Origin of the sequence: Stenotrophomonas sp. ESTM1D_MKCIP4_1 (assembly GCF_003086895.1) — a bacterium.
Lineage (GTDB): Bacteria > Pseudomonadota > Gammaproteobacteria > Xanthomonadales > Xanthomonadaceae > Stenotrophomonas.
This window is the reverse complement of sequence record NZ_CP026004.1, coordinates 893,362-951,032: the sequence shown is the minus strand read 5'-3', so window position 1 is coordinate 951,032 and position 57,671 is coordinate 893,362. Positions and strand designations below refer to the sequence as shown.

Below are 57,671 nucleotides of genomic sequence, written 5' to 3'. Positions count from 1 at the left end.
ACAGCAGAGCGATGCCGGATGCGGTGAGCAGGCCCAGCACGATCTGCCGGAAGCGCGCTTCGCTGATGCCGATGTACAGGCGTGCGCCCAGCAGGGTGGGCACCAGCATGGCCGGGGCCACGATGGCGAAGTACGGCAGCATCTGCCGGGTGACCATGCCGTTGCCCACATAGGTCGCCATGGTTACCGCCAGCATGGCCAGGTTGAAGTTCTGGATGACCGCACGCTGCTCGTCCTTGCCGAAGCCGCGCAGCGTGCTCCACAGCGTCGGCACCGGCCCGGCGAAGCCTCCGATGCCACTGAGCACGCCGCCCGCCATGCCGGCCACGGCGTCGCCGATGCGGCCGCCGACGGTGATGGGCGGCAGCCGGCGCGCCATCAGCATCACCGGGCACCAGACCGCAAGAAACCCGCCCAGCAGCGCCTTGAACAAGGCCATGTCCAGCTGCGGCAGGACCAGCACACCCAGTGGAATCCCGGCCAGCCCGCCGAGTACGAACGGCAGCAGCAGGCGCAGGTTGAAGCCGCGGCGCACGGTGAACACCGCCAGCAGTTGACCGGTGAGCGCACCGAATACCGCCAGCGCAGCGGCCAGTCGCGGCTCCAGCCCCCAGGCCCAGAAGGACATCGCCACCATGCCGAACGCAAATCCAGACAAGCCCTGTACAAAGCCAGCGACAATCGCGCCGACCGCCACCAGCAGATAAACCGGATCCATCACGTTCCTCGTTGCCGTGGCGTGGCTACCCTGCCCCGCCCGTCCATGCAGCGTAGTGCGAGGCCAGGTGATCGACCAGCGCGCGCACCTTCGGCGCCAGTGCGCGGGCGTGTGGATAGAGCGCGAAATAGCGACGCTGGCCCGCATGCCAGCCCGGCAGCACGCGGATCAGCCGACCGGCGCGCAGATCCTCCTGCACGGTCAGTGCAGTGAACAAGCTGATGCCCATGCCCGCCATCACCGCCGCATGCAGTGCGGGCGTCGAATCCACGCGCAGGCGCTGGCCCGCCTCGATGCGGGAGACGGCGCCGCGCGGCCCCTGCAGCTCCCACGCCACACTGGCGGCAGTCGGGCTGAAGCCCAGCAATGTGTGCTGCTGCAGATCGGCCGCCTGTCTCGGCAGCCCGTGCTGGGCCAGGTAGGCCGGAGCGGCCACCAGAATGCGTGGGCACGTGGCCAGTTCGCGCGCCACCAGTTGGCTGTCCGGCAGCAACGGCGCGATGCGCAATGCCAGGTCGAAGCCACCGCCCACCACATCCACCAGCTGGTCATCCGCCGACAGGTCAAGGGAGACCTGGGGGTAGCGGGCAAGGAAGCCAGGCAGCCAGTGCGGCAGTTCCTGGCTGGCCACCACCTGCGGCACGCTGATGCGCAGGCGCCCGCTGGGCTGCGCCTGGCCGGCGCGGGCGCGGTCGTCGGCCGCCTCGAGGCGATCGAGCAGGCTTACTGCCTCGCGATGGTAGTCGCGCCCGGCCTCGGTCAATGACATGCGGCGGCTGTTGCGGTCGAGCAGGCGCACCTGCAGGTGCTCCTCCAGGTGCCGCAATTGCCGCGACATCGCCGAGTGAGTGGTGCCCAGTCGCTCGGCAGCCGCAGTGAAGCTGCCTGCCTCGACGATGGTGCGCAGCGCGCGCAGGGCGGCGAAGTGATCCATCGAGGCGACTCCCGGAAGCGGAACCCGCGATCTGCGGGCCCCGCCAGCTTATCAAGCGCCGTCACCGGCCTTGCGCACGGGCAGCGCGAGGATGGCATCGGTGTCGATGACTTCACCGAAGGCATCTTCGATCTGTGCCAGCGAGGCCTCATGCAGCGCGCGGTGACCGATGCGCTGACCACCTGCCAGGTCCAGGTCACGGCTGGCCGTGGCATCACCGGCCACGATCACGCGGTAGCCGCGCGGAGCGGCGGCGGCATCGCGCGCCGCACCGACCACGCAGGCATGGGTCTGCAGGCCGGTGACCAGCAGAGTGTCGATGCCGGCATCCTGCAGCACTTTGTCGAGCACGGCGGCCGAGGCACCGGCGAACACGCTGACATTGTCCTTCTGCACCACCGTATCGCCCTGGCGCGGCTGCAGGTCACGATGGAAGGCGGCATTGATACTGCCTTGTGCGAACAGGGGCGCGCCAACCGGCAGCACGTGCTGCACATGGATCACCCGGATGCCATTGGCATCGGCGAACTGCAGCACACGCTTGGCCTGGCGCAGCGCGGCCACGCCGTCGGGGATGACCATGCGGCCACCGGCAAAGCCCGGCGCCGCGCTGGCATCGAAGTATTCGTTCTGGAAATCGATCACCAGCACGGCGGTCTTCGCGGCATCCAGGGCGGTGACCGACGGTGCACCGGCCATGTGCCGGATGGTGGGATGGGCCGGCTCGGCGGCGGCGACTGGCGCGGCGGCGGCCATGCCGATCAGGCTGGCCAGGCCGAAGGCGGAAAGGTTCATGGGATAGCTCCTGTGCGGTGGAAAGTGGGCACAGGATGCGGAGCGGATGGCGCACGAACCAGCCGTGTTCGAGCACATGATCTGTGCGCGGAACGCACAGCTTGGCCATCCACGCATGGCGTGGATCTACCAGTGTAGAGTCGAGCCATGCTCGACTCTACAAGGGCCCGCAAACGCAACGGGGCGCCCAAAGGCGCCCCGCTGTGGATCAACCGAGGTTGTCCGGCCGCTTACAGGCGGCTGGCAATGGCCTGGGCAAAGCTCATGGTGGTACCGGTGCCGCCGAGGTCGCCGGTCAGCGAATCCTTGGCTTCCATGGTGGCCACGATGGCCTTGCGCAGGCGCTCGGCGTTTTCCGGCTGGCCGATATGGTCCAGCATCTGCGCGGCCGCCAGCAGCAGCGCGCACGGGTTTGCCTTGCCCTGGCCGGCGATGTCCGGCGCGGTGCCGTGCACGGCTTCAAAGATCGCTGCGTCCTTGCCGATGTTGGCACCCGGGGCCAGGCCCAGGCCGCCGACGAGGCCGGCACACAGGTCGGAGATGATGTCACCGAACAGGTTGGTGGTGACGATCACATCGAACTGTTCCGGACGCATCACCAGCTGCATGCAGCAGTTGTCGACGATCATTTCCTGGAACTCGATGTCCGGGTACTGCGCGGCCACTTCACGGGCGACATTCAGGAACAGGCCCGAGGTCGACTTGATGATGTTGGCCTTGTGCACGGCGGTGACCTTCTTGCGGCCGACGCTGCGGGCCAGCTCGAAGGCGTAGCGCACGATGCGCTCGGAGCCCTTGCGGGTGATGCGGGTACCGGAGAAGGCAGTCTCGCCGTCGGCCGAGACTTCCTGGCCTTCAGCCAGGTACGCACCTTCGGTGTTCTCACGAACGGTGATCAGGTCGACGTTGTCGAAACGCGACTTGGTGTTCGGGAAGGTGTGGGCCGGACGCACGTTGGCGTACAGGTCGAAGTGGCGGCGCAGGCTGACGTTGATCGAGGTGAAGCCACCACCGACCGGGGTGGTCAGCGGGCTCTTCAGCGCGACCTTGTTGCGCGCGATCGATTCCAGGGTCACCGCCGGCATCAGGTCGCCATGCTTTTCCAGGGCCGCCAGACCGGCGTCCGCATCTTCGTACTCCAGGCCAGCGTTGAGCTGGTCGAGGACGAACAGGGTGGCGTCCATGATTTCCGGGCCGATGCCGTCGCCGCGGATTACCGTAATTTTCTGCGTCATTGATCGATGTTCCGAACAGGGGGGAATACGCCGTCCGGACGTGCCCGGAAACGCCGGCGCTAAGGAAGTTTCACCCGCAATTATGCCTTACCCGGCTCGGAGACCCCAAATAGGCAATTAGTCCGAGCCGGGTAAGGCAGAATTGCCCGCGCATTCCTCCTTATCCCCGCGCCTCTCGGCGCGCCCCCCTTGAGCAAACCGCTCTGCGGTTTGCCCGCGCATCCCACCTTATCCCCGCGCCTGTCGGCGCGCCCCCTTGAACAACAAGGGGGCTCTTGGGCTGGGGGATCGCGGGAACGGCCTCTCCCCGCACGCCCGGCGGCTTTTCGTTCAGGTATCCGCCGGGCATGGCCCGGCGCTACCTCAGTGCTCGTGTGCTTCCGGGGCGGCGGCGCCGCCTTCGAGCTGGTCGAGGAAATCGACCGCGCGGCGCAGGTGCGGGATCACGATGGAGCCGCCGACCACCAGGCCGACCGAGAAGGTCTCGAAGAACTCTTCACGGGTCACCCCGGCATCCTTGCACTGGGCCACGTGGTAGCTGATGCAGTCGTCGCAGCGCAGCACCATCGAGGCCACCAGGCCCAGCAGTTCCTTGGTCTTCACGTCCAGCGCGCCGGCCTGGTAGGTCTGCGTGTCCAAGGCGAAGAAGCGCCGCACCACCTGGTTGGGTTCACCCAGGATGCGCTCGTTCATGCGCTTGCGGAAATCGGTGAATTCGGCGATGCGGTCCTTGCTGCCGTCGTCGGCCGCGCTCATGCCTGGCCCTGCCCGGCCAGCAGCGGCTCGAGCTTGCCTTCACGATGCAGGGCCATCATGTCGTCGTAGCCACCGACATGGACGTCGCCGACGAAGATCTGCGGCACGCTGGTGCGGCGGGTCAGGGACATCATCTTCTCGCGCTCGACCGGATCCAGGTCGATGCGGACCTCGGTCCACTCCTGGCCCTTGCTCTTCAGGAAGTTCTTGGCGGCCACGCAGTACGGGCAGACGGCGGTGGAATAGATGGTAATGGCGGGCGAACCGCCAGCGGGCTGGGCTGTCACAGGAAACTCCACGATGGATCGACGGTCCATATATGGTACCGGTGCGCTGGAATTTCCACGCCACGACCGCAACACTGTGGATTAACGAATGGTTGCCCCCTGCCCTGCCACGCTTGGCGCGCCCTGCCCGAGGACTTCCCGCTTGCGAGCCCTGCTGCTGACTACCGCCATCACCCTGGGCCTGGCCATGCCGCTGGCCCGGGCCCAGGACAAGCTGCCGGACATCGGCTCGTCGGCCGGCGAACTGCTGACCCCGGCACGGCAGGCGGAGTACGGCGCGATGATGCTGCGCGAGCTGCGCAATTACGGCTACCTGCTGGACGACCCGCTGGTGAACGACTGGCTGCAGACCATGGGCACCCGGCTCGGCTCCAACAGCGACCAGCCACGCCAGCCCTATACGTTCTTCGTGATGAAGGACCGCCAGATCAACGCGTTCGCCACGCTGGGCGGGTACATCGGCGTCAACGCCGGCCTGGTGCTGACCGCCGAGCGCGAGGACGAGGTGGCTGCCGTGCTGTCCCACGAAATCGCCCACGTCACCCAGCAGCACGTGCTGCGCGGGGTCGAACGGGCCCAGCGCGACCAGATCCCGATCCTGCTCGGCATGCTGGCGGCGGTGGTCGCCGCCCAGGCCAGCAACAGCACGTCGTCCGGCAACGCGACCATGGCCGCCATCAGCTCGGGCATGGGCCTGATGCAGCAGCGGCAGATCAACTACACCCGCTCCAACGAATCCGAGGCCGATCGGCTGGGCATCCGCACCCTGTCCCGCAGTGGCTACGACGTGGACGCCATGGCCGGCTTCTTCGAGCGGATGTCGGCAGCCATGCGTGGCAACGACGGTGGCTACCAGGCGCCGGACTTCCTGCAGACCCACCCGGTCAACACCACGCGTATCAGCGAGGCCAAGGCGCGCGCCCAGCAGATGAAGAAGGACACGGTGCTGCTGACCACGAGCACGCCCACCGGCGAGCGCAAGGAGCGGGTGAACCCGGCCGATCCCAGCCTGGGCGAACCGCTGCTGCGCGGCAGCAACCCGCTGCTGCCCAGCAGCGTGCTGCGCCTGCCGATCGGCCAGCTCAGCCGTGGCGCCAGCGGCGACTTCGACTGGGCCCGCGAGCGCCTGCGGGTGCTGAGCGCGGACACCACGCCGGACCTGGAGCGCGAATACGCCGACCTGGCCCGGCGCCAGAAGGACGGCCTGACCGATGCACAGCGCTATGGCCAGGCCCTGGCCGCGATGCGCGGCGGCCGCAGCGGCGCCAGCCAGGCCCGGCAGACCCTGGCCAGCCTGCTGCAGACCCATCCGGACAACCTGTTCGTCGCCCTGGCCCTGGGCGAGGCCGAGTCCCGCGCCGGCCAGCCGGTACAGGCCAATGCCCGCTTCGAGCAGTTGCTGCGCGAACACCCCGGCAGCCGGCCGGTGGCGCTGACCTATGCCGAGATCCTCAACGAACAGGGCGGACGCGAGGCCGGCCAGCGCGCGCAGGCGATGCTGCGGCCACTGCTGTCGCAAAGCGGTAACGATCCGGTCTTCCAGCAGCGCTACGCCCGTGCCAGCGAGCTGGCCGGGGACAGCGTGCGGGCCAGCGAGGCGTATGCCGAGGCGGCCTTCCTCGGTGGCCGCCCGGAACAGGCGCTGATGCAGCTGCAGGCGCTCAAGCGCAACCCCGAACTTGATTATGTCGGCCGTGCACGGGTGGATGCCCGCATCGAGACCATCACCCCCACCGTGCTGGAGCTGCGCCGCCAGGGCGTGCAGGACCCGGAGCTGGACCGCCGCTGAGCCGCGCATGACCGCTTGATGGCAGACGGCGCCACAACCCGCCAGGCGGTCACAAACCTGTCATCAAACCGTAGTCTACTGGCACCACTCCAGTAACCGAGCCCTACGGTGTCCTCGTGCAGAAACGCATCCTGATCGTCGATGACGAGCCCGCGATCCGCGAAATGGTCGCCTTCGCCCTGCGCAAGGGCGATTACGAACCTGTCCACGCCGGCGATGCCCGCGAGGCCCAGACCGCGATCGCCGACCGCGTCCCCGACCTGATCCTGCTGGACTGGATGCTGCCCGGCACCAGCGGCCTGGACCTGGCCCGGCGCTGGCGCAAGGAAACCCTGACCCGCGAAGTACCGATCATCATGCTGACCGCGCGCGGCGAAGAGAATGATCGCGTCGGCGGCCTCGAAGCCGGTGTCGATGACTACGTGGTCAAGCCGTTCTCGGCACGCGAACTGCTGGCCCGCATCCGCGCGGTCATGCGCCGCGCGCGGGACGACGACGAAGACGGCAGCGTGGCAGTCGGCCCGATCCGCATCGACGGCGCGGCCCACCGCGTGTTCGCCAACGACCAGCCGGTGCCGATCGGCCCGACCGAATACCGCCTGCTGCACTTCTTCATGACCCACCCCGAGCGCGTCTACACCCGCGCCCAGCTGCTGGACCATGTGTGGGGCGGCAGTGTGTACGTGGAAGAACGCACCATCGACGTGCACATCCGCCGCCTGCGCAAGACGCTGGAACCGTTCAATGCCGAGAACATGGTGCAGACCGTGCGCGGCGCCGGTTACCGCTTCTCCACCGCTACGTGAGCCTCGTCGTGCCGGCACCGCGCGTCTGCCGGTGCCGGCACCTGCAACTCTGCTATAACCCTCGGTTCACCGCGTGAACCGCCGCCTTCAACGACGAGATCGCAATGCCTCGCCACATCCGTTCCGCCTGGTTGAAAACGCTGGCCTCCGTGGCGGCGGTGTTGGTGCTGGCCGGCGTGGTCGGGTGGTTCAGTGGGCATCTGTGGCTGTGTATTGCGCTGGCCGCGCTGGGCACTCTGACCTGGCATTACTGGCGCCTGCGCCGCGTGCTGCGGCGGCTGACCGCACGCCAGCGCTGGGAAACCGCTGAAGCAGGTTCCGGGGTGTGGAACGAGCTGGACCGCCTGCTGTACCGCAACCAGGTGGAAATGCGCGTGCGCAAGCGCCGCCTGCTGGACATGCTGCGCAGCTACCGCGCCGCTGCCGCCGCCCTGCCCGATGCGGTGGTGGTGCTGGACCGCAACAGCCAGCGCGTGCAGTGGTTCAACGAGGCGGCCACGGCCCTGCTCGGCCTGCACCACCCCGGTGATCTTGGCGAGGCCCTGGTCGAGCGCCTGCAGCCCATGCCGCTGGCGCACTGGCTGGCCGGTGGCCGCAACGCCGAACCGATTCTGGATGTGCCGTCGCCGGTGGACCCGGCGATCCGCCTGAACCTGCGCCTCATTCCCTATTCGTCCGACTACTGGCTGCTGATCGCCCGCGACGTCAGCAAGCTGCTGCGACTGGAACAGGTGCGTCGCGACTTCGTGGCCAACGTTTCGCACGAACTGCGCACGCCGCTGACCGTGGTGCACGGCTACCTGGACATGATGGATCCGGAGGACTTCCCCGGGACCGGCCCGATGCTGGAAGAAATGCGCAAGCAGAGCCAGCGCATGGCCCAGCTGGTGGAAGACCTGCTGACCCTGTCGCGGCTGGAATCGCAGGAACACAGCGAAGCGGAGACGGTGGCGATGCAGCCGATGCTGGCCACCTTGCGCCGCGAAGCCGAAGCGCACAGCCAGGGCCGCCACCAGATCAGCATCGACGACCTCGCTGGCGTGGACCTGCTGGGTTCGACCAAGGAACTGCACAGCGCGTTTTCCAATCTGGTCACCAACGCCGTGCGCTACACCCCGGCCGACGGCCGCATCGCCGTGGAGTTCCGCCGCGAGGGCGATGGTGCGGTGCTGGCCGTGCGTGACAGTGGCTACGGCATTCCGGCCACGCATCTGCCACGCCTGACCGAACGTTTCTACCGGGTGTCCAGCAGCCGCTCGCGCGAGAGCGGTGGCACCGGCCTGGGCCTGTCCATCGTCAAGCACATCCTCGGCCTGCACCACGCGCGGCTGGAGATCGAAAGCGAAGTGGGCAAGGGCTCGGTGTTCTCCTGCCATTTCGATGCCGACCACGTGCGCCCGCGCGAGTCCGCCCCCCTGACCTCCATCGAAGAATGAAGCCATGAGCAGCCTCGGATCCCTCCCCCTCCCGGTGAGCCCGGACAACGATCCACTGCGTGACCCGGCGCTGTACATCAACCGCGAACTGTCGCAGCTGGATTTCAACTTCCGCGTGCTGGCGCAGGCGATGGACCCGCAGGTACCGCTGCTGGAGCGCCTGCGCTTCATGTGCATTTCCTGCACCAACCTGGACGAGTTCTTCGAGATCCGCGCCGCGGCCGTGCGCCACGCGCAGGAGTTCGGCCTGCCGCCCGCCCCGGACGGCATGAGCCCGCAGACCATCCTCAATGCCATCCATGACCGTGCCGCCGAACTGGTGGACCAGCAGTACCGCTGCTGGAACGAAACGCTGCGCCCGGCACTGGCCGAGGCCGGCATCGGTGTGCTCGGCCGCCATTCCTGGAACCACCGGCAGAAGCGCTGGCTGCGCGCGTACTTCCGCAACGAGATCATGCCGGTGCTGTCGCCGCTGGGCCTGGACCCGGTGCACCCGTTCCCGAAGATCCTCAACAAATCGCTGAACATCGTCGTGGTGCTGAAGGGCACCGATGCGTTCGGCCGCGCCGGTCACCTGGCCATCGTGCGCGCACCGCGCTCGCTGCCGCGCATCATCCAGCTGCCGGAAAGCCTGGGCGGCGGGCAGAACTTCGTGTTCCTGTCCTCGGTGCTGTCGGCCTTCGTGGACGAACTGTTCCCGGGCATGGAAGTCCAGGGCGCCTACCAGTTCCGCGTCACCCGCAACTCCGAACTGGTGGTGGACGAGGAGGAAGTGGAAAACCTGGCCCTGGCCCTGCGCGACGAGCTGGTCGACCGCGGCTACCGGCCCGCGGTGCGCCTGGAGATCGCCGAGGACACGCCGAAGGACATCGTCCGCACCCTGCTGCAGAATTTCGGCCTGACCGAAAATGCCGTCTACCGCATCGATGGCCCGGTCAACCTCAACCGCATCATCCAGCTCTATGACCTGGTGCCGCAGCCGGACCTGAAGTACCCGCCGATGAACCCGCGCACCCTGCGCGACAGCGACGGCATCTTCGAGATCGCTGCGCGCCAGGACCTGCTGCTGCACCACCCCTTCGACGCCTTCACCGCCGTGCTGGACCTGATCAAGCAGGCCGCGGTGGACCCGAACGTGCTGGCGATCAAGCAGACCCTGTACCGCACCGGCAAGGATTCGCTGATCGTCGATGCGCTGATCCAGGCCGCACGCAACGGCAAGGACGTCACCGTGGTGGTCGAGCTGCGTGCGCGCTTCGACGAAGAGGCCAACCTCGGCCTGGCCGATCGCCTGCAGGAAGCCGGCGTGCAGGTGGTGTACGGCGTGGTGGGCTACAAGACCCACGCCAAGATGCTGCTGATCGTGCGCCGCGAAGGCCGCAAGCTGCGCCGCTACGTGCACCTGGGCACCGGCAACTACCACAGCGGCACCGCCCGCGCGTACACCGACATCAGCCTGATCACCGCCGATGCGGACATCGGCAACGATGTGCATCTGCTGTTCCAGCAGCTGTCCGGGCTGGCCTCGAAGATGAAGCTCAAGCGCCTGCTGCAGTCGCCCTTTACCCTGCATACCGGCATCCTCGGCCGCATCGAGCGCGAGACGCGCATCGCCGCTGCTGGCCGCCCGGCGCGCATCATCGCCAAGATGAATGCACTGAACGAGCCGCAGGTGGTGCGCGCGCTGTACGCGGCCTCGCAGGCCGGGGTGCAGATCGACCTGATCATCCGCGGCGCCTGCACCCTGCGCCCGGGTGTGCCGGGGGTGTCGGACAACATCCGCGTGCGCTCCATCGTCGGCCGCTTCCTGGAGCACAGCCGCGTGTACTGGTTCGGCAATGACGGCGCACCGGAGCTTTACTGCGCCAGCGCCGACTGGCTGGAGCGCAACCTGCTGCGCCGGGTCGAGACCGGCTTCCCGATCCTCGACCCGGACCTGGCCAAGCGCGTGTACCGCGAAGTGCTGCAGAACTACCTGGACGACAACCTCAACGCCTGGGACCTGGATGCCGACGGCATCTACCACAAGCGCACCCCGGCACACGACGAAGCGCCGCATTCGGCCCAGATGGCGTTGATGCAGGGGCTGTAGGCCATCCCGGTGGGTCCCGACCGTTGGTCGGCACAACGCAGGGTCTGTGATCCGGTAGGTGCCGACCGTTGGTCGGCACAACGCGGCCATGCAGAAACAGCGGGGTCAGAGCCCGTTGCGCAGCAACGGGATCCGACCCCATGCCGGCCAGCGGCCGGCACTACCGCACTCCCCCTGCAAAATGTGAAGGCCATGCGGTGACGAGCACACCGCCCCTTCGGCTAACATTCGCCCATGCCGCATACCACCACGACTCCGCCCGCATTGCAGGATGGCGACCTGCTGGCCGCCATCGACCTTGGCTCCAACAGCTTCCACATGGTCATCGCGCGCTACACCCTCGGCCAGCTGCGGGTGATTGATCGCCTGCGCGAAACCGTACGCATGGCCGATGGTCTGGATGGCAAGGGAGGGCTGTCCGCCGCCGCGCGGCAGCGCGCACTGGAATGCCTGGCCCGCTTCGGCCAGCGCATCCGCAACGTGCCCCCGCACCGCGTGCGCGCCCTGGCCACCAATACCGTGCGCCAGCTGCGTTCACCGCAATCCTTCCTGGTGCCGGCTGAAACGGCGCTCGGCCATGCCATCGAAGTGGTCAGTGGGCGCGAAGAAGCGCGCCTGATCTACCTCGGCGTGGCCCACGCACAACCGCCCAAGTCCGACCAGCGCCGCCTGGTGATCGACATCGGCGGCGGCTCCACCGAGTTCATCATCGGCAAGGGCATGCAGACCCTGGAGCGCGAAAGCCTGCAGGCCGGCTGCATCGCCAGCACCCGCCGCTTCTTCCCCGGCGGCAAGCTCAGCCGCAAGCGCTGGAAGGACGCGCTGGCCGAGATCGGCCGCGAGTTCCAGCCGTTCGCCAGCAAGTACCGCGCACTGGGATGGCAGGAAGCTCTCGGGTCATCGGGTACGCACAAGGCGATCAGCGAGATCTGCGCCACGATGAAGCTGAGCAAGGGCGCGATCACCGCCGAGGCCCTGCCGCAACTGCGCGACGAACTGCTGAAGGCCAAGAAGATCGACGACATCGTGCTGCCCGGCCTGTCCAGCGACCGCCGCCCGATCATCGCCGGCGGCATCCTGGTACTGGAAGCCGCTTTCCAGGCGCTGGGGCTGCAGAAGCTGCTGGTCAGCAAGGCCGCGATGCGCGAAGGCATCCTGTACGACATCGTAGGCCGCGCCGGCGAAAATGACCCGCGCGACGAATCGGTGGCGGCGCTGACCCAGCGCTACGGCATCGACACCGTCCAGGCCGACCGCGTGCAGGACACCGCGCTGTCGTTGCTGGAACAGGTGCAGGAGCGCTGGAAGCTGGATGCCGACGACGCGCGCATGCTGGGCTGGGCCGCGCGCCTGCACGAGCTGGGCCTGATGATTGCCCACAGTGGTTACCACGTGCATGGCAGCTACGTGCTGGAAAATTCCGATATCGCCGGCTTCTCGCGGCAGGAACAGCAGATGCTGGCGGCACTGGTGCGCAGCCATCGCCGCAGTGTCGGCAAATCGGCCTTCGATGCCCTGCCCGAGCGCCTGCTGCTGACCGCCCGCCGCCTGACGGCCCTGCTGCGGCTGGCCGTGCTGCTCAACCGTGCACATGAGGACGCGCCGCTGCCGGCGCTGGAACTGACCGCCGACGACGCCCGCCTGTCGCTGATCGTGCCGCAGGCCTTCATCGACGCCCGGCCGCTGCTGCGCGCCGACCTGATCGGTGAAACCGAGGGTCTGGCCGGGCTGGGCCTCCAGTTCAGGCCGTTCGTCGCCTGAGCACGCGGCCGGGCAACGCCAGGCCGCCCCTCCCCTGCAGCATTCCCTTGCGACGGCCCCTGACGGGGCCGTCTTCGCACGCGCGTTTGCGCATTTTCCAAACTGAATGCGCATTCAGGCTTTTGCACTGTGCCGAATCTGGCGGCAGGGCCATGAGGCTAAGGCCTTGCTTTCATTAAATTTAGATGAAATCCGAGCGACATCTTTCGATACATTTCGCGACGCCCTCTTTACATCCGGTTAACGAACGAGAATAAATCGATGTCACCGGCTCAGTCGCTTCGACCCGAGCCGACATTGCTGGGGCCCCTTTGGCCCTGCACCCGCAGCTTCAACGAGAGAGAGAGACGCGATGACTTCACGCACCACCGTGCTGGGCAAGGCGATCCGCCAGGCCCTGATCGTCGGCACCGCAACGATTGCGCTGCCTGCATTCGCCCAGGACGGCGCCCCCACGACCCTCGACCGCATCGAAATCACCGGCTCGCGCATCCGTCAGGTCGACGTGGAGAGCGCGAACCCGGTGCTGGCCATCTCGCGCACCGATATCGAACGCCAGGGCTTCAGCTCGGTGTCCGACATCCTGCAGAACGTCACCGCGATGGGAAGCCCGACGATCAGCCGCGCGAACGTGCTGACGGCCGGTGAAAACGCCGGTGGTACCTACATCGACATGCGCAACCTGGGTACCCAGCGCACCCTGGTGCTGGTCAACGGCAAGCGTCTGGGCATCAGCACCTCCGGCTACCAGGACATCTCGACCCTGCCGGTGTCGGCAGTGGAGCGCATCGAAGTCCTCAAGGATGGCGCCTCGGCCATCTACGGTTCCGACGCCATGGCCGGCGTGGTCAACATCATCACCCGCCATGACGTGACCGGCGTGACCGCCAACGTCTACCACGGCCAGTACAGCCAGGGCGACGGCGGCCGCGACCGCATCGACGTGGTTGCCGGCTGGTCCAACGACCGCGGCTCGATCACCGTCTCGGCCGAACATGCCGAAGAAAAGGCCGTGTGGGCCAAGGACCGCTGGTTCAGCGCCTATGGCAACACCGACCTGCACCCCACCGAAGCCTGGACCACGGTGAGCCAGTACGGCCAGATCACCGGCCTGAAGGGTCCGGGCTGCGCGACCGCCAGCTGCAGCTACTCGCTCAACCGCGGCAGCGACCCGCTGAACCCGGCCAACTACCACATCACCAACGCCAATGCGCCCAACGGCGATGTCAGCAACACCAACGAGCAGATGCACCTGAACTATCCGCTGAAGCGGGATTCGGTGTTCGTCGATGGCCGCCTGAACATCACCGACTCGATCCACTTCAGCACCCAGCTGGGCTACAACAAGCGTGATTCGAGCCGCCAGATCGCCGGCTACCCGCTGCAGTCGTCCACCGCCGGCATCGGCGCGATGTCGGTCAACAGCTACTTCAACCCGTTCGGCAGCCAGCACGGTTACGCCACCCCGACCGCCGTGGCCTGGAACCACCGCACCTGGGAAGTGCCGCGCGTCAGCGACAGCTCGCTGAAGACCTACCGCGCCGTGGCCGCCTTCGGTGGCTCGTTCGACATCGGTGAGCGCTACTTCGACTGGGAAGTGGGCTACCAGTACAACAAGAACGAACTGCGCCAGCACGCCACCGGCAACTTGCACAAGGAACGCGTGAAGAACGCGGTCGGCCCGTCGTACTACAACGCGGCGACCGGCAAGGTCGAGTGCGGCACCGCCGCTGCGCCCATCGCCAACTGCATGGTCTGGAACCCGCTGATCGCCGCAGGCGTGGTCGATCCCTACGGCCTGACCGGCAACCAGGCGCTCATCGACTACCTGATGCCGGCTGAGGATTCCTCCGGCAAGACCGTCGGCAAGAACTTCTTCGCCTCGATTGCCGGCAGCATCGTCACTCTGCCGGCGGGTGATCTGGGCTTTGCCTTCGGCCTGGAAAACCGCAAGGAAACCGGTGAATTCATTCCCGATGCCCTGGCCCAGACGGGCGCCACCACCAACCTGGCCTCGGGCCCGACCGGTGGCGGCTATCGCGTCAACGAAGCCTACCTGGAATTGAACGCCCCGCTGCTGGCCGACCTGCCGGGCGCGAAGGAGCTGTCGCTGAATGCCGCGACCCGCTTCTCCGACTACGACACCTTCGGCAACACCCTCAACAGCAAGTTCGGTTTCAAGTGGAAGCCGTTCGACCAGCTGCTGGTCCGTGGCACCTGGGCTGAAGGCTTCCGTGCGCCGACCATCAACGATCTGTACGGTGGCGGTTCGGAAACCTTCACCACCGGCTACGCCGATCCCTGCGACACCGTGTACGGCGCTTCGCGCACCAGCGCCGAAGTGCGTGCCCGCTGCGCGCGTGACATCGCCGATGCCAACAACTACCGCCAGCTGAAGCAGGGCATGGTGCCGATCACCAGCAGCACCGACCAGACCCCGGTGCCGTTCACCAGCGGCTCCAACCCGCTGCTGCAGCCGGAAACCTCCAAGAGCAAGACGCTGGGCCTGGTGTGGAGCCCGAGCTTCATCCCGAACTTCAACGCCTCGCTGGACTGGTGGAAGATCCGCATCGACAACACCATCGTTGCCGACAGCCCGAACCAGATCCTGATCGACTGCTATGAGCAGGGCGTGACCTCGCGCTGCGCACAGTTCACCCGTGATCCGGTCACCGGCATCGTCAACAAGCTGACCTACGGCAACCGCAACGCCGGCTTCCTGGAAACCGAAGGTTACGACATGGACGTGACCTACCGCTGGGATACCGACTCGTACGGCAAGTTCAGCAGCGCCTGGTCCACCACCTACGTCAGCTCGAACATCTTCCGTTCGACCAATGACACCACCGTGGTGCCGACCCCGACCAATGGCATTGGCAGCGGCTTCCGCGTGCGCTCCAACCTGACCGTGGGCTGGGATCTGGGCAACTTCGGCGTCACCTGGACCGCCCGCTACTACTCCGGCGTCAAGGAGCAGTGCCTGAGCCTGAGCGCCCACCCCGACGAGTGCTCCGACCCGGGCGTGCGTGCACCGTGGTACGCCGGTACCCGCAACTACAACGAGCGTGGTTCGGTCACCTTCCACGACGTGCAGTTCCGTTACAGCCTGCCGTGGGATGCCACCGTGTCGGTCGGCGCCAACAACGTGTTCGAGAAGTACGGCCCGGTGATGTACACCAAGCCGAACTCGGTCTTCTCGTACTACGGTGGCTACGACATCGGCCGCTTCATCTACATGAAGTACCAGCAGCGCTTCTGATCCATCGCGCCGCCGCAACACCACGACCACGGCCCTTCGGGGCCGTGGTTTTTTTCTGCCCGGCGGAGCCGTCATCCGATGGTCGCAAAGTGGTCACAGGCGCTACATGGGCAGGCCCGAGCATGCCGGAAAACCGGAGGCCCGCCATGCGCCATGCCATCGTCACCGAGACCTATCCGCCGGAAGTCAACGGCGTCGCGCTCACCGTGCAGGGGTTGGAGCAGGGACTGCGCGCCGCCGGCCACGAGGTCGATCTGATCCGCCCGCGCCAGGCCAGTGAAGCGCTGGCATCTGCGCCCGGCACGCTGCTGGTGCCGGGTGCCGCCCTGCCCCGCTACCCGGGCCTGCGCTTCGGCCTACCCGCGCCCATCCGGCTGGGGCGGCACTGGCAGCAGCAGCGCCCCGATGCGGTCTACATCGCCACCGAAGGCCCGCTGGGCTGGTCGGCGCTGCGCACTGCCCGCCGCCTCGGCATCCCGGTCGCGACCGGCTTCCACACCCGTTTCGACGAGTACCTGCCCGACTACGGCGTGGCGTGGCTGCAGACGGCGGCGATGCGCTGGATGCGCCGCTTCCACAACCAGGCCGATGCCACCCTGGTGCCGACACGCGAGCTGCAGCAGTTCCTCACCGACCAGGGTTTCGAGCGCGTGCGCCTGCTGGCGCGCGCGGTGGACAGCCAGCAGTTCGACCCGGGCCGGCGCGACCCGGCGCTGCGCGAAGAATGGGGCGTGGATGGCAACGGCCTGGTCGCCATCCATGTCGGCCGCATTGCCGCAGAGAAAAACCTCGGCCTGGCGGTGAAGGCATTCCGTCGCCTGCAGCAGGTACGGCCCAAAGCGCGCTTCGTGTTCGTTGGCGACGGCCCGGCGCGGGAAAAACTGGCGCACGAGAATCCGGACTTCATCTTCTGCGGCATCCAGCGCGGCGACGCCCTGGCCCGCCACTTCGCCAGCGGCGATCTGTTCCTGTTCCCCAGCCGCAGCGAGACGTTCGGCAACGTGACCCTGGAAAGCATGGCCTCCGGCCTGGCCACGGTGGCCTTTGATTACGGCGCCGCACGCGAATACCTGCGCAACGGCGAGAACGGTGCGGCCGTGGACACCGACGCGCAGTTCGTAGACGCCGCCGTGCAGCTGGCCAGTGATGACGCACTGCGCCGCGAACTGGGCGGTAATGCCGCCCGTGCGATGAAGCGCCTGCACCCGCAGCAGGTCGTGGCCGAATTTGAAACGCTGCTGGCCGAACTGGCCGACGCACGCAGGAGCCGACATGCGCACAACGCCGCTTGAAGGACTGGCTGGCCGCGAAGCACGGCTGTGCCGCCGGGCCAACCACTACTGCCGGCGCCGCCGCGTGCGCCGTCTGTTCTCGATCATCAGCCGCCTGGGTGATGGTGTCTTCTGGTACGTGCTGATGGGCGCGCTGGTACTGGTCGATGGCTTCGACGGGCTGCGCGCCTCCGTGCACATGGCCGCCACCGGCTTGGCCGCGCTGCTGCTGTACAAAGGGCTGAAGCGCTGGACCCGGCGACCGCGCCCGTATGCGGCCGACCTGCGCATCCGCGCCTGGGTGGCGCCCCTGGACGAGTTCAGCTTCCCCTCCGGGCACACCCTGCACGCGGTGTCGTTCACCATCGTGGCGCTGGCGTACTACCCGTGGCTGGCGCCGTTGCTGGTGCCGTTCACCTTCGGCGTGGGCCTCTCGCGCGTGGTGCTGGGCCTGCACTATCCCAGCGACGTGCTGGCAGCAACCGGCATCGCCGCGCTGCTCGCCTCGGCCAGTCTGGCCTGGCTGCCGCTGCCGGTGTGATACGGCTGGATTGATTCCGGGGGGGCGGATCCCTTTCCTGCGGAAAGGGCGCTGACCCCGGCCCGACGCGGCGAGCCGATGCCCTAGAATACCTGCATGACGACGCTGTTCATTTCCGATCTGCACCTGGACCCCAGCCGTCCAGCCATCACCGACCTGTTCCTGCGCTTCCTGCGCGAGGACGCGCCCGGCGCGGAGGCGCTGTACATCCTGGGCGATCTGTTCGAGGCCTGGATCGGCGACGACACCCCCTCGCCGGCCGCCGATGCGGTGGCCGATGCGCTGAAAGTGCTGTCCGACAGCGGCGTGCCGGTGTTCTTCATGCGTGGCAACCGCGATTTCCTGCTGGGCGAAGACTATGCTCGCCGTGCGGGCCTGCGCATCCTGCCCGACCCGTGCGTGATCGAACTGTACGGCCGCCCGGTGATGCTGCAGCACGGCGATCTGCTCTGCACCGATGACATCCCCTACCAGCAGTTCCGCGCACAGACCCGCGATCCGGTGTTCCAGGCGCAGTTCCTGTCGCAGCCGCTGGCCGCGCGCATTGCATTCGCGCAGAAAGCGCGCGATGCCAGCCAGGCGCGCCAGTCGGAGATGAAGCAGGGCGACCGTGCGCAGTTCGAGACGGTCACCGACGTGGCCCCGGCCGAAGTCGAGGCCACCTTCGTGCGCCATGGCGTGGATACCCTGATCCACGGGCACACCCATCGCCCGGCCATTCATACGCTGCAGGCCGGTGGCCGCAGCTGCACCCGCATCGTGCTGGGCGACTGGTACGAACAGGGCTCGGTGCTGCGCGTGGATGCCGACGGCTGGCGCTTGGAGTCCCTGAAGCGCGAATGACGGATTGCCGGGTGCCAACCAAGGTTGGCATCTACCAGCACGCGTGGGCCGGTAGACGCCGACCCTGGCCGGCGCTTGCCTCAGCGGAAGCCGGACACCGTTGCCTTGGTGTTGACCAGTACGCGCTGGTTGTCCGCACTGCTGGCGATACCCATGGGCACGCCGTTGTAACTGATGTTGGGGTTTGACCAGTAGTTCAGGCGCGGGCAGCCAGCCGAGCAGTCATAGGCCATGATGGTGCGCCAGCGCGAACCCGATGCCGGCTCGTAACGGTAGCCATGGCCATAGGCATACGGCGAGGTGCTCGGATCGTTGGCGATGTCATGCCGCGCACTCTGCAGGTGGCCGATTTCGTGGGCGAAGGAGTAGTAGCCCGTCGCGCAATCCCAGTACACCGCTGCGAAAGCTGTGGCGGCGGTGGAACCGATGCCCGAGGCCAGGCCGCAGTAACTGGTGTTGTTGATCAGCAGGACACCGACATCCGCCGCAGTGGAATTGCGGCTGGTATGGATGCTGTCCATGTAGCCATCGCTGGTGTTGCGGAAGCGGGCCAGATCGGTGGTGAAGTTGCCCGACTCGCTGTAGCTGGTGGTTTCGTAACCGGCCAGCTGCATGGTGATGCCGACGTTGCTGTTGGCATACCCCTGGTTGGATTCGGCCACCGCCAGCTGCACCAGCGACTGCATGTTGCCACCGTAGGCCGCCACGGCTGCATTGGTCGCCACCACCAGCACGCGCAGGGTGGCAGGCGTACCTGACGATGCCTGGGCAATGCCGATGCGGTCGCTGTCCGCCATCGCAATCTTCGGCAGCTGGTTGTAATCCGCCGGATGGTCGGCCGGCATCCGGGTTTCATCCACCGCCACCAGGATGTGGCGGTCGCCCAGCGGACGCAGCCGGTACAACACGCCGTCCTTGCGGATCGAGCCGGTGAGCGTATTGCCTGAACGCACCACGATCAATGAATTGCCCGGATCGTCCTGGCCATTGGAGGTGGCCTTCTGCAGGCGGTCCGACGGCGTGCGGATCTGCCCGTACCAGATGCTGCCGCCGTCGGGAAGCGCTTCGACCTTGCTGCGGGTCGCCTGCACCTTCTGCCCCAGCAGCTCGAATTCAAGCTGCGACTGTGCGGTGGCGGCCGCATCGATGCGTACTTCCTGCACGGTGGCCGTGGACGGCGTGGCCAGCAGTCTGGCCAATGCGGGATCGCCCCCCGCCGAAGCACGGCTGAGGATCGTCACCGGTTCAAACAATGGGGCGGCGCTGGCCACCGCCGATACCGAAACGCCCAACAGCACGCCAACCGCCGTTCCAACCTTGGATCTGGACATCATTCTGGTCGCTCCTGAAGTGAGTGGACAGCCTGGATGCAGCACGACCGGGTTTGCCGGGTCTGGCCAGTCGGCCTGTCCAGCACGTATCAATTCAATAGAAGATGGACACGGGAATCACGATCTGTGATCCACCGCATCGGCGTTCAGCCAGGTCAAAAGCGTCAGTACACGTCGCCAACACATGGCTTTCGCGTTACCTTGACACCGCCACGACGGGGAATGCACAGGGCAGCAGCACGCAGACAGCACCGCCGATGCAGGCGTGCTGCGTATTGGCCTGTTTTTCGATGGCACCCGCAACAACGTGCACAACCTCGCGCTCGGGCGCCCGCAGGCACCGCAGCCGCGCCCTGCCCTGCTGCGCGCCGACGACGACTCGACCTACCAGAGCCGGCTGACCAGCAGCTACGACAACGGCACCACGAACATCGCGCGCCTGTACCAGCTGTATCCGGACAGCCGGCGTACTGCGGGCGTCGGCGCGTCACTGGCGATCTATGTCGAGGGCGTCGGCACCCGCGACGATGCCGAGGACGATCTGATCGGGCTGGCCTTCGGCATAGGTGCCAGCGGCGTGCGCGCCAAGGTGCAGCGCGCGCTGCAGGTACTGCTGCCCGCCGCGCTGGCTGCGCTCGCCGCCAGGTACCACGAGCCGCTGCACAGCGTGCAGGTAGATCTGTTCGGTTACTCGCGTGGTGCCACCGCCGCACGCGACCTTGCGAACCAGTTGCACGGGTGGGACGGCACACGCTGGCGGCAACTGCTGGTGCAGGCCGGCCTGTCCTGCGCGGTGGATTTCGTCGTGCAACGCCCGGCGCTGCGCTTCATCGGCCTGTTCGACACGGTGGTCGCGGTCAGCGGTGGCCGTGCCGATGAGCAGCCGCAACTGGCCCTGCCTGCGGGCATCGCCGGCCGCGTGGTACAGCTGGTGGCCCGCGATGAACACCGCCAGCACTACGCGCTCACCACGGTCGCACCCGCACATGCGGAAATCATGCTGCCCGGTGTGCACGCCAACATCGGCGGCGGCTACGACCAGACCGAAGAGGGACCGAAACTGCTGAGCCGCCCCCGCAGGCAGCAGGTCCGGCGGCCAGCGGTGGCCGAGCAGCAGACACCGTCCCTGGCCATGCTGCAGGCGACTACCGTCTACGCAGAGGCGCAGGCCGACGCGGAGCGCTGGCGGCAGCAGCTGGGCCTGAATGACAAGGAAGTCTGGGTGGATGTCTGGCACCAGTGGCAGCAGCAGCGCCGCGCGGGAAGCCGCAGTGTGCTGCTGGCCCCGGTGCTGTACGTGACCGCGGCCGTGGTGCTGCGCCGGCGCATCGACTGGCGCTACCAGTTGATCGCGCTGCAGGTGATGCAGCGGCAGGCCCGCGACGCCGGCGTGCAGTGGACCGCCGAGGCCGCCGACGTGGGGGCATGGGCGCTGCCCGCAGCACTGCAGCCGATCGCGCGGCGGCTGCTGGAGGGCCAGGCACTGACCCCGACCCAGGAAGCACTGCTGCGCCGCCGCTACCTGATGCAGTCGGCGCACTGGAACTTCGATGCCTTGGGCGACACCGCGCTGACCTACACCGCCGACGCCGGCGTAAGCGAGTTGCCCTATCGGCCGGGGCCCGGGTTGTTCTACATCAACCGGCCAACGGTGGATGGCAAGCGCGTGGTGTTGCCCAACACGTAATGCGTATCCACGCATGGCGTGGATCTACTGGCGCCTGACGCGTATCCACGCATGGCGTGGATCTACTGGTGCGTGTCGCGCATCCACGCATGGCGTGGATCTACTGGCGCCTGACACGTATCCACGCATGGCGTGGATCTACTGGCGCCTGACACGTATCCACGCATGGCGTGGATCTACTGGTGCGTGTCGCGTATCCACGCATGGCGTGGATCTACTGGCGCCTGACACGCATCCACGCATGGCGTGGATCTACTGGCGCCTGACACGTATCCACGCATGGCGTGGATCTACTGGCGCCTGGCACGTATCCACGCATGGCGTGGATCTACTGGTGCGTGTCGCGTATCCACGCATGGCGTGGATCTACTGGCACCTGACACGCATCCACGCATGGCGTGGATCTACTGGCACGGCCAGGTGAAGTAGATCCACGCCATGCGTGGATGCCGCCAACCGGCGCCGATCAACCGGCCTGTTCGATCAGGTTGGCCAGTTCGTCGGCATCAAAGCCGGCCAGCAGGCGTGCTTCCAGGTTGAACGGACCGTGCAGGTAGCCGCCGGCATATTCCTGCAGCAGCGCCTTGAACCGTGCGCGCGGCTCGACACCGGCGCGCTCACAGTACCAGCGGTACCAGCGTGAACCCGCGGCGACGTGTGCGACTTCCTCGCGCAGAATCACTTCCAGCACGTCGGCGGTGTCAGCATCACCGACATTGCGCAGCTTCTCGATCATGCCCGGCGTCACGTCCAGCCCGCGTGCTTCCAGTACCCGTGGTACCAGCGCCATGCGGGCCAGGCCGTCGCGCGCGGTCTTCTCGCACATTTCCCACAGGCCATTGTGCGCGGGGAAATCGGCGTATTCGTGGCCATGCGCCTGCAGCCGCTCGCGCAGCAGCAGGAAGTGCCGCGACTCGTCGTCGGCGCAGCTCACCCAGTCGGCATGGAACGCCGCCGGCAGGCCCCGGAAGCGATACACCGCATCCCAGGCCAGGTCGATCGCGTTCAGTTCAATATGGGCAATGGCATGGATGAAGGCCGCGCGACCTTCAACGCCGCCCAGCCCACGCCGCGGCACCTGCCGCGGATGCACCAGCACCAGCTGCGCGGGGCGGCCAGGCATGCGGATCGCCTCCGGTGGGCCTGCGTCGGCGGCCACTTTCAGGCGGCCGGCGCGGAACGCAGCGGCATAGGCCTGGGTCAGCGCCACCTTGCGCAGCGGGTCGGCCTCGGCCAGGCACTGCTGCGCAGCGCGCAGCAGATCACCACCGACGTCGGGGACATCCACCACGGCCTGGACCTCAGGCGCGGCGCTTGTGCTTGGCGTCGTCCGAACGCAGCTGCTGGATGCGCTCGAAGTAGCCCGGCTCGATGCCCGTCGGGTAGTGGCCGTTGAAGCAGGACGAATCGAAGCTGCGTAGCGCCGTGTTGCCTTCGCTCACCGCCGCTTCCATGTCCTCGATATCCTGGTAGATCAGCCAGTCGCAGCCGAGGTGGGCTTCGATCTCTTCCACCGTGCGGTTGTGCGCCACCAGTTCCTCGGCCGCCGGCATGTCGATGCCGTAGATGTTCGGGAACCGGACTGGCGGGGCGGCGCTGGCCAGGTAGACCTTGCGCGCGCCTGCATCGCGGGCCATCTGCACGATCTGCTGGCTGGTGGTGCCGCGCACAATCGAGTCGTCCACCAGCAGCACCACGCGGTTGCGGAACTCCAGGTGGATCGGGTTGAGCTTGCGGCGCACCGACTTCACCCGCTCACCCTGCCCCGGCATGATGAAGGTGCGGCCGATGTAGCGGTTCTTGATGAAGCCCTCGCGGTACTTCACGCCGAGTACGTTGGAGATTTCCAGCGCGGCATCGCGCGAGGTGTCCGGGATCGGGATGATGGTGTCGATGTCGTGGTCCGGGCGCAGGCGCAGGATCTTCTCACCCAGCTTGATGCCCATGCGCATGCGCGCCTTGTGCACCGACACGTTGTCGATCATCGAATCGGGGCGTGCGAAGTACACGTACTCGAAGATGCACGGGGTGTGCTCGGCCGGCTCGGCGCAGATCTCCGAGAACAGTTCGCCGCGCGCGGTGATGACCAGCGCTTCGCCCGGCTGCACGTCGCGCACGCGTTGGAAGCCCAGCACGTCCAGCGCCGCCGATTCGGAGGCCACGATGTACTCGTCACCTTCGGCATGGCTGCGCTTGCCCAGCACCAGCGGGCGGATGCCATGCGGATCGCGGAAGGCGACCAGGCCCAGGCCCAGCACCACGCTGACCACCGCATAGCCGCCCTTGCAGCGGCGGTGCACGCCGGCCACGGCGCGGATCGCCGCTTCCGGGCTGAGCTGGCGCTGCTGTTCCAGTTCGTAGGCGAACACGTTCAGCAGCACTTCGCTGTCCGAATCGGTGTTGACGTTGCGGCGGTCCTGCTCGAACACCTGCTGGCGCAGGGCTTCGGTATTGATCAGGTTGCCGTTGTGGGCCAGCGCGATGCCATACGGCGAGTTCACATAGAACGGCTGCGCCTCGTCCATGCCTTCCGAACCGGCGGTCGGATAACGCACATGGGCGATGCCGACGCTGCCTTCCAGGGTGGACATGGTGCGAGCATCGAACACGTCCCGGACCAGCCCGGTGGCCTTCTGCACCCGCAGGCGGCTGCCGTTGGCGGTGGCGATGCCTGCCGCGTCCTGGCCGCGATGCTGGAGGACGGTCAAGCCGTCATACAACTGCCCGGCGACGTTCTGGTTGCCGACGATTCCGACGATGCCACACATGATGCGAGGTCTCCGCTGGGCCGTGCCCAGTTACAAGGAAGGCGGCCGTACCTGGCCTGGGGTTCCGCCCGCAGCGGGCGCGGGCCGTGCCGGACGCTCGGGCGCCGGCTCGATGCTGCTGGGCAGTGCCGAAGCCGCGGCGGGCTCCTGCTGTGCGTCCACGGGCCGCGGCCATCCGCCGCCCGCCACTACCTCGTTGAGAACGCCATTATCGCCTGTCACGACCGGCTTGCCCAACACCTGCACAGCAGATGGGGCGTTTTCCGGCAGAGGCAAGGGCAGATGGTCGGGCAGCAGGCCCTCCAGCGGCAGGCTTTCCCCCCACGCGGGCAGCTGTGCCTGCATCCAGACGACGGCCGGCTGCAGCAGCGGGCGCAGCTGCGACTGCTGCCATGACGGCTCGCCCGGCAGCGCGGTGAATCCGGCCAGCAGCAACAGCACGCTGGCGAGCAGCAGCCCACGCAGCAGGCCCAGTGCGCCGCCCAGCAGGCGATCCACGCCGCCCAGCAGGGAGAGTTTGATGGCCGCCTTGAGCAGCAGGCCCAGCAGCCCCACCACCACGACGGTGGCGATGAAGACGCCCAGGTAACCGGCAAGGTAGTGACCACTGCCGGGCGCCTGCGGGGCTGCCCAGGCGTGTGCCGCCTGGCTGCCGAACGTGAAGGCCGCCCAGCCGGCAAGCAACCAGGACAGCAGGGCTACGACGGTGCCGACGAAGCCACGCATGAGGCCGAACAGTACCGAAGCGGCAATCAGCACGCCCAGCACGATGTCGATCACGCCGCCCTCTCCTGCCTGCGGCGGGTGATCGGCCGCGTCATGGGTGCGGGCGCACCATGCCGGCCACACCGACCTTGGCGGCGACCTGCGCCTTCAACTGCTCAGCGTCGGCGCGGTTGGCCACCGGCCCCACGCGTACACGATGCAGGGTGCCCTTCTCGGTCCGCACCTGTTCGACGAAGGCGCTGAAGCCGGCGGCACGGACCTTGTCGCGCAGCGCATTGGCATCGTTGGCCTGGCCGAACGCACCCAGCTGAACGGCGAAGCCGACACTGCTGGCGGCCGGGGCCGCCGGCGTGGCCGGTGCATCGGGCTTGCTCGCCGTCGCCTCCGGCTTCGGCTTGGCCGGCTCGGGCTTGGGCTGGGGCTTGGGTGCTTCCGGCTTGGGTGCTGGCGGCGTCGCAACGGTCGCGGTGCTGGCCGGCAGGCTTTCGCTGTGCACCGGGTTGCCGGCAGTCGACGGCGACGGCGCAGCGACCGGGGTGCTGGCGCTGGGCGCAGACGGGGTTGCGGCAACCGCCGTCGACGGGGCCGTGCTGGCATCCAGGGTGATCACCTCGGCCTTCACGTCGCCTCGCACCTTCACCGCCTGCAGGCGGGCGGCCTCGGCCTCGGCGCGGTCGGCATACGGCCCGACGCGTACACGCCAGGCCGGGCGGCCATTGATTGACGCGGTTTCGCTGAAGCCCGGCAGCTGCGAACGCTTGAGGTAGGCGATGACCGCATCGGCGTCGGCCTGGCTGCCGTAGGCACCGAAGGTAACCGCGTAGTTGCCGGCGGCTACTGCCGGCGACGTATCGACGGTCGGCGGAGCAGCCGGTGCGGCGGCCTCTTCGACCGGCCTGGCCTGGCCGCTCTGCAGCCCGGTGGCGCCACCGGCCGGCGCGACCAGCGGCAGTTCGCGGGTCTCGAACTGGCCATCGCCCGGCGCGTCCGGCGCAGCAAGGGGCACATTGGCCACGCCGCTGTCCGGGGCAGGCCCCTTGACCAGCATCGGCAGGAAGATCACGGCCAAGGCCACCAGGACGATGGCACCAATCAGACGCTGTTTCAGGGGCGTATCCACGTGAGGCAGGCGACAGGCTGGAGTTGGGTCGATTATACGGGTGCCGGCCGCAACGGCGTCGGCACTGGCTGAACGTGGATCAGGGGTGATCCTGCAACCACTGCAGCGCGGCAGCGGCGGTATGGAACGAGCCGAACACCAGCACCCGGTCACCGCTTTCGGCCTGGGCCAGCACCTGCTGCAGCGCCAGATCAACGCTGTCGGCCAGTCCGGCCGTGGCGGCCGGGGTATCGACCAGGCGCGAGCGCAGCTGCTGCGCGGTCTGCCCACGCGGGCCTTCCAGGCCGGCCAGGGTCCACTGCGCGACGCTGTCCTGCAGCGCCTGCACCACACCGGCGGCGTCCTTGTCCTGCAACGCCGCGTACACCGCCAGGGTGCGGCCGGGCATCACTTCGGCGTTCAGCGCGCGGGCCAGCTGGCCTGCAGCCTGCGGGTTGTGGCCGACGTCCACGCGGATCTGCACGCCATCACGCTCGAAGGCCTGCATGCGGCCTGCAATGCGCGCGGCGGCGACACCGGCCGCCCAGGCCGAACGCGGCACCGGACGGTCCAGCGCGCGCAGGGCGGCGATGGCCGCACCGGCATTGGCCAGCTGGATTGGACCGGCCAGGGCCGGGGTCGGCAGTTCCATGCGCAGGCCGACATCGCGCCAGCGCCAGCGCTGCGCGTCGATCGGTTCGTAGAAGTAATCACTGCCACCGCGGATCGCATTGGCGCCCACCAGGTAGGCGCGCGCCAGCACACTGGATGGCGGATCGGTCTCGCCCAGGATGACCGGCTTCCAGCCGCGGATGATGCCGGCCTTCTCCGCGCCGATCGCCTCGCGGTCTTCGCCCAGCCACTCGGCATGGTCGATGTCCACGGTGGTGATGACCGACACGTCCGCATCGATGATGTTGACCGCATCCAGGCGCCCACCCAGCCCCACTTCAAGCACCGCCAGGTCCAGCCCGGCATCGGCGAACAGCTGCAGCGCGGCCAGTGTGCCGTACTCGAAATAGGTCAGGGTGATGTCACCCCGCGCCGCTTCCACCGTGTTGAACGCCGTGACCAGTGCGGCATCGTCAACCTCCTGGCCATCAATGCGCACCCGCTCGTTGTAGCGCAGCAGGTGCGGCGAGGTGTACGCGCCGACCTTCCAGCCGGCGGCACGACCGATGGCCTCGATGAAGGCAACCGTGGAGCCTTTGCCATTGGTTCCACCGACCACGATGGTGTGCTTGGCCGGTGTCCCCAGTCCCATCGCGGTGGCCACGGCGCGGACGCGCTCCAGGCCCATGTCGATGGTCGCCGGGTGTTGGCGTTCGATGTAATCCAGCCAATCGGCCAGGGTGGTCGGGGTGTTCGTCACGGCAGGGGTTCCGGCAGAAGCAGGTGGTTCGGGATCAGAGGGCGCGGTGCTTGGCTTCGCCGAAGAACGGCGTGTGGTGGGCGCAATCGTTCAGGCGGACGACTTCCAGGCTGTCGATGTCGGCGCCTTCCAGCAGATTCAGCGTGGTCGGTGCCTGGCGGAAGGTCCACAGGCGGGAGATCGGCAGACCCAGCACCTTGCACAGGATCACCCGGTTGACCGCGTCATGTGCGACCACCAGCAGGGTGTCGTCCTCACCCAGGCCTTCGGCGGCACGCGCCAGGCCCCGCCAGCTGCGTTCCAGCACCAGCCGCAGCGATTCGCCGCCGGGCATCAGCACGGTATCGGGTTCTTCACGCCAGGCCTTCAGGCGTGACGGATCTTTTTCATTGATCTCGCTGGCCAGCAGGCCTTCCCACTCACCGTGGGCGATTTCCTGCAGATCCGGTTCGGTCTGCAGCATGCCGGCGCGGTCGGCGCCAAGAGCGAGCTGGGCGGTCAGCTGGGCGCGCGACAGCGGCGACGCCACCGCACGGGCGATGTCCACCGAAGCGAGACGGGCGCCCAGCGCCTGGGCCTGGGCTTCGCCGATGGGCGAAAGCGGGATGTCGATCTGGCCTTGGTAGCGGCCTTCGGCGTTCCACGGCGTTTCGCCGTGACGGGCAAGCAGGATGCGCATGCGAACAAGGGGTCCTGGGGGGAGGAGGTTTCCGCGCTTCGTTCACATCCTGTGAAGTACGCGGAACAGGGATGATACCTGTTCGGCGGACCGGGCCGGTCGGGGCATGAAAAAACCCCGCGACCGGGGTCGCGGGGTTGGTAGATCCACGCCATGCGTGGATGGGCGTTCAGTAGATCCACGCCATGCGTGGATGAACCACCGACCCGGCCTGCCGGGGTTGCCGGCCAGCGGCCGGCACGACCTTACTTCGCCAGGTTCAGCTCCTTCAGCAGCTGCGGCGCCGGCGCCACTTCCTGCATGATCCACTGCATGTAGCGGCTGTCCACGGCAATCATGCGGGTCATCACCGGGTCGAACACCCAGTTGGAGCTGACCGATTCCCAGTTGCCGTCAAAGGCCAGGCCGACCAGCTTGCCGTGCGCATCCAGCACCGGCGAACCGGAGTTGCCGCCGGTGATGTCCAGGTTGGACAGGAAGTTCACCGGCACCGAACCGATGCGCTTGTCTTCCAGGCCACCGTAACGCTTGGCCTTGACCGCAGCGAGCAGTGCCTTCGGCGAATCGAAGGGATCTTCACCGGTTTCCTTCGCGGCCACGCCTTCCAGGGTGGTGAACGGGGTGTACTGCACGCCGTCCTTGCCGTAGCCCATCACATTGCCGAAGGTGATGCGCAGCGACAGGTTGGCATCGGGGTACACGAACTCGCCCTGGCTCTTCTTGTAGTCCGCCACGGCCTGCAGGTACAGCGGACGCGCGGTCAGCGATTCGCCTTCACGGATCTTGCGCTGTTCTTCCTGCTTCAGCAGCGCCGGCATGACGGCCACCGCATACTGGATGGCCGGGTCGGTACTGGCTTCAAAGGCGGCGCGGTCGGCGTTGAACCACTTCAGACGCGCGTCCAGGCCACCCAGTTCGGTGCCCGACAGCTTGACCACCAGCGACTTCACGGCGGCGGCATCGCTGCCCCCCAGCCAGGTGTTCAGCACGGCGTTGTCGCGCTGTGCGGCCGGCAGGGCCACGTACTGGTCCAGCCAGTAGGTCTGCAGCTGCTGGTCCATCTTCGCCACGTAGCGGCGGTCCATCTGCTTCAGGCCACCTTCGATGGTGGTCAGGTCGCGCTGCTGGTAGCCCGCTTCGCGCTCGGCATCCGGCTTGGCGCGCTCGATCGACAGGCGGTACAAGGTGATGGCGGCGCTGACCGCCGAAGTGTTGTTGAACTGCGACACGAACAGATCGCGCTCACGCGTGGCCTTGCTGGTATCCAGGTGCTTGAGCAGCTGGGCATGCGCGGCCAGGGCCGGCTTGCCGGCGGCACCCTGCTTCTTCAGCCAGGCCAGCACGGCTGCTTCTTCGGCCTGCTTCTGGCCGGCTGCGTCGATGCGCTTGAAGCCTTCCAGCTGGCCCAGGTAATTCTTGGCCACGTTGTTCATGCTGGCGGCGGTGGCGGCGTACTTCACCTTCACGTCCGGGTCGGCCTTGCCGGCCTCGTCGATCATCTTCAGCACCGCGTTGTAGTGCCGGGCGATGGTCGGGTAGGTGAAGCTGGCGGTCTCGTTGAACTCACCGGCCAGGGCATAGCGGTTGGTGCGGCCCGGGTAGCCGGCCACCATCACGAAGTCGTCGGCACCCAGCGGCTGGTCGGCGAACTTCAGGAAGTGCTTGGGCTGGTACGGCACGTTGTCGGCCGAGAACGCCGCCGGCTTGCCATCCTTGCCGACGTAGGCGCGGTAGAACGAGAAATCGCCGGTGTGGCGCGGCCACATCCAGTTGTCGATGTCGCCACCAAACTTGCCGACGCTGCCCGGGGGCGCGTAGACCAGGCGCACATCCTTGATTTCCATGTTGCGGAACAGGCGGTAGGTGTTACCACCGCTGAACGAGTACAGGCGGCAACGGAAGCCGGCATCGGCTTCACAGGCGGCCACCTGGGCCTTGTCGAAGGCATCCAGCGCGCGGCTGCGGGCCAGCGGGTCCTTGCCGGCCGCTGCGATGGCCGCCTTGGCCTGGGCGGTGACGTCGGTGATCTGGTCGAGCACGAACACGCGCGCGTTCGGGCCGGCGCTCAGTTCGTCCTTCAGGGTCGGTGCGTTGAAGCCATCCTTGATCAGGTTCTTCTGCGCGGTCGAATTGAGCTGGATGGCACCGTAGGCGCAGTGGTGGTTGGTGACCACCAGGCCCTGCGGGGAAACGAAGCTGGCGGTGCAGCCGCCGAGTGCGACCACCGCGCCCATCGGGTCGCCGGTCAGGTCGGCCAGCTGTTCAGGGGACAGCTTCAGGCCGGCCTTCTGCAGCGGACCGGCGATTTCCGGCAGCTGCTGCGGCACCCACATGCCTTCGGCGGCATGGGCGACCTGGACCAGCCCGAGGCTGGCGACGACGGAGAAAGCAAGCAGGTTCGAGCGCATGGAGCGGCCCCTGGTGAAAGAACCGCCGAGTGTAGCCCAGCCCCTGCCCCGCCCCGATCCCCGGAAGTCATGGGCTGGCCCGCCCCCCTATCCGGGCGGATGGCCTCCGCGCTCCCTTAGGGCCTCCGGAGGGCGCGTGGCCACCCCCGGGGGAAGGCAGGCGCCGCCGTTCGCGCAGCGTGCGAAACGCCCACCCTCCCCGTCCTTTCGTTCCGCCAAAGCACCCGCAGCGCAACATGGGAATTCCGCGCAGGCCTCTATAATCCGCAGTTTCCCCCTGATGAGTTCCACCCGATGGCGCAGCAAACGATGAAGGCCCTGGTCAAGCGCGAAGCAGCCAAGGGCATCTGGCTCGAAGAGGTTCCGGTGCCGACCCCGGGCCCGAACGAGGTCCTGATCAAGCTGGAAAAGACCGCCATCTGCGGCACCGACCTGCACATCTACCTGTGGGACGAATGGAGCCAGCGCACCATCAAGCCGGGCCTGACCATCGGCCACGAATTCGTGGGCCGCATCGCCGAACTCGGCTCGGCCGTCACCGGCTATGAAGTCGGCCAGCGCGTGTCGGCCGAAGGCCACATCGTGTGCGGCCACTGCCGCAACTGCCGCGGCGGCCGCCCGCACCTGTGCCCGAACACCGTCGGCATCGGCGTGAACGTCAACGGCGCCTTCGCCGAATACATGGTGATGCCGGCCAGCAACCTGTGGCCGATCCCCGACCAGATCCCGTCCGAACTGGCCGCGTTCTTCGACCCCTACGGCAACGCCGCGCACTGCGCGCTGGAATTCGACGTGATCGGTGAAGACGTGCTGATCACCGGTGCCGGCCCGATCGGCATCATCGCCGCCGGCATCTGCAAGCACATCGGCGCGCGCAACGTGGTGGTCACCGACGTCAACGACTTCCGCCTGAAGCTGGCCGCCGACATGGGCGCGACCCGCGTGGTCAATGTCACCAACACGTCGCTGAAGGACGTGATGAAGGAACTGCACATGGAGGGCTTCGACGTGGGCCTGGAAATGAGCGGCAATCCGCGCGCCTTCAACGACATGCTGGACTGCATGTACCACGGCGGCAAGATCGCCATGCTCGGCATCATGCCCAAGGGCGCCGGCTGCGACTGGGACAAGATCATCTTCAAGGGCCTGACCGTGCAGGGCATCTACGGCCGCAAGATGTACGAGACTTGGTACAAGATGACCCAGCTGGTGCTGTCCGGTTTCCCGCTGGGCAAGGTCATGACCCACCAGCTGCCGATCGACGATTTCCAGAAGGGCTTCGACCTGATGGAAGAAGGCAAGGCCGGCAAGGTCGTCCTGAGCTGGAACTGACCCTTCGGGTCAGTTCTCCCGCAGGCTTCCTTATCCCCGCGCCTTCGGCGCGCCCCCTTGAACAACAAGGGGGCTCTTCCCCAGCCGGGGTCAGGAATGCTGCTGGAATGAAAAAGGCGCCCATCGGGCGCCTTTTTCGTGGGCCTCAGCCAGGCCGGATCACTTGCCGACCGATACCGTCAGCACCACGCGGTTGTCGGCCAGCTTGCCCGAGTTGTCGCGGCCATTGCCATCGGTGCCGTAGAAGCCCAGGCCAACATTGACCAGGCCGATGGCGCGGCTGACGCCGATGTTGAAATCGGTGTAGTCCTTGGCCAGGCCATGTTCAAAGGTGCTGCGGCCGACATTGGCGGTGATCGCGAAGTCGTTCGGCAGCGGCCACTCGCCACCCACGGCGTAGTACCAGCCATCGGTGCTGCTGTTCCACACGTCGTTGCTGTAGGCCACGGTGACGTTGTAGTACTTGGCGAAGCTGGTCTTGGTGATCAGCTCGTTGTAGGCCAGGTCGCTGGCACCCGGGTAGGTGTAACGGTTGACCATCACGTCGAAGTTCACGTTCTCGCTGACGTCGATGTTGTAGCCGACGAAGTAGTCCACCTCGAAGTCCGGGCTGCCATCCCCGAAGTCCACGCCCGAACCCCAGACGCCTGCATACAGGCCCACGGGCGAGGTATAGGTGAAGCCCGCCTGGCCGGTGGGATTCTCGTCGGTCTGCGACACACCACGGAACACGTAATCGGAGACACCGGTGATGTTCCAGCTGAACGGCGATTCGGCTTCGTCCTGCGCACTGGCGGCAAACGGGGCAAGCAGGGCGGCGCAGAGCACAACGGCGGCGGTACAGCGCGTGGCGTGGTTCATGCGGGGTCTCTCCAGACGTGGGGGTGGGCAGTACGACGGGGTTTACGGTTTTTTAACCGGATTGATATTGCGATGCAACAATCACGTATGCAACTGTTGTCCGGCCCCGCCCCGGGCCAGACACCGCGCCGGTCCCCGGAACAGGCGCCGGCAGGTAAAATCACTGGTTTCCCGTGCCGAAGACTGCCTGCCATGAGCGACGCCACCGCTGCCCCGCTGACCCAGCACTACGTTGAAGAACTGGAGTCGATCCGCGCCCAGGGCCTGTTCAAGTCCGAACGGATCATCACCAGCCCCCAGTCGGCCGAGATCACCCTGGACGATGGCCGCACGGTGCTCAACTTCTGCGCCAACAACTACCTGGGCCTGGCCGACCATCCGGACCTGATCCAGGCGGCCAAGGATGCCCTGGATACCCACGGTTTCGGCATGGCCTCGGTGCGCTTCATCTGCGGCACCCAGGACCTGCACAAGCAGCTGGAAAAGCAGATCGCCGACTTCTTCGGCAAGCAGGACACCATCCTGTACGCGGCGTGCTTCGATGCCAACGGTGGCCTGTTCGAGCCGCTGCTCGGCGAGAACGACGCGATCATCTCCGATTCGCTCAACCACGCCTCGATCATCGACGGCGTGCGCCTGTGCAAGGCCAAGCGCTTCCGCTACGCCAACTGCGACATGGCCGACCTGGAAGCACAGCTGCAGGCCGCCGATGCTGCCGGCTGCAGGACCAAGCTGATCACCACCGACGGCGTGTTCTCGATGGACGGCTTCATCGCCCCGCTGGACGAGATCACCGCGCTGGCGAAGAAGTACAACGCGCTGGTGCACATCGACGAATGCCATGCCACCGGCTTCCTCGGTGCCACCGGCCGCGGTTCGGCCGAAGTGAAGGGCGTGCTGGAGAAGATCGACATCATCACCGGCACCCTGGGCAAGGCCATGGGCGGCGCGCTGGGTGGCTTTACCTGCGCCAGCGCCGAAGTGATCGAACTGCTGCGCCAGCGTTCGCGCCCGTACCTGTTCTCCAACTCGCTGCCGCCGCATGTGGTCGCCGCCGGCATCAAGGCCTTCGAGATGCTCGCCGCCGCTGACGACCTGCGCAGCACGCTGGTGGACAACACCCGCTACTTCCGCGAAAAGATGGTGGCCGCTGGTTTCGACGTGAAGCCGGGCGTGCACCCGATCAGCCCGGTCATGCTGTACGACGCACCGCTGGCGCAGAAATTCGCCGAGCGCCTGCTCGAGGAAGGCATCTACGCGATCGGCTTCTTCTTCCCGGTGGTTCCCAAGGGCCAGGCGCGCATCCGCACCCAGATCAGCGCTGCGCATACCCGCGAACACCTGGACCGCGCCATCGATGCCTTCACCCGCATCGGCCTGGAACTGGGCGTGATCAAGGGCTGACAAGCGCCGGGGTCGGATCCCTTTCCGCCGGGAAGGACTCTGACCCCATCACCCGATGCGTGCCGACCAAGGTCGGCACGTGCCAGGGGCGCAGCGCGCGATACGCGTCACTTCTTCTTTTTCTTCTTGTCCTTGGGCTCGTCCTTGCTGGCCACCACCACCGGCGTGGCGGCGGCGTCCGCGGCATTGCCCTTGGCCACGCGGATGCCGTTGGCCTTCATCCAGGCATCGAACTCATCGGCGGTCATCTTGCGGTCGCCGTCACTCATCATGAAGCGGTAACTGCCGCGGCCGTCCAGTTCCGGGGTTTTCACTTCCACCACCGGCGTTTCCACCGGGGTTTCTGCCTTGGCCACCTTCTTGTGGCCGCCACAGGCGGTCAGCACGGCAAGCGGCAGCAACAGGCCGGCGCAGCGCAGGGTTCGGTCGAGGGTCGGGTACATGGGCACGCTCCGTTCAAGTCAATCGAAAGCCAGACGCCCCCTACGCCTGGAACGGTGGCCGGCGGCTGCCGGCCGTGGGCCGGACTTCAGCCCGGCGCAGCGGCCCCCAGCCGCTGCTGGTCACTGACCTCCAGCACCCGCCACTGGCCCTTGCCGAGATCGCCGAGCGCCAGCCCACCGATCGCAACCCGGACCAGGCGCAGCACCTGCAGGTCGAAGGCCGCCAGCAGGCGGCGGATATGACGGTTGCGGCCCTCTTCCAGCACCACTTCCAGCCATGCGGTCTTGTCGCCGCTGCGCAGCACGCGCACGGCACGGGCGACCAGGAACTCGCCCTCGTCGTCGATGCCGGCCTGCAGCGCGGCCAGCGCGGCCTCGTCCGGCAGGCGGTCGATCTGTACGTGGTAGGTCTTGTCCGGCCCGGTCTGCGGGTCGGTCAGGCGCGCCGCCCACTGCGGATCGTTGCTGAACAGCAGCAGGCCTTCGCTGGCCTTGTCCAGCCGCCCGACCGGCGCGATCCAGGGCAGGCCCGCGCCATCGAAGCAGCGGTAGACGGTGTCGCGGCCGCGCTCGTCCTGCACAGTGGTCACCACCCCGCGCGGCTTGTTGAGCATCAGGTACAGGCGCTGCGGCGCGCCCAAGGGCTGGCCATCCACTTCAATCGGCGGTGCCGGCTGTGCAATTGGAAACTCGGGATCACGGACGATGCGTCCGGATACCCGCACGCGACCTTCGGCGATCCAGCGTGTGGCTTCGGTGCGCGAACAGATCCCCGCCTTGGACAGCACGCGCGCCAGGCCATGGCGGACACCGGCAGGTGCGGCAGCGGGTTTCGCACGCCCACGCGGGGCGTGGGAGCGGGCGGCGGGGGCGGCAGGAGGGCGGCGCGTGCGCAAGCCTCTGCTCCCCGCGCGGCTTACTTCTTCTCGCCCGGCTTGGTATCAGCCGGTGCTTCGGTGGGGGCCGGGGTCACAGCGGCCGCAGGTGCCGGTCGCGCCTTGACCACACGCACGCCGCGCGCCTTCATCCAGGCGTCGAACTCTTCGGCGGTCATGCGCTTGCCGTTCTGGCTCATGTCAAAACGCCAGGGGGTGTTGTCGAACTCGGTCTGCGGCTTGTACGCGGCCGGATCGTTCGGCTTCACCGCCGGTGCGCTGGGAATGGCCTTGGCGATGTTCTGGCAGCCGTCAATGCGCAGGCGCTGCAGCACCTGGTCCAGCGACTGCGAGGGGTCGTAGCTACTGCCCAGCACGCCGGCAGACATGCCCAGCTGGGTACCGCGGATGTAGAGCTCATCAGCCACCGGCGCGATGGCCGTGGCCGGCAGGGGCAGCGGCGAGGCGCTGGTGTTGACCGAGCAATCGACCGCCGCGTGGGCGACGGGAACCAGGGCCAGCGCCAGGACGGCGGCCGATGCAGAGCGCAGCATGAGGGGCATCCACGAAAGGAAGTGACGCGGCGAGTTTAGCAATGCCGCGACAGCTTTCAAGCGCCACTTTCAATGAATACGCCAACTCATTGGTTTTGTGGGCAAAATGCCGACGAACGGTTGTTTACAGGCAGGCGCCGCGTTTTCGCAGGCCACAAACAACAGGACCCGGCCGAAGCCGGGTCCTGCAGTGTCTTACTGGCGGAGCGTCAGAACTTAGTTCTGGACGTTCAGCTCGGTACGACGGTTCTTGGCGCGACCTTCCGGGTTATCCGAACCATCCGGGTTGGTGTTCGGAGCAATCGGACGGCTCTCGCCGTAGCCGATCGGGCCCTGCAGACGGCTGGCGTCCACACCGTTCTGGGTCAGGTAGTTGTACACGGCGGTGGCGCGACGCTCGGACAGCTTCTGGTTGTAAGCGTCGGTACCCTTCGAGTCGGTGTGACCGGCCACTTCAACGCGCAGATCCGGGTAACGCTTCAGGATTTCCGAAGCTTCCGACAGGATGGCCACGGCGTCCGGACGCAGGTTCGACTTGTCGAAGTCGAAGTTGACGCCCTTCAGGTCGATCGAAACCGGCACCGGGCAACCGTCCGGACCGATGGTCTGACCCGGCTGCGAGTTCGGGCACTTGTCGTCGCAGTTGTTGACGCCGTCACCGTCGTCATCCAGGTCGGCGCAGCTCGGGGCAACCGGAGCCGGAGCCGGAGCAACAGCAGCCACCGGGGCCGGGCCCAGCGGGATCACGACGCCGACCGAAGCCAGCACGTCGCCGAACCAGCTTTCGTTCGGAGCGGCAACGCTCTGGTCGTCGAAGTCAGCGCGGTAGGCCACTTCGGCGCGGACAGCAACGCGCTTTTCAAAGGTGGTCTGCAGACCGACGCCCAGCTTGGCCGACAGGTTGCCGTCCTTGCGCTCACGCGGACCGTTGTTGTTGACGGCAGCGTACTCTTCTTCCGACTTCTGGTAGCCCAGGCCACCGACGATGTACGGGTTCCAGCCGCGGCCTTCCTTGATGAAGTGGCGACGCATGTCGAACGACACGCCGTACTGCGACCAGTTCAGATCCTGGTTGGCGTCGAAATTCGGGTTCTGGTAGTTCAGCTCACCGTCCAGCGACCAGTTCGGGCTGATGAACTTACCCAGGCCCAGGGTGACGAACGGAGCATCGTTGGTCAGACGGTCGCTGTCCTGGAAGTTGAAGCCGGCCGAACCGGTCAGGTACCAGCGGTCATCGAACTCCTGCGCGGACGCAGCCTGGGCGAAAGCCAGACCACCCAGCAGCGCGGCAGTAAGGATCTTCTTGTTCATTGAGTACAGCTCCTATTTCGGGGGTATGAAACCGGTAGAGGCATGGGCCAGCACTACTGCGTCGAGGTTCGACAGCCGATTCAGCACGCCACCGCCGCGAACATTATGCTCAGGCGGGTGAAGGCCATGTTAACAGTCACGTAACATGTGAAGCGTCGCACCCGGCCGGCCTCCGGTCCGACGTTGAAACCCTATACAGGATCATGAAAATCCGCAAGACCCCCGCGCGACAAGGGTTTGGAGGGGATTAAGGGGAGTAAGCGACAGGTTTGGCAGAGCCCTTCCCGAGGGGATTCAGTGCATACCCATCCACGTGAGGAACCTTTTGCTGGGCGCACGTTACGCAACCGGGACACGCTCGAACCGGGGGTCATGAACAGAGAATCCGTCGCAGCGCGCGGCCGATATTCTGCGTTTCCCGCAACGCCCCAGCAGGGCCGCGCACGGCGGGAACGGATTAACGCCAATCGCGTCAGTTAAGTGGAATGGACCGCGTTGGCCAGGGGCCGGGTTCGCACATGGCTGTAACTGACCTGTGATGTCGGATCCGCCCGCATCTGTATCTATAACGAAGCTTGAACAGACATTACGGTGGGAACAGACCCTCCCCACTCTGGACCGCCGATGCCCACCGCCCTCCCCCTGCGCCTGCTGCAGCTTGTCACCGGCCTGTTCCTGTATGGGTCCGGCATTGCCCTGATGGTGCGTGCCGCCATCGGTGTGGCGCCGTGGGACGTGCTGTCACAGGGCATCACCCTGCATTCGCCGCTGTCGTTCGGAATGGTCACCAATCTGGTCGGCCTGGCCGTGCTGCTGCTGTGGTGGCCGCTGCGGCAGAAGCCCGGTGTGGGCACCGTGCTGAACGTGCTGCTGATCGGTCCATCCGCACAGTTCGGCCTCTGGCTGCTGCCACCGGCGGTGGGCCTCGGCTGGCAGCTGCTGCTGTTCTGCGCCGGGCTGCTGCTGATCGCGCTGGCTACCGGCCTGTACATCGGCGCTCGCCTGGGCCCCGGCCCCCGCGATGGGCTGATGACCGGCCTGCATGCGCGCACCGGCTGGCCGATATGGAAAGTCCGCACCCTCATCGAAGGCAGTGCGCTGGCGGTGGGCTGGTGGTTGGGTGGCAACATCGGCGCGGGCACCCTGGCCTTCGCCCTGCTGATCGGCCCGCTGTGCGGCTTCACGCTGGGCTGGTTCGGCATCGGCCGCCCGGCTCCGGTAGTGCCGACCGCTGGCCAGCAACCGCAGTCGCCCTGAGCTGATCGGGATGCCGGTCATCGGCCGGCACTACCAGCCCTTGCTCCGGGGGCGGTTTCGCGGCACCCTGCGCGCTTCCGTACGCAAGCGTATCGACCATGTCGCCAGCCAACGAAACCGCCTATCCGCACCTGTTCTCCCCGCTGGACCTGGGCTTCACCCAGCTGCGCAACCGGGTGCTGATGGGCTCGATGCACACCGGCCTGGAAGATCGCGCGCGCGACTTCCCGCGCCTGGCCGCCTACTTCGCCGAGCGCGCCGAGGGCGGCGTCGGGCTGATCGTCACCGGCGGGTTCGCCCCCAACGTGGTGGGGTGGCTGAAGCCGTTCGGCGGCAAGCTGTCCTGGCCGTGGGAAGTACGCCCGCACCGCCAGCTGACCGCCGCAGCGCACCAGCACGGCGCGAAGATCTGCCTGCAGCTGCTGCACGCCGGCCGCTATGCCTACCACCCGCTGTCGGTGGCGCCGTCGAAGCTGAAGGCGCCGATCAATCCGTTCACGCCGCGTGCGCTGTCGGCCAGCGGCGTCGAACGGCATATCGCCGATTACGCGCGCAGTGCGAGGCTGGCCCGCGAGGCCGGCTACGACGGCGTGGAAGTGATGGGCTCGGAAGGCTACCTCATCAACGAGTTCATCGCCCCGCGCACCAACACGCGCAGCGACCGCTGGGGCGGCGACGCACGCCAGCGCATGCGCTTCGCGGTGGAGATCGTGCGCCGCATCCGCGAGGCCTGCGGGCCGGACTTCATCATCATCTACCGACTGTCGCTGGTCGATCTGGTCGACGACGGCAGCAACTGGGAAGAGATCGTGCAGCAGGCGCAGGCCATCGAAGCGGCCGGTGCAACGATCATCAATTCCGGCATCGGCTGGCACGAGGCACGCATCCCGACCATCGCCACCTCGGTGCCGCGTGCGGCTTTCGCCGGGGTCACCGCCAAGCTCAAGCCGCATGTGACGCTGCCGCTGGTGGCCACCAACCGCATCAACATGCCCGAGGTGGCCGAGCGCATCCTGGCCGACGGGGGCGCCGACATGGTGTCGCTGGCGCGCCCGCTGCTGGCCGACCCGCAGTGGCCGAACAAGGCCCGTGACGGTCGCGCCGAGACGATCAACACCTGCATCGCCTGCAACCAGGCCTGCCTGGACCACGTGTTCGAGAACAAGCTGGCCAGCTGCCTGGTCAACCCGCGCGCCGCGCACGAGACCGAGCTCGTCTACCACCCCACCACCGCGCCGAAGAAGATCGCGGTGGTCGGCGCCGGTCCGGCCGGGCTGGCCTGCGCCACCGTGGCGGCACAGCGCGGCCACCAGGTCACTCTGTTCGATGCCGGCGATGAGATCGGCGGCCAGTTCAACGTGGCCAAGCGCATCCCCGGCAAGGAAGAGTTCCATGAAACGCTGCGCTACTTCCGCCACAAGTTGGCTGAAACCGGGGTGCAGCTGCGGCTGGGCACCCAGGCCGACGCAACCGGCCTGACCGGCTTCGATCACGTGGTGCTGGCCACCGGCATCACCCCGCGCAAGGTCGACTTCCCGGGCGCCGACCATGCCAAGGTGGTCAGCTACCTGGATGTGGTGCTGGGGCGGGTCGAGGTCGGTCCCAGCGCGGCGATCATCGGTGCCGGCGGCATCGGCTTCGACGTCGGTGAGTTCCTCAGCCATGCCGGCCCCTCGCCCTCGCTGGACCCGCAGCGCTGGATGGCCGAATGGGGCGTGGATCACCACTTCGAGGCTCGCGGCGCGCTGGCCACCCCGCATGTGGAGCCCTCGCCGCGTCGCCTGTGGCTGCTGCAGCGGAGCGCCGGCAAGCCCGGTGCGCGGCTGGGCAAGACCACCGGCTGGATCCACCGCGCCACGCTCAAGGCCAAGGGCGTGCGCATGCTCGGCGGCGTGGAGTACTTGGGCGTGGATGACAACGGGCTGCGCATCCGCGTGGATGGCAACGAGCAGCTGTTGCCGGTCGACCATGTGGTGATCTGCGCCGGGCAGGAACCGAACCGCGCGCTGCTGGCCGAACTGCAGGCCACCGGCATCGACGCGCAGCTGATCGGCGGTGCCGATGTAGCGGCCGAACTCGATGCAAAACGCGCTATCGACCAAGGCAGCCGGGTAGCGGCTGCGCTCTAGTTGCGACCTGAATGGGGGGCCGGATCTGATTTCCACCCCCTGCTCCGAACCTGAATGTCAAGCAAGCCGATTCAGGATGCGTTCGGCAATCCCCCCCTACCTTGCGCCAACTTTCTGCTCACCAGCCAGTTCCCGGTGAGCCGGCGCGGCCCCCTCGATCGGACTGATCGTTTCTTTTGGGGCCGCCCACGGGGCGGCCCCGATGGCCGCCTCCCCATGACGCCAAGTCGTACCCCGGCCCGCAGCCCCCGCTGCGGGAACCCCGAGGTGCGGCCCACACGGAGCAAGGAGTTATATGAAACTGGCCTGGATTCTCTGGCTGTCGCAGTTGTTGCCGCAGCCGGCCGCTGATTCATTGTGTTTGAGCACCACCGTTTACCTGGAAGCCCGCGACCAGACCCTGCGCGGCCAGCAGGCCGTCGCCGAAGTGGCCCTGCGCCGCCTCGACAGTGGCCTGTGGGGTGATTCGATGTGCCAGGTGGTCACCGCGCGCAAGCAGTTCGCCCCGACCATCGTGTCCCCCGGCACCCAGCTGGGCAACGATGCCGCCTGGAGCGAGGCGATGAACGTGGCCTTCGACGCCGAGCGCAACTGGGCGCTGCCGGCCGGCGAACGCCGCGAGATCGTGCCCGGCGCCAGCCACTTCGCCGCGCTGTCCATTGCCAGCCCGAACTGGCGCAACGCCTATCAGGTGGCAACCATCGGCGATCACACCTTCTATAAGGTGCAGAACCTCAAGCCTCGCCAGTCGTAACGATCTGTTGCCGGCGGCAGCGTTGCCGCGCGCCGGCAGGCTCTGGGATAGTGGGCGTTTCCCGCCACGCCCCGCCTGGAGTCCCCATGAAGCTGTACAGCAAGCCCGGTGCCTGTTCCACCGCCGACCACATCGCCCTGCAGTGGACCGGCCAGCCCTATGAAGTGGAGCTGCTGGACAAGGACACCCTGAAGGGTCCGGAATTCCTCAAGATCAATCCGGCCGGCGCCGTGCCCGCACTGGTCGATGGTGATTTCATCCTGCTGCAGAACGCGGCCATCATGGGCTACATCGCCGACAGCTTCCCGCAGGCCGGTCTGGGCGGCGATGGCAGCGCGCAGCAGCGCGCCGAAGCCACCCGCTGGCTCTCCTTCGTCAACTCGGACGTGCACCCGGCCTTCTCGCCGCTGTTCGCGCCCTCCAAGTTCATCGCCGACGATGGCCAGTTCGACGCCATCCGCGCCGCCGCGCGCAAGCGCCTGCGTGGCCTGTTCGAGACCGCCGACAAGCAGCTGGCCGACAAGCCGTGGCTGGCGGGCTTCCGCAGCTTCGCCGATCCCTACTTCTACATCACCCTGCGCTGGGCCGCAGCGGCCAAGGTCGACCTGGTCGGTCTGGACAACGTGGCAGCCTTCAAGACCCGCATGGAAGCCGATGCCGGCGTGCAGGCCGTACTGAAGGCCGAAGGCCTGGCCTGATGCCAGGGACGGGGTCAGAGACGTTCGCGCAGCGAACGGATCTGACCCCATTCGTCCTGGGGTCGGATCCGCCTGCGCAGCAGGCGGCTCTGACCCCAGAGCCGCTGATCGATCAGTCGATCAAGCTCGACTCCACGCTTCTGTCATCCATCCGCTCAGCCGATCTCGCGGATGACCTCACCCTTGCCGTCGCGCAGCTGGGTCGGCACCACTTCAATGCGCAGCGCATCGGTCACCGGGTAGAGCCCACGTTCCGCCGGCACTGCCGCCAGCGCCTGCAGCCCTGCCTCATCCAGCGCCCAGCGCGCGCTGTCGTCACCGACGTCATCGAGCCGGTCGCCAGCAGCCGGAGTAAACGTCCACTGCCGCTCGCGGCTGACCAGTTCAAGCGGCTTGCCATGGCGCAGGCGCAGCCCCAGCAGCTCACGCACGCTCGGCACCTGGCCGGCACCCAGTACCAGCGTGGTCACGCCCGCCTCCTGCCGCCACTGCAGGGTCTCGATGAAGAGCATGCCGGTGCTGGAGCCCTCACGTTCGCCGCCCTCCCGCACCTGCGCCGCCAACGCGGGGTCATCCAGCAGGCTGCCACGGTGCAGGTCGGTGATCCACAACGGCATCGCCGGCTGCATTGCCTGCAGCACGCCGTGGGTCGACCAGCGCCTGATCGCCTCCATCTCTTCATCGGTCAGGCCAACCAACTGCAGGAACTGCAGATGCCCGTTGTCGGTATCGCGCGCCGGCAGCTGCGGGTCGGCGATGAACGCCAGGTGGCAGAGGCGGGTTGCAGTCTCCAGCGCGATCGGGCCGTTGGCATTGAGATGGTGGCCATCCTCGAACACGTTGCCGCTGCCGAACACATAGCGCGCCAGGTTCTGCAGCAGGTTCAGCGGCCACACCGGCGGCGTACTGCCGGCCGTCTCGTCCTTGCCGGCGGCCAGACGGAAGGTCAGCTCGAAGCCATAGCCACTGGCGTCGGCATCACTGCTTTCCTTTGCATAAAGCTCGGAAAAACCGTAGGTGACGTAGTGCCAGTGCGGCACCGGAGCGTCGGCCCAGTACACGCTGATGCCGTCCAGCGGATCCTGCCCGCCCAGCGTGTAGGGCAACGCGGTGCCGTAATGGCGCGGCTCCTGGCCCGCATACAGCGGTGCCAGCGCCGCATTGATGGCGTCCCAGCCGGGCGTGTCGGTGGTGTCGTGTTCGTCGTGCACGCAGGCATCCTCGAAGGCAGTGGAATCCACCCACCACTTTACCCGCGGCGCTACGCCTGCACGACCTCGCCAGGGGCCGGTGACAGCAGTGCCTGGGTCTCCTGCCACCAGCGCTGGGCCAGCGCCGGACTACGCGCCTTGCCTACGGCCTCAAGCAGTTCGGGGCACAGCCGCTCCAGCGACAGTGCATCCTTGCAGCGCTCGATCTTCAACTGCATGAAATAGCCTTTCAGGCCCAGGTGCCGACGCACCGCCTCGCTCATTGCGTCATACAGCTGCTGGTACACCGCCGGATCCTGCTCACGGCCGCTGGTCAGGCCTGGCGCGGGCACCGGGTCGGCCGAGCCGCCGACCACTTCGATCAGCGCCAGCGCTGCCAGCTGCTGCAGCGCATCCGGCGGCGCGCGCAGGCCCTCGAGCAGGCCGCGCAGTTCGTTGTCATCCCGTTGGCCATCGACCATCAACAGGATCGAACGCAGTCCCGCCGGCAGGCGCCGGCCCCGGTCTTCGATTTCCTGGCGGCCAGCGGCCGTCTTGGCATACAGCAAAGCCATGCATCCCCCCGATCCTTGATGCGCTTCATCTGCGCGCCCGGTCGGGCGCACCCCCTTGGTCGCCACCGTGCGGGCCGGCGCAGCTTCCCCGAAGCGCCGGCTCTGTTGCAGACCGATGACAGGGCGAGCTTAGCGCATGTGCACCGATAGTGCCGGCCGCTGGCCGGCATCCCGCATGCGGCAATGCCGGCCAGCGGCCGGCACTACCGGTTACCGCCCCAGCGCGCGGCGGATCTCTTCCAGCGCGCCGGGATCGTCCAGGGTCGACAGGTCGCCCGGGTCGCGCTGTTCGGCCAGCGCCTGCAACGAACGCCGCAGCAGCTTGCCTGAGCGGGTCTTGGGCAGCGCGTTGACCACGTGCACGTGTGCCGGCCGGGCCACCGCGCCGAGCGAAGCGGTCACCGCCGCCATCATCTCGGCCACCACCGGTCCCGGGTCCTCACCGTTGAGCCCCTGCTTGAGGGTCACGAACACCAGCGGCACCTGCCCCTTCAGCTCATCCTTCACCCCGATCACCGCCGCCTCGGCCACACGGGGGTGCCCGGAGATGGCCTCTTCGATCTCACGCGTGCCCAAGCGATGGCCGGCCACGTTGATCACATCGTCAGTACGGCCAAGGATGAAGGTGTAACCGTCGTCATCGCGGATGGCCCAATCCAGCGAGCTGTACAGCAGTTCCTTGAAGTGGCTGAAGTAGCTCTGCATGAAGCGCGCATCGTCGTTCCACACCGTGCTCATGCAGCCCGGCGGCAACGGCGGGGTCACCACCAGCACGCCCTTCTGCCCAGCGGCCACCTCCTCGCCGGTGTTCTCGTCGATCACCTTCATGCGATAGCCAAGGTTGGGAAATCCCGGCGATCCGAAGCGCACCGGCTTCATGTCCAGTCCCGGCAGCAGGGTCAGCGCCGGCCAGCCGGTTTCGGTCTGCCAGTAGTTGTCGATGATCGGCTTGCCCAGCGCGTCGCTGATCCAGTGCGCGGTGGGTTCATCCAGCGGCTCTCCGGCCAGGAACAGGTACTTCAGCGCATCCAGATCGTGGCGATGGATGAAGTCGGCATCATGCTTCTTCAGCACACGGATGGCGGTGGGTGAAGAGAACATCGTGCGCACACCGTACTGCTCGCACAGCGCCCACCAGATGCCGGGGTCCGGGTTGGTCGGCAGGCCTTCGTACAGCAATGAGGTGCAACCGCCGATCAGGGGTCCGTATACGTTGTAGGAATGGCCGACCGCCCAGCCCACATCCGAGGTGGAGAACATCACCTGCCCGGGCTTGCAGTCGAACACGGTCTGCATCGACTGCGCCATGGCCACGGCATAGCCACCCACGTCGCGCTGCACGCCCTTGGGCTTGCCGGTGGTGCCGGAGGTGTAGAGCAGGTAGCTGGGTTCGCTGGATTCGAGCCATTTCACCGGCACGTCCACTTCACCCACCTGTGCACGCAGTTCGGCGTAATCGACATCGCGCCCCTGCGCCCGCGGCTCGGCAGGATCCAGCCCGCGCGAGACGATCAACACGTGCGGTGGCGGATTGTTCGCTTCGGCGCAGGCGGCATCGACCATGCCCTTGTAAGGAATGACCTTGCCACCGCGCATGCCGGCATCGGCGGCGATCAGCAGCTTGGGCCTGGCGTCATCGATACGCAGCGCCAGGTTGTGCGCGGCGAAGCCGCCGAACACCACCGAATGCACCGCGCCGATGCGCGCGCATGCCAGCATGGCGAACACCGCTTCAGCCATGTTGGGCATATAGATGACCACGCGGTCACCGTGGCCTACACCCAGGCGCTGCAGCACGGCGGCGAAGTCGTTCACTTCGCGGTACAGCTGGCGATAGGTGATCTCGCGCGTGACGTTAGTTTCGGTGGAGACGGCCACCAGCGCGAGCTGATCGGCGCGCTCGGCAAGATGGCGATCGACCGCGTTGTAGCAGAGGTTGGTTTCACCGCCCACGTACCATCGGCGGAACGGCGGGTTGCTGTAGTCCAGCACCTGCTTCGGCGGTACATGCCAGTAGATGCGCTTGGCTTCCTCGCCCCAGAATGCCTCCGGCTCGTCGATCGAGCGTCGGTAGGTTTCCTCGTAGTTCATGACGCAGCCCTCCCAGACAAAGTCATGCATTCGAGGATAGTCCGGCGCTGGCACGCGGGCCGCCCTACCTTGGTAGGGGGTGGGGTTTTTCATGCAGGGCTGCCGCCCTGCACCTGCAGAAGCAACGTCAACGTCAACGTCAAAAGCCGGCTATCCGTGGGATGGCGGGGCGGGTCCGGTTGAGGGGGACGCCGTGAACCCATCCATGGGGGCTTGGTCGCGGCATCCATGCCGCTCACACCCCCTCAACCGGACCCACCCCGCCTTCGACAGTTTTCTGCGAGCTGTTGGAACCTGCTGCTGAGGGTGGGTGCCGACCGTTGGTCGGCACGGGGTCGGATCCCGTTGCTGTGCAACGGGCTCTGACCCCGGAAGAATTTCGATATCTGACAGATGTGTCGACCAACCGTCGACACCTACCAACAGCGGCACAGTCGTCGTTACCAACAGCCGCGTGAACCTGTCGAAGGCGGGGCACTGTGGGTTTGCGGGGTGTGAGCCGCATGGATGCGGCGACCAAGCCCCCATGGATGGGTTTACGGCGTCCCCGCAAACCCACAGTGCCCCGCCATCCCTCGGAATGCCGCTCTGGCTTTTGACGTTGCCGTTGCCTTGGCTTGAAGCAGGTGCAGGGCGCAGCTCTGCCTCACCCACCTCCCACCTAGAACGGAGCCGGGGACTCGAACGCCAGCGCCTCACCCGTCACCGGGTGCACGAACCGCAGGCTGCACGCATGCAGGTGCACCCGCTGCGCCGGTGCTGCGCCGTACAGCACGTCACCCACGATGGGATGGCCAAGACTGGCCATGTGCAGACGCAGCTGATGGCTGCGGCCGGTCACCGGCTCCAGCGCCACGCGCGTGCGCTGCGCCTCCACATCACGGGCGAGAACGCGCCACCGGGTCAGCGCCGGCTTGCCGTGCTCATGATCGACCCTCTGCTTCGGCCGGTTCGGCCAGTCCACGATCAACGGCAGGTCCACTTCGCCGGCATCGGCGTGCAACAGCCCCTGCACGATCGCCTCATAGCGCTTGCCCACGGTGCGCTGCTCGAACTGCATCGACAACGCCGCCTGCATCGCCTTGCCGCGTGCATGCAGCAGCAGGCCCGAGGTCACCTGGTCCAGGCGGTGTACGGTCAACGCATCCGGGTACAGCACCTGCAGCCGCGCCACCACGCAATCCTGGTTTTCTTCGCTGCGGCCGGGCACGGACAGCAGGCCGGCCGGCTTCTCGGCCACCAGCAGCGCGTCGTCGATGTAATGCAGGTGAATCATCCGGTCCCGTATCTCCTGAAACAGAAACGGGGAAGCCGAAGCTTCCCCGTGTTCCGCGTACCGACCAACGGTCGGTACCTACCCTGCTGGATGGCGTACCGACCAACGGTCGGTACCTACCCTGCTGGATGGCGTACCGACCAACGGTCGGTACCTACCCTGCTGGATGGCGTACCGACCAACGGTCGGTACCTACCCGGCTGGATGGCGTACCGACCGAAGCCGGTATCAGCCCAGCAGGTGAGCGACGCCGGAGCGCTCTTCTTCCAGCTCGGCCAGGGTCTTGTCGATGTACTTCTGGCTGAAGTCGTCGATCGGCAGATCCTTCACCAGGGTGTACTTGCCGTTTTCGGTGGTCACGGCGAAGCCGAAGATCACGCCTTCCGGAATGCCATAGGAACCGTCGGACGGCACGCCCATGGTGACCCACTTGCCGTTGCTGCCCAGCACCCAGTCACGCACGTGGTCGATGGCAGCGTTGGCGGCCGAAGCAGCCGAGGACGAGCCGCGGGCTTCGATGATCGCCGCGCCGCGCTTGCCCACGGTCGGGATGAAGGTGTTGGCGTTCCATTCCTGGTCGTTGATCGCATCGGCGATGGAAGCACCATCGGCGGTGGCGAAACGGTAATCCGGGTACATGGTCGGGCTGTGGTTGCCCCACACCACCAGCTTCTCCATGCCACCGACCGGCTTGCCGAGCTTGTTCGACAGCTGGCTCAGCGCGCGGTTGTGGTCCAGGCGCAGCATGGCGGTGAAGTTTTCCGGCTTCAGGTCCGGGGCCGACTTCATGGCGATGTAGGCATTGGTGTTGGCCGGGTTGCCGACCACCAGCACCTTCACGTCACGGCTGGCGACCTTGTTCAGCGCCGCACCCTGGGCGGTGAAGATCTTGGCGTTTTCCAGCAGCAGGTCCTTGCGCTCCATGCCCGGGCCGCGCGGACGCGCGCCGACCAGCAGGGCGATGTCGGCGTCCTTGAAGGCCACTTCGGCGTCGTCGGTGCCGACCATGCCGGCCAGCAGCGGGAAGGCGCAGTCTTCCAGTTCCATCATCACGCCCTTCAGGGCGGCCTGGGCCTTGTCGACCGGCAGTTCCAGCAGCTGCAGGATGACCGGCTGGTCCTTGCCCAGCATTTCGCCGGAGGCGATGCGGAACAGCAGGGCGTAACCGATCTGGCCGGCAGCGCCGGTCACGGCAACACGAACGGGTGCTTTCATGGGGTTTCCTCTTGCTTGCAAGCGTTGGATGAAACGCCGCGGGCGTGGCACGCGGGCCTGGCGGGCGGCGGTGAACAGGGAAACGGCCACCGAGGGGGTGGCCGTTTCAGAGGGGATCAGGCGGCGAGGATCTTGTTCCACTCGGCGACGCGGTCGGCCTGTGCGGCCAGCGCGGCGTCGACGTCGCCTTCCAGCGTGATCGAATGGATCACGTCACCCTGCTTGACCGAATCGACGATGGCCTGGCCTTCCAGGACCTTGCCGAAGACGGTGTGGCGGCCGTCCAGCCAGTCGGTCTTGATGTGGGTGATGAAGAACTGGCTGCCATTGGTGTTCGGGCCGGCGTTGGCCATCGACAGCGAGCCGACCTCGTGCTTCACGCCGTTCTTCTCGTCCTCGAACTTGTAGCCCGGGCCGCCGGTGCCACGACCCTGCGGGCAGCCGCCCTGGATCATGAAGTCGGCGATCACGCGGTGGAAGATCAGGCCGTCATAGAAGCCCTGCTTGACCAGGTTGACGAAGTTGGCAACCGTCAGCGGCGCCTTGTCGGCGAACAGCTCGACCTTGATCGGGCCCTGGGTGGTGTCGAAAGTGGCGATGAGGGACATGAAGATCCTTGATGCAGATGGGAATGCGTCTAGCCACCTAGTTTACACCCGGCTCGCGACGGCGGCGGCTTCGACCATGGGCCAACAGCACCGCTCCCGTTGGCCAAGGGGCGCCGTTCAGGCAGCCTCGCAGGGCGCCTGAATGGGCGCTCAGCCGGGCCTGAAACGCAGGTTTTCGCCAATCGTCAACTTCGACGTATAATGTTGGACTTCTTTTTCCAAATCCGGCGCCGACTGGCCCCCTTTCGTATGTCCATCGAAAACCTTCGCAACATCGCCATCGTCGCCCACGTCGACCATGGCAAGACCACCCTGGTCGACCAGCTGCTGAAGCAGTCCGGCACCCTGTCCGAGCGTACCGTCCTCGCCGAGCGCGTGATGGACAGCAACGACCAGGAAAAGGAACGCGGCATCACCATCCTGGCCAAGAACACCGCCATCACCTGGGAAGACAAGAAGACCGGCATCAAGAACCGGATCAACATCGTCGACACCCCCGGGCACGCCGACTTCGGCGGCGAGGTCGAGCGCGTGCTGTCGATGGTCGACACCGTGCTGATCCTGGTCGACGCGATGGACGGACCGATGCCGCAGACCCGCTTCGTTACCCAGAAGGCCTTCGCGATGGGCTTCAAGCCGATCGTCGTGGTCAACAAGGTTGACCGCCCGGGCTCGCGTCCGGAGTGGGTGATCGACCAGGTCTTCGACCTGTTCGACAAGCTCGGCGCCACCAACGAGCAGCTGGACTTCCCGATCGTCTACGCCTCGGCCCTGAACGGCTACGCCGGCCTGGAAGACAGCGTGCGCGACGGCGACATGACCCCGCTGTACGAAGCGATCATGCAGCACGCGCCGAAGCCGGAAGTCGATCCGGAAGGCGCCTTCCAGATGCGCATCAGCCAGCTGGACTACAACAACTTCGTAGGCGTGATCGGCATCGGCCGCATCCAGCGCGGCACCCTGAAGAAGAACATGCAGGTCGCCGTCATCGACCGCGAAGGCAAGAAGCGCAACGGCAAGGTCGCCCAGGTGCTGGGCTTCCTGGGCCTGGAGCGCATCGAGCAGGACACTGCCGAAGCCGGTGACATCGTCGCCATCTCCGGTATTCCGGAACTGACCATCTCCGACACCCTGTGCCATCCGGACACCCCGGAAGCCCTGCCGGCACTGACCGTCGACGAGCCGACCATCTCGATGACCTTCCAGGTCAACAACTCGCCGTTCGCCGGCAACAAGGATCTGTCCGGTGGCAAGTTCCTGACCAGCCGCCAGATCAAGGACCGCCTGGACCGTGAAAAGGTCCACAACGTGGCCCTGAAGGTCGAGCAGCTGGAAGACGCCGACAAGTTCCTGGTCTCCGGCCGTGGCGAACTGCACCTGTCGGTGCTGATCGAGAACATGCGCCGCGAAGGCTACGAGCTGGCCGTGTCGCGCCCGGAAGTCATCATCAAGGAAATCGACGGCCAGATGATGGAGCCGATCGAACAGCTGGTGGTGGACATCGAAGAAGTGCACCAGGGCGGCGTGATGGAAAAGCTGGGCACCCGCAAGGGCCAGCTGAAGAACATGGAGCCGGACGGCAAGGGCCGCGTGCGCCTGGAATACTCGATCCCGGCCCGTGGCCTGATCGGCTTCCAGAACGAGTTCAAGACCCTCACCCAGGGTTCGGGCCTGCTGTTCCACGTGTTCGACCACTACGGTCCGAAGGAACAGGGCGCGATTGCCAAGCGCATCAACGGCGTGATGATCGCCAATGCACCGGGCGTCACCCCGGCCTACTCGCTGGGCCCGCTGCAGGAACGCGGCAAGCTGTTCGCCGCTGAAGGCGACAACGTGTATGAAGGTCAGCTGGTCGGCATCCACTCCAAGGACAACGACCTGACCGTCAACGCGATCAAGACCAAGCCGCTGACCAACATGCGCGCTTCGGGCAAGGACGATGCGATCCAGCTGACCCCGGCGATCAAGTACTCGCTGGAACAGGCCCTGGACTTCATCGAAGACGACGAGCTGGTCGAGATCACCCCGAAGGAGATCCGCCTGCGCAAGAAGTTCCTGACCGAAAGCGACCGCAAGAAGGCTTCGCGCGCCGGCTGAGCCTGACCGTGAGCCAGAACGGCTACAACCCGGATCCGCACCGGCATCCGGGTCTCCACGTCATCGCCCTGCTCGAAGCGAGCAAGGCGATGCTGGCGCTGTTGGCTGCGACCGGGCTGGAAATGCTCGGTCCGCAGCCGCTTCGCGATGGGGTCAATGCCCTGATCCGGCGTTTCAGCCTGGACCCGGATCACGGCACCCTGCCCTCGCTGTTGAACATGATCAGTCCCGATGCGGTGCACCTCGCCGCCGCGGCGATGATCGGCTATGGCCTGCTGCACCTGGTCGAAGCCTGGGGCCTGTGGAAGGCCAGGGCCTGGGCCTCCTGGCTCGGCTGCCTGACCGCCTCGATCTACCTGCCCTTCGACATCTATGCGGTCATCCGCCACCCCGGCTGGGCTTCCTGGAGCGTGCTGGCGATCAACCTGATCGTCGTGTACGTGCTGGCCCGCGACCTGCGCAAGCGCCGCCACTGAGCAGCCGCTACACTGACGATTGGAGCCGACCCAGCCGTCCGATGCGCCCGTTCCTGCCTTCCCTGCTGACCTGCATGACCGCGGCCCTGCCCGCGCTGCTTGCCGTGGGCTGCAGCCAGACCACACCGGCCGCGCAAGCCGCGGCACCCGGCAACAGCAACGTGCCCTTCCCCTACGCCGAAACCGAGGTCACCGATCTGCAGGCGCGGATGGTTGCCGGTGAGCTGGACAGCACCACCCTCACGGCCGCCTACCTCAGACGCATCGCCGCACTGGACCGCACCGGGCCACGCCTGCGCGCGGTACTCGAACTGAACCCGGATGCCCTGAAGGAAGCGGCCGCGCGCGACCGCGAGCGCCGCGCGGGCCACGTGCGCGGCCCCCTGCATGGCATCCCGGTGCTGCTGAAGGACAACATCAACGCCGCGCCCATGGCCACCACCGCCGGCTCGCTGGCGCTGCAGGGCTTCCACCCCGGCGATGCCTATCTGGTCCGGCGCCTGCGCGAGGCCGGCGCGGTGGTGCTGGGCAAAGCCAACCTCAGCGAATGGGCCAACTTCCGCGGCAACGACTCGATCTCCGGCTGGAGCGCGCGCGGCGGCCAGACCCGCAACCCCTACCGCCTCAGCCACTCGCCCTGTGGCTCGAGCAGCGGCAGCGCGGTGGCGGTCTCAGCCAATCTGGCCAGCGTGGCGATCGGCACCGAAACCGACGGCAGCATCGTCTGCCCGGCGGCCATCAACGGCGTGGTCGGGCTGAAACCCACCGTCGGCCTGGTCAGTCGCGAGGGCATCATCCCGATTTCCTTCAGCCAGGACACGGCCGGGCCGATGACCCGCAGCGTGGCCGATGCCGCGGCAGTGCTGACCGCCATCGCCGGCCGCGATGATGCCGACCCGGCCACCGCGACCATGCCCGGCCGCGCGGTCTATGACTACACCGCGCGCCTGGACCCGCAGGGCCTGCGCGGCAAACGCCTGGGCCTGCTGCAGACGCCCCTGCTGAAGTACCGCGGCATGCCGCCCCTGATGGACCATGCCGTGTCCGAACTGCGCCGTGCCGGTGCGGTGGTGGTGCCGGTGGCCATGCCCAACCAGGGCGCGTGGGAGAACGCCGAGCGCACGGTACTGCTGTACGAGTTCAAGGCCGGGCTGGAACGCTACTTCGCCACCTACAAGGCGCCGCTGCGCAGCCTGGCCGAGCTGATCGCCTTCAATCAGGCCCATGCGAAACAGGAACTGGGCCTGTTCGGCCAGCAGCTGCTGCAGGAGGCCGATGCCACCGCCGGCCTGGCCGACCCCGCCTACATCCGTGCGCGCAGCGACGCGCGCCGCCTGGCAGGCCCAGAGGGCATCGACGCGGTCCTGGCCGCGCACCAGCTCGACGGCCTGATCGCCCCCACGACCGGCATTGCCTGGCCGCTGCGCAACAGCGGTGACGATTTTCCTGGCGAGAGCTACAGCGCCGCTGCCGTCGCCGGCTATCCCAGCCTGAGCGTACCGATGGGCCAGATCGACGGCCTGCCCGCCGGCCTGCTGTTCATGGGCACCGCCTGGAGCGAGCCGAAGCTGATCGAAATGGCGTATGCCTACGAACAGCGCACCCGCGCGCGGCAGCCGCCGCGGTTCGCCACCGACGCCTTGATCGACGCGGGCGACCCCTGATCCACGATCCGGTAGTGCCGGCCGCTGGCCGGCAGATCCGCAGCGCCCCGGTAGTGCCGGCCGCTGGCCGGCAGATCCGCGGTGCCCGGCCAGCGGCCGGCGCTACCGGTCCGCCGGCTCCACCGGCACGATCGCGGCCTCACCGTCTTCCGCCCCTGGCGAACGCACATCGGCCGTGCGCGCACGCGGCCCTCGCGGCATGTCCAGCTCATCGTCGTGCTGCAGGCGGGCACGCACCTGCGGCAGCGACTGCGGATGCTCGCGCGCGAGGAAATCCAGCATCCGTTCGCGCACCAGGCAGCGCAGGTCAAAGGCATCACCGGAACTGCGCGCGCTCACCAGCAGACGCACCTGGATGGCCCGTTCGCTGGTATCGGTCACCTGGGTCACGCACACCCGGCCATCCCATAGCGGCTCGCCCCGGCAGATGCGCTCCAGCTCGGCGCGGATCGCCGCGATGGGTGCGCGGTAATCCAGCCAGAAGAACGCGGTGCCCAGCAGGTCGGCGCTGCGTCGCGTCCAGTTCTGGAACGGGTTTTCGATGAACCAGGTCAACGGCACCACCATCCGCCGCTCATCCCAGATACGCACCACGACATAACTGCTGCCGATCTCCTCGATGCGTCCCCACTCGCCCTCGACGATCACCACGTCATCCAGGCGGATCGGCTGGGTCAGCGCGATCTGCAGACCGGCAATCAGGTTGCCGAACACCGGCTTTGCCGCGATACCGGCCACCAGGCCGATCAGCCCGGCCGAGGCCAGCAGCGCCGAACCGATCTTCGCCACCATGTCGAACTGCAGCAGCACCAGCGAGGCGCCAAGGACGATGATGCCACCCATGATCACCCGGCTGAGCACACGGGTCTGGGTCTGGATGCGGCGCGCTTCCAGATTGTCGGCCACGTCGATCGGGTTGCTGCGCAGGATGGCGCGCTCGATGGCACTGACACCCCGCACCAGCAGCCAGATGAAACACGCCACCAGGCTGATATGCAGCACCCGTTGCAGATTGCCCAGCAGCGGATCCTGCAACGGCGTCGCCTGCAGCGCGGGAATCAGCAGCAGCAACGGCAACGCCGTAGCCATTGGCAGGCCAAGCACACGGCCGATCCGCGCACGACGCCGGTCGCGCCCTTTCAGCCGGTGATGGATCCACAGGATCAGCCAAGCACCGATGCCGCCGATCACCAGCGCCAGTCCCAACGGCCACGCATAGGCCTGCATGTGCTGCCAGTGCACGCTTGCCACCTCCACTCGAATACGCGAATGGACAGGGTCGCGCATGGGGCATGAGTGTGTTGTATGCAGGGTTGGCACCCTGCACCCGCAGAGGCAACGTCAACATCAACGTCAAAAGCGGGCTATCCGTGGGTTGGCGGGGTGGGTCCGGTTGAGGGGGACGCTGCAAGTACGTCCCTGTAAGCTCGGTCGCCGCATCCATGCGGCTCACGCCCCCTCAACCGGACCCACCCCGCCTTCGACAGTTTCCTGCGATCTGTCGGGGCACGGGGTCGGATCCCGTTGCTGCGCAACGGGCTCTGACCCCATTTATGAATATTGACATCTGACAGAAAAATCGTGTCGACCAAGGTCGACACCGACCAACCGCCGCGCGAAACAACCGTCGCCGTTACCAGTAGATCCACGCCATGCGTGGATGATTCATTCGATATCCGACAGATGTGCCGACCAACGGTCGGCACCCACCCACAGCCGCGGGAAACTGTCAGAGGCGGGGCGGTGTGGGTGGGCAGGACCGTTGGCGCCATGGATGGCGCCATCGAGCCCCCATGGATGGGTTTACGGCGTGTCCTGACCACCCACACCGCCCCGCCAACCCACGGGAAGCAGGCTTTTGACGTTGCTCTGGCTTGCAGCAGGTGCAGGGCTGCAAGCCCTGCAGAAAAACCTACCTTGCCTGTTCCTGCTTGCGCACGATCGCCATCGCAATCTCCAGCGATTGCTCATAGTTCAAGCGCGGGTCCACCGTGGAACGGTACGCACGCTCCAGGTCGCGCTCGGTCAGTTCGCGTGCACCGCCGGTGCATTCGGTCACGTCCTCGCCGGTCAGTTCCAGATGCACGCCGCCCAGGCGCGTGCCCGCCGCCGCATGCAGATCGAACGACATCTCCACCTCGCTTCGCACGTTGTCGAAGCGGCGCGTCTTGAAGCCATTGGCCGTGCTTTCGGTATTGCCGTGCATCGCATCGCACACCCACAACACGCGGCGGCCATCGCGCTTCACGGCATCCAGCAGCGGTGGCAGCTTGTCGGCAATCTGCGCCGCTCCCATGCGGTGGATGAAACTCAAACGACCCGGTTCGTCGTCCGGGTTCAGCACGTCGATCAAGCGCAGCAGCTGGTCCGGCTGCACCGACGGGCCCACCTTGATCGCGATCGGGTTGCGCACACCGCGCAGATACTCCACATGCGCGCCATCCAGCGCCGCGGTGCGCATGCCGATCCACGGGTAGTGCGTGCTCAGGTTCAACCATCCCTGCTGGCGCGGCACCTGGCGGGTCAGCGCCTGCTCGTAGGGGAGCAGCAGCGCTTCGTGCGAGGTGTAGAAATCGATGCGGTTGAGGTTGTGCACGCGGGCCCCGGCCAGGGTTTCCATGAAGTGCACCGCATCGCCGATCGACGCCACCATCTTCTGGTACTCGGCAGCCAACGGCGAATGGCTTACCCACTCCAGGTTCCAGTACTCGGGGTGGTGCAGGTCAGCGAAGCCGCCATCGATCAGCGCCCGCACGAAGTTCATCGTCATCGCCGAATGCGCGTGGGCCTGCAGCATGCGCTTCGGGTCGGGCAACCGCGCGGCCTCGGTGAAGGCCGGTGCGTTGATCACATCGCCGCGGTAGCTCGGCAGGGTCACGCCATCGCGGGTCTCGGTATCAGCCGAACGCGGCTTGGCGTACTGGCCGGCGAACCGACCGACGCGGATCACCGGCTGGCGCAGGCCGTGCACCAGCACCAGGCTCATCTGCAGCAGCACCTTCAGCCGGTTGGAAATCGTGCCCGATTCGCAATCGCTGAAATTCTCCGCGCAGTCACCGCCCTGCAGCAGGAAACGCTTGCCCTCCTGCGCCTCGGCCAGCTGCTGTTTCAGCGCCAGGATCTCCCAGGAGGTCACCAGCGGCGGCAGGCGCTTCAGCTCGTGCAGGGCCGCATCCAGCGCCACCGGGTCGGGGTAGGTCGGCATCTGCAACGCGGTCTTGCCACGCCAGCTCTCCGGCGACCAGCCAGCGCCAGCAGCGGTCGCAGCGGGATCAGAGACGGGCGGTACGGCAGACAGGCTCATTGCGGGCATCCGGGGTGGGAGCGGGCCATGGTCGCAGAGCGGGCCGCTGACGCAAAGGCCCCGGCGTGTTCTGCACATGACTGAACGCAGGGGAAAGGGCCGCGCGACCGGCCAGAAACCGCATCACCACGGCGACCCGGACAGGCGCATGATCCGCCACGCAGTGTTACGAAATAACAATCCCTGCTCCCCTCCCCCTCCCCCTTCCCCTTCCACAGCCATCCGCCATGAAGCCCTCCCTGCTCGCTACCGGCATCACCTTCGCCCTGGCCTTGGCCAGCCTGCCCTCCCTCGCCCTGGCCGCCGAGGCCGCCAACGACGCAGCGCCGGTCAAGGACCTCGACACGGTCACCGTCAGCGCCCAGCTCGACCAGGCGCGCAACGCGCTGTCGCCCGACATCGGCAGCAGCCAGTACCAGATCACCGCCGAGGACATCCAGAAGCAGCCGCTGGGCGCCTCCGCGCCGCTCAGCCAGGTGCTGCTCCAGGCCCCCGGCGTGGTCCAGGATTCCTATGGTGGCGTGCACGTGCGCGGCGACCACGCCAACCTGCAGTACCGCATCAATGGCGTGCTGCTGCCCGAATCGATCTCCGGCTTCGGTCAGACCCTGGACGCCCGCACCATCAAGAGCATCCGCCTGATGGACGGCGCGTTGCCGGCGCAGTTCGGCGAACGCACCGCTGCCGTGGTCGATATCACGACCCGCAGCGGCGCCGAGCTTGGCAACGGCGGCAGTGTCGGCGTCACGGCCGGCTCGTTCGGCAAGGTCAACCCGAACGCCTCGTGGTGGGGCTCGCAGGGCCGCTGGAGTTGGTTCCTGACCGGCAACTACGACCAGAACGAGGTCGGCCTGGAGAACCCGACCTCCTCGCGCAAGCCGGATCATGACGACACCCACCAGGGCAAGGCCTTCGCCGACCTCACCTACCTGGTCAACGACACCACCCGCCTGAGCGTGTTTGC

47 protein-coding genes (2 of these 47 only partly in view) are annotated in these 57,671 nt (G+C 66.9%); 20 read left to right on the top strand and 27 right to left on the bottom strand.

Annotated elements, in window-relative coordinates:
• The 6 genes from C1924_RS04330 to grxC form a co-directional block, all read right to left on the bottom strand.
• Window positions 1-718, bottom strand: the 5' portion of a protein-coding gene (locus C1924_RS04330; RefSeq protein ID WP_108764202.1) for a sulfite exporter TauE/SafE family protein. Its footprint begins 32 nt before the window's first position; the window shows 718 of its 750 coding nt (coding positions 1-718); it begins with the start codon at window positions 716-718; its stop codon lies beyond the left edge, outside the window.
• A gap of 25 nt (window positions 719-743) precedes the next feature.
• Window positions 744-1,652 carry a LysR family transcriptional regulator gene (locus C1924_RS04325; RefSeq protein ID WP_108764201.1) on the bottom strand — a complete coding sequence of 303 codons (909 nt, stop codon included), beginning with the start codon at window positions 1,650-1,652 and terminating at the stop codon, window positions 744-746.
• Window positions 1,653-1,703: 51 nt separating this feature from the next.
• Window positions 1,704-2,447, bottom strand: coding sequence for a cysteine hydrolase (locus C1924_RS04320; RefSeq protein ID WP_108764200.1), 744 nt, complete (start codon window positions 2,445-2,447; stop codon window positions 1,704-1,706).
• Between the two features lie 230 nt (window positions 2,448-2,677).
• Window positions 2,678-3,682, bottom strand: coding sequence for an isocitrate dehydrogenase (locus C1924_RS04315; RefSeq protein WP_108764199.1), 1,005 nt, complete (start codon window positions 3,680-3,682; stop codon window positions 2,678-2,680).
• 363 nt (window positions 3,683-4,045) lie between these two features.
• Window positions 4,046-4,438 carry a carboxymuconolactone decarboxylase family protein gene (locus tag C1924_RS04310; protein ID WP_046986956.1) on the bottom strand — a complete coding sequence of 131 codons (393 nt, stop codon included), beginning with the start codon at window positions 4,436-4,438 and terminating at the stop codon, window positions 4,046-4,048.
• The gene (gene grxC / locus C1924_RS04305; RefSeq protein ID WP_108764198.1) at window positions 4,435-4,725 is read right to left on the bottom strand and encodes a glutaredoxin 3; all 291 of its coding nucleotides are present in this window, start codon (window positions 4,723-4,725) and stop codon (window positions 4,435-4,437) included. Before grxC ends, C1924_RS04310 begins: the two co-directional genes overlap by 4 nt.
• A gap of 88 nt (window positions 4,726-4,813) precedes the next feature.
• Between grxC and C1924_RS04300 the strand changes: the two genes are divergently transcribed.
• The 9 genes from C1924_RS04300 (at window position 4,814) to lpxH (ending at window position 18,523) form a co-directional block, all read left to right on the top strand.
• A complete protein-coding gene (locus C1924_RS04300) occupies window positions 4,814-6,514 on the top strand; it encodes a M48 family metalloprotease (RefSeq protein WP_174208939.1) in 1,701 nt (566 codons plus the stop codon).
• Window positions 6,515-6,630: 116 nt separating this feature from the next.
• Window positions 6,631-7,320: a phosphate regulon transcriptional regulator PhoB gene (gene phoB, locus C1924_RS04295; RefSeq protein ID WP_079220798.1), complete on the top strand. Its 690-nt coding sequence runs from the start codon at window positions 6,631-6,633 to the stop codon at window positions 7,318-7,320.
• Window positions 7,321-7,424: 104 nt separating this feature from the next.
• Window positions 7,425-8,756, top strand: a complete 1,332-nt coding sequence (phoR, locus tag C1924_RS04290; RefSeq protein ID WP_108764196.1) for a phosphate regulon sensor histidine kinase PhoR — start codon at window positions 7,425-7,427, stop codon at window positions 8,754-8,756.
• 4 nt (window positions 8,757-8,760) lie between these two features.
• Window positions 8,761-10,848: a polyphosphate kinase 1 gene (gene ppk1 / locus C1924_RS04285; protein WP_108764195.1), complete on the top strand. Its 2,088-nt coding sequence runs from the start codon at window positions 8,761-8,763 to the stop codon at window positions 10,846-10,848.
• A 234-nt stretch (window positions 10,849-11,082) separates the two neighbouring features.
• On the top strand, window positions 11,083-12,609 hold the full coding sequence (gene ppx / locus C1924_RS04280; protein ID WP_108764194.1) for an exopolyphosphatase: 1,527 nt from the start codon (window positions 11,083-11,085) through the stop codon (window positions 12,607-12,609).
• Between the two features lie 352 nt (window positions 12,610-12,961).
• A complete protein-coding gene (locus tag C1924_RS04275) occupies window positions 12,962-15,868 on the top strand; it encodes a TonB-dependent receptor (protein WP_108764193.1) in 2,907 nt (968 codons plus the stop codon).
• 146 nt (window positions 15,869-16,014) lie between these two features.
• Window positions 16,015-17,160 (top strand): glycosyltransferase family 1 protein, encoded by a 1,146-nt coding sequence (locus tag C1924_RS04270; protein ID WP_108764192.1) that lies wholly within the window; start codon window positions 16,015-16,017, stop codon window positions 17,158-17,160.
• Window positions 17,141-17,680, top strand: coding sequence for a phosphatase PAP2 family protein (locus C1924_RS04265; protein WP_079220791.1), 540 nt, complete (start codon window positions 17,141-17,143; stop codon window positions 17,678-17,680). The genes C1924_RS04270 and C1924_RS04265 overlap by 20 nt, the downstream gene beginning before the upstream one ends.
• 96 nt (window positions 17,681-17,776) lie before the next feature.
• Window positions 17,777-18,523, top strand: coding sequence for a UDP-2,3-diacylglucosamine diphosphatase (gene lpxH / locus C1924_RS04260; RefSeq protein ID WP_108764191.1), 747 nt, complete (start codon window positions 17,777-17,779; stop codon window positions 18,521-18,523).
• Between the two features lie 80 nt (window positions 18,524-18,603).
• Here the strand turns inward: lpxH and C1924_RS04255 are convergent, their stop codons facing one another.
• Window positions 18,604-19,857, bottom strand: a complete 1,254-nt coding sequence (locus tag C1924_RS04255; RefSeq protein ID WP_108764190.1) for a M12 family metallo-peptidase — start codon at window positions 19,855-19,857, stop codon at window positions 18,604-18,606.
• 262 nt (window positions 19,858-20,119) lie between these two features.
• Here C1924_RS04255 and C1924_RS04250 point away from each other — a divergent pair, with 262 nt between their 5' ends.
• Window positions 20,120-21,541, top strand: coding sequence for a DUF2235 domain-containing protein (locus C1924_RS04250; RefSeq protein ID WP_108764189.1), 1,422 nt, complete (start codon window positions 20,120-20,122; stop codon window positions 21,539-21,541).
• Between the two features lie 466 nt (window positions 21,542-22,007).
• Here the strand turns inward: C1924_RS04250 and C1924_RS04245 are convergent, their stop codons facing one another.
• The 7 genes from C1924_RS04245 to C1924_RS04215 all read right to left on the bottom strand — a co-directional run bounded on the left by C1924_RS04245 (window position 22,008) and on the right by C1924_RS04215 (window position 30,593).
• Complete coding sequence (locus tag C1924_RS04245) at window positions 22,008-22,832, bottom strand: ferritin-like domain-containing protein (protein WP_108764188.1); 825 nt, start codon at window positions 22,830-22,832, stop codon at window positions 22,008-22,010.
• A 10-nt stretch (window positions 22,833-22,842) separates the two neighbouring features.
• Window positions 22,843-24,309 (bottom strand): amidophosphoribosyltransferase, encoded by a 1,467-nt coding sequence (gene purF / locus C1924_RS04240; RefSeq protein WP_108764187.1) that lies wholly within the window; start codon window positions 24,307-24,309, stop codon window positions 22,843-22,845.
• Window positions 24,310-24,339: 30 nt separating this feature from the next.
• Window positions 24,340-25,089 carry a CvpA family protein gene (locus C1924_RS04235; RefSeq protein ID WP_108764186.1) on the bottom strand — a complete coding sequence of 250 codons (750 nt, stop codon included), beginning with the start codon at window positions 25,087-25,089 and terminating at the stop codon, window positions 24,340-24,342.
• Between the two features lie 37 nt (window positions 25,090-25,126).
• Entirely contained in the window at window positions 25,127-26,155 is a 1,029-nt protein-coding gene (locus tag C1924_RS04230; RefSeq protein WP_108764185.1) for an SPOR domain-containing protein, read from the bottom strand.
• Between the two features lie 79 nt (window positions 26,156-26,234).
• Window positions 26,235-27,506: a bifunctional tetrahydrofolate synthase/dihydrofolate synthase gene (gene folC / locus C1924_RS04225; RefSeq protein ID WP_108764184.1), complete on the bottom strand. Its 1,272-nt coding sequence runs from the start codon at window positions 27,504-27,506 to the stop codon at window positions 26,235-26,237.
• A 34-nt stretch (window positions 27,507-27,540) separates the two neighbouring features.
• Window positions 27,541-28,185 carry a histidine phosphatase family protein gene (locus C1924_RS04220; RefSeq protein WP_108764183.1) on the bottom strand — a complete coding sequence of 215 codons (645 nt, stop codon included), beginning with the start codon at window positions 28,183-28,185 and terminating at the stop codon, window positions 27,541-27,543.
• A gap of 245 nt (window positions 28,186-28,430) precedes the next feature.
• Window positions 28,431-30,593, bottom strand: coding sequence for a S46 family peptidase (locus tag C1924_RS04215; RefSeq protein WP_108764182.1), 2,163 nt, complete (start codon window positions 30,591-30,593; stop codon window positions 28,431-28,433).
• Between the two features lie 309 nt (window positions 30,594-30,902).
• On the opposite strand from C1924_RS04215, the gene tdh reads away from it, so the two are divergent.
• Entirely contained in the window at window positions 30,903-31,925 is a 1,023-nt protein-coding gene (gene tdh, locus C1924_RS04210; RefSeq protein ID WP_108766964.1) for an L-threonine 3-dehydrogenase, read from the top strand.
• Between the two features lie 159 nt (window positions 31,926-32,084).
• On the opposite strand, the gene C1924_RS04205 is transcribed toward tdh, so the two are convergent.
• Complete coding sequence (locus tag C1924_RS04205) at window positions 32,085-32,786, bottom strand: TorF family putative porin (RefSeq protein ID WP_108764181.1); 702 nt, start codon at window positions 32,784-32,786, stop codon at window positions 32,085-32,087.
• A gap of 192 nt (window positions 32,787-32,978) precedes the next feature.
• On the opposite strand from C1924_RS04205, the gene kbl reads away from it, so the two are divergent.
• Window positions 32,979-34,190, top strand: a complete 1,212-nt coding sequence (gene kbl / locus C1924_RS04200) for a glycine C-acetyltransferase (RefSeq protein ID WP_108764180.1) — start codon at window positions 32,979-32,981, stop codon at window positions 34,188-34,190.
• A 107-nt stretch (window positions 34,191-34,297) separates the two neighbouring features.
• On the opposite strand, the gene C1924_RS04195 is transcribed toward kbl, so the two are convergent.
• The 4 genes from C1924_RS04195 to C1924_RS04180 form a co-directional block, all read right to left on the bottom strand.
• On the bottom strand, window positions 34,298-34,633 hold the full coding sequence (locus C1924_RS04195; RefSeq protein ID WP_108764179.1) for a hypothetical protein: 336 nt from the start codon (window positions 34,631-34,633) through the stop codon (window positions 34,298-34,300).
• 86 nt (window positions 34,634-34,719) lie between these two features.
• On the bottom strand, window positions 34,720-35,529 hold the full coding sequence (locus C1924_RS04190) for a pseudouridine synthase (RefSeq protein ID WP_174208938.1): 810 nt from the start codon (window positions 35,527-35,529) through the stop codon (window positions 34,720-34,722).
• A gap of 20 nt (window positions 35,530-35,549) precedes the next feature.
• Window positions 35,550-36,062, bottom strand: a complete 513-nt coding sequence (locus C1924_RS04185; RefSeq protein ID WP_108764177.1) for a hypothetical protein — start codon at window positions 36,060-36,062, stop codon at window positions 35,550-35,552.
• A 216-nt stretch (window positions 36,063-36,278) separates the two neighbouring features.
• A complete protein-coding gene (locus C1924_RS04180) occupies window positions 36,279-37,373 on the bottom strand; it encodes an OmpA family protein (protein ID WP_108764176.1) in 1,095 nt (364 codons plus the stop codon).
• A 624-nt stretch (window positions 37,374-37,997) separates the two neighbouring features.
• Here C1924_RS04180 and C1924_RS04175 point away from each other — a divergent pair.
• From C1924_RS04175 to C1924_RS04160, 4 genes are all read left to right on the top strand, one after another.
• Window positions 37,998-38,630, top strand: a complete 633-nt coding sequence (locus C1924_RS04175; protein WP_108764175.1) for a hypothetical protein — start codon at window positions 37,998-38,000, stop codon at window positions 38,628-38,630.
• A 98-nt stretch (window positions 38,631-38,728) separates the two neighbouring features.
• A complete protein-coding gene (locus C1924_RS04170) occupies window positions 38,729-40,759 on the top strand; it encodes an NADPH-dependent 2,4-dienoyl-CoA reductase (RefSeq protein ID WP_108764174.1) in 2,031 nt (676 codons plus the stop codon).
• Window positions 40,760-41,054: 295 nt separating this feature from the next.
• On the top strand, window positions 41,055-41,513 hold the full coding sequence (locus C1924_RS04165) for a cell wall hydrolase (RefSeq protein WP_004154513.1): 459 nt from the start codon (window positions 41,055-41,057) through the stop codon (window positions 41,511-41,513).
• An 86-nt stretch (window positions 41,514-41,599) separates the two neighbouring features.
• Window positions 41,600-42,211 carry a glutathione S-transferase N-terminal domain-containing protein gene (locus C1924_RS04160; RefSeq protein ID WP_108764173.1) on the top strand — a complete coding sequence of 204 codons (612 nt, stop codon included), beginning with the start codon at window positions 41,600-41,602 and terminating at the stop codon, window positions 42,209-42,211.
• A gap of 155 nt (window positions 42,212-42,366) precedes the next feature.
• Here the strand turns inward: C1924_RS04160 and C1924_RS04155 are convergent, their stop codons facing one another.
• The 6 genes from C1924_RS04155 to C1924_RS04130 all read right to left on the bottom strand — a co-directional run bounded on the left by C1924_RS04155 (window position 42,367) and on the right by C1924_RS04130 (window position 49,166).
• A complete protein-coding gene (locus C1924_RS04155; protein ID WP_108766963.1) occupies window positions 42,367-43,422 on the bottom strand; it encodes a suppressor of fused domain protein in 1,056 nt (351 codons plus the stop codon).
• 50 nt (window positions 43,423-43,472) lie between these two features.
• On the bottom strand, window positions 43,473-43,976 hold the full coding sequence (locus C1924_RS04150) for a hypothetical protein (RefSeq protein ID WP_108764172.1): 504 nt from the start codon (window positions 43,974-43,976) through the stop codon (window positions 43,473-43,475).
• A gap of 210 nt (window positions 43,977-44,186) precedes the next feature.
• The gene (prpE, locus tag C1924_RS04145) at window positions 44,187-46,067 is read right to left on the bottom strand and encodes a propionate--CoA ligase (RefSeq protein WP_108764171.1); all 1,881 of its coding nucleotides are present in this window, start codon (window positions 46,065-46,067) and stop codon (window positions 44,187-44,189) included.
• A 661-nt stretch (window positions 46,068-46,728) separates the two neighbouring features.
• Window positions 46,729-47,343 (bottom strand): RluA family pseudouridine synthase, encoded by a 615-nt coding sequence (locus tag C1924_RS04140; protein ID WP_108764170.1) that lies wholly within the window; start codon window positions 47,341-47,343, stop codon window positions 46,729-46,731.
• 228 nt (window positions 47,344-47,571) lie between these two features.
• Entirely contained in the window at window positions 47,572-48,558 is a 987-nt protein-coding gene (locus C1924_RS04135; protein ID WP_108748672.1) for a malate dehydrogenase, read from the bottom strand.
• A gap of 116 nt (window positions 48,559-48,674) precedes the next feature.
• Window positions 48,675-49,166, bottom strand: a complete 492-nt coding sequence (locus tag C1924_RS04130) for a peptidylprolyl isomerase (RefSeq protein WP_079220769.1) — start codon at window positions 49,164-49,166, stop codon at window positions 48,675-48,677.
• A gap of 249 nt (window positions 49,167-49,415) precedes the next feature.
• Between C1924_RS04130 and typA the strand changes: the two genes are divergently transcribed.
• From typA to C1924_RS04115, 3 genes are read left to right on the top strand one after another with little or no spacing between them, the layout of a single operon-like run.
• Window positions 49,416-51,263 (top strand): translational GTPase TypA, encoded by a 1,848-nt coding sequence (gene typA, locus C1924_RS04125; protein WP_108764169.1) that lies wholly within the window; start codon window positions 49,416-49,418, stop codon window positions 51,261-51,263.
• 8 nt (window positions 51,264-51,271) lie between these two features.
• Window positions 51,272-51,739 carry a DUF2127 domain-containing protein gene (locus tag C1924_RS04120; RefSeq protein WP_108764168.1) on the top strand — a complete coding sequence of 156 codons (468 nt, stop codon included), beginning with the start codon at window positions 51,272-51,274 and terminating at the stop codon, window positions 51,737-51,739.
• Between the two features lie 41 nt (window positions 51,740-51,780).
• Window positions 51,781-53,403, top strand: coding sequence for an amidase (locus C1924_RS04115; protein ID WP_108764167.1), 1,623 nt, complete (start codon window positions 51,781-51,783; stop codon window positions 53,401-53,403).
• 102 nt (window positions 53,404-53,505) lie between these two features.
• Here C1924_RS04115 and C1924_RS04110 read toward each other — a convergent pair whose 3' ends face one another.
• Together C1924_RS04110 and C1924_RS04100 are read right to left on the bottom strand one after the other, a co-directional pair.
• Complete coding sequence (locus C1924_RS04110; protein WP_174208937.1) at window positions 53,506-54,690, bottom strand: mechanosensitive ion channel family protein; 1,185 nt, start codon at window positions 54,688-54,690, stop codon at window positions 53,506-53,508.
• Between the two features lie 625 nt (window positions 54,691-55,315).
• Window positions 55,316-56,707, bottom strand: a complete 1,392-nt coding sequence (locus C1924_RS04100; protein WP_108764166.1) for a 3-deoxy-7-phosphoheptulonate synthase class II — start codon at window positions 56,705-56,707, stop codon at window positions 55,316-55,318.
• Between the two features lie 227 nt (window positions 56,708-56,934).
• On the opposite strand from C1924_RS04100, the gene C1924_RS04095 reads away from it, so the two are divergent.
• Window positions 56,935-57,671 carry the start of a TonB-dependent receptor gene (locus C1924_RS04095; RefSeq protein WP_108764165.1) on the top strand. It continues 1,396 nt past the right edge of the window, so 737 of the gene's 2,133 nt are visible here — the first part of the coding sequence; it begins with the start codon at window positions 56,935-56,937; its stop codon lies beyond the right edge, outside the window.

Bases quoted from the DNA above. Each gene is read 5' to 3' on its own strand.
- C1924_RS04325 (WP_108764201.1), bottom strand. From the start codon at position 1,652: ATGGATCACTTCGCCGCCCTGCGCGCGCTGCGCACCATCGTCGAGGCA.
- C1924_RS04320 (WP_108764200.1), bottom strand. From the start codon at position 2,447: ATGAACCTTTCCGCCTTCGGCCTGGCCAGCCTGATCGGCATGGCCGCC.
- C1924_RS04315 (WP_108764199.1), bottom strand. From the start codon at position 3,682: ATGACGCAGAAAATTACGGTAATCCGCGGCGACGGCATCGGCCCGGAA.
- C1924_RS04310 (WP_046986956.1), bottom strand. From the start codon at position 4,438: ATGAGCGCGGCCGACGACGGCAGCAAGGACCGCATCGCCGAATTCACC.
- C1924_RS04300 (WP_174208939.1), top strand. From the start codon at position 4,814: ATGGTTGCCCCCTGCCCTGCCACGCTTGGCGCGCCCTGCCCGAGGACT.
- phoR (WP_108764196.1), top strand. From the start codon at position 7,425: ATGCCTCGCCACATCCGTTCCGCCTGGTTGAAAACGCTGGCCTCCGTG.
- ppk1 (WP_108764195.1), top strand. From the start codon at position 8,761: ATGAGCAGCCTCGGATCCCTCCCCCTCCCGGTGAGCCCGGACAACGAT.
- ppx (WP_108764194.1), top strand. From the start codon at position 11,083: ATGCCGCATACCACCACGACTCCGCCCGCATTGCAGGATGGCGACCTG.
- C1924_RS04275 (WP_108764193.1), top strand. From the start codon at position 12,962: ATGACTTCACGCACCACCGTGCTGGGCAAGGCGATCCGCCAGGCCCTG.
- C1924_RS04270 (WP_108764192.1), top strand. From the start codon at position 16,015: ATGCGCCATGCCATCGTCACCGAGACCTATCCGCCGGAAGTCAACGGC.
- C1924_RS04265 (WP_079220791.1), top strand. From the start codon at position 17,141: ATGCGCACAACGCCGCTTGAAGGACTGGCTGGCCGCGAAGCACGGCTG.
- lpxH (WP_108764191.1), top strand. From the start codon at position 17,777: ATGACGACGCTGTTCATTTCCGATCTGCACCTGGACCCCAGCCGTCCA.
- C1924_RS04255 (WP_108764190.1), bottom strand. From the start codon at position 19,857: ATGATGTCCAGATCCAAGGTTGGAACGGCGGTTGGCGTGCTGTTGGGC.
- purF (WP_108764187.1), bottom strand. From the start codon at position 24,309: ATGTGTGGCATCGTCGGAATCGTCGGCAACCAGAACGTCGCCGGGCAG.
- C1924_RS04220 (WP_108764183.1), bottom strand. From the start codon at position 28,185: ATGCGCATCCTGCTTGCCCGTCACGGCGAAACGCCGTGGAACGCCGAA.
- C1924_RS04215 (WP_108764182.1), bottom strand. From the start codon at position 30,593: ATGCGCTCGAACCTGCTTGCTTTCTCCGTCGTCGCCAGCCTCGGGCTG.
- tdh (WP_108766964.1), top strand. From the start codon at position 30,903: ATGAAGGCCCTGGTCAAGCGCGAAGCAGCCAAGGGCATCTGGCTCGAA.
- C1924_RS04205 (WP_108764181.1), bottom strand. From the start codon at position 32,786: ATGAACCACGCCACGCGCTGTACCGCCGCCGTTGTGCTCTGCGCCGCC.
- kbl (WP_108764180.1), top strand. From the start codon at position 32,979: ATGAGCGACGCCACCGCTGCCCCGCTGACCCAGCACTACGTTGAAGAA.
- C1924_RS04195 (WP_108764179.1), bottom strand. From the start codon at position 34,633: ATGTACCCGACCCTCGACCGAACCCTGCGCTGCGCCGGCCTGTTGCTG.
- C1924_RS04185 (WP_108764177.1), bottom strand. From the start codon at position 36,062: ATGCTGCGCTCTGCATCGGCCGCCGTCCTGGCGCTGGCCCTGGTTCCC.
- C1924_RS04180 (WP_108764176.1), bottom strand. From the start codon at position 37,373: ATGAACAAGAAGATCCTTACTGCCGCGCTGCTGGGTGGTCTGGCTTTC.
- C1924_RS04175 (WP_108764175.1), top strand. From the start codon at position 37,998: ATGCCCACCGCCCTCCCCCTGCGCCTGCTGCAGCTTGTCACCGGCCTG.
- C1924_RS04170 (WP_108764174.1), top strand. From the start codon at position 38,729: ATGTCGCCAGCCAACGAAACCGCCTATCCGCACCTGTTCTCCCCGCTG.
- C1924_RS04165 (WP_004154513.1), top strand. From the start codon at position 41,055: ATGAAACTGGCCTGGATTCTCTGGCTGTCGCAGTTGTTGCCGCAGCCG.
- C1924_RS04160 (WP_108764173.1), top strand. From the start codon at position 41,600: ATGAAGCTGTACAGCAAGCCCGGTGCCTGTTCCACCGCCGACCACATC.
- C1924_RS04150 (WP_108764172.1), bottom strand. From the start codon at position 43,976: ATGGCTTTGCTGTATGCCAAGACGGCCGCTGGCCGCCAGGAAATCGAA.
- prpE (WP_108764171.1), bottom strand. From the start codon at position 46,067: ATGAACTACGAGGAAACCTACCGACGCTCGATCGACGAGCCGGAGGCA.
- C1924_RS04140 (WP_108764170.1), bottom strand. From the start codon at position 47,343: ATGATTCACCTGCATTACATCGACGACGCGCTGCTGGTGGCCGAGAAG.
- C1924_RS04135 (WP_108748672.1), bottom strand. From the start codon at position 48,558: ATGAAAGCACCCGTTCGTGTTGCCGTGACCGGCGCTGCCGGCCAGATC.
- C1924_RS04130 (WP_079220769.1), bottom strand. From the start codon at position 49,166: ATGTCCCTCATCGCCACTTTCGACACCACCCAGGGCCCGATCAAGGTC.
- typA (WP_108764169.1), top strand. From the start codon at position 49,416: ATGTCCATCGAAAACCTTCGCAACATCGCCATCGTCGCCCACGTCGAC.
- C1924_RS04115 (WP_108764167.1), top strand. From the start codon at position 51,781: ATGCGCCCGTTCCTGCCTTCCCTGCTGACCTGCATGACCGCGGCCCTG.
- C1924_RS04110 (WP_174208937.1), bottom strand. From the start codon at position 54,690: ATGCGCGACCCTGTCCATTCGCGTATTCGAGTGGAGGTGGCAAGCGTG.
- C1924_RS04100 (WP_108764166.1), bottom strand. From the start codon at position 56,707: ATGAGCCTGTCTGCCGTACCGCCCGTCTCTGATCCCGCTGCGACCGCT.